The following is a 57,671-nucleotide window of genomic DNA, read 5'->3' on the forward strand; positions in this document are numbered from 1 at the left end:
GGTCCACAGCCCCAACAACAGCAGGCCTGAACGAAACGAGAATTGTGTTACCCATGTCGTCGGTTTGAACTGTTACCCATGTCGCCGGTTGCTCAGCGCGAAGCGCCGGATGAGGGGTATCTCTCGGCTCGCGAGACTGTTTGTGAGGGGAGAACCCCTCACCCGGCTTCGCTGCGCGAAGCCACCCTCTCCCACAAGGGGAGAGGGTGCACCGTTATCGCGGCGACGAAACCAGAAACAACAGGGCGGGAGCAATGCCAAGGATCGATCGAGACGGCGTCGGAATCTACTACGAGGTTCATGGTGAGGGGCCGCCGTTGCTGCTCACTCACGGCTATTCATCGACATCGGCGATGTGGCATGGGCAAATCGATGCGCTCGCGAAAAACCACAAGCTCGTGCTGTGGGACATGCGCGGCCACGGCCAGTCCGATTACCCCGATGATCCCGACGCCTACAGTGAAGCACTCACGGTCGGCGACATGGCGGCGATCCTCGATGCTGTCGGCACTGAGCGCGCCATCATCGGGGGTCTCTCGCTCGGCGGCTACATGTCGCTTGCGTTCTATCGCGCCTACCCACAGCGCGCCCGCGCGCTGCTGATCATCGACACTGGCCCGGGCTTCAAGAAAGACGATGCGCGCGAGGCCTGGAACGCGCGCGCGCTTGCCACCGCCGACAGGCTCGACCGCGAAGGCCTTGACGTCCTCAAATCGGCGACGCGCGAGCGCGCCACCGCCAGCCATCGCAACGCCAACGGGCTGGCGCTCGCCGCACGCGGCATGCTGACCCAGCGCGACGCGCGCGTGATCGAGCTATTGCCCGACATCACGGTGCCGTCGCTGATCGTGGTCGGCGCCGACGACACGCCGTTCCTGGCGGCGTCCGACTACATGGCGGCAAAGATCCCCGGCGCACAAAAGGTCGTGATCCCCGCCGCCGGACACGCCGTCAACATCGATCAGCCCGAGGCTTTTGTTGACGCGGTCGCGCCTTTCCTGAAGAACTTGCCGGGATAGGCCGGTCAATCGAGGACGCAAGACCATGATGCGAGGGATCTTCGCGGTGGGCGCAGTCGTGTCGCTGCTGGCGTCGGCGGCGCAGGCCGAGCCGTTCGGCACCGTGCCGCCGCGCCGACCGTTCCTCGCAACCTTGTCGAACAACACGCCGCTCGCCTTCGGCATGGATGCCGAACAGACCGCCCGTGCCCTCGGCCAGCCGCTGCAATATGTGCGCGGGCGTCCTGGCGACGAAATCTATCTTGCTTTGCGCAACATCGGCGGCAGCCGCTTGATCCCCAACCGCCACCGCCTGTTCCTGCAATTCCGTCACGGCCGGCTGGCAGGATGGAAGGAGGATTACGGCGAGAACTGGATGTGGGAGTGAGGTGGACCTCCCCGTGGTGAGGAGCGGCGAAGCCGTGTCTCGAACTAAAGGCCCCGCGGCGACATCTCGGCCTGGCATCCTTCGAGACGCGCTGACGCGCTCCTCAGATGAGGGGAAATAGCTTTCGGATCGAAGACCAACCAAGAAGGACAACCTGCGTGGGACAAGATATCAAGCTGACGGCTTCGGACAATTTCCAGCTGGGCGCCTATCGCGCCGATCCCGCAGGCACGGCGAAGGGCGCGGTGGTGGTGATCCAGGAGATCTTTGGGGTCAATCACCACATCCGCTCGGTCTGCGATCGGCTCGCCAAGGAGGGTTATGTCGCGATCGCGCCGTCGATCTTCGATCGGACCGCGCCGAATTTCCAATCGGGCTACTCGCCCGACGAGATCGCGGAGGCGCGCAAATTCGTCGCCAATCCGGACTGGGCCGCGATGCTGCGCGACACCCAGGCGGCGATCGATGCGGCGCGGGGTGCTGGCCCGGTCGGCATCATCGGCTTTTGCCTTGGCGGCAGCATCGCCTTCCTCGCGGCGACGCGGCTGTCGGGCCTCAAGGCCGCGATCGGCTATTACGGCGGCGCGGTGGTGCGCTTCGCGGACGAGACGCCGAAGGTGCCGACGCAGCCGCATTTCGGCGAGAAGGATGCCGGCATTTCCTTGACCGACGTCGACGCCATCAAGGCGAAGCGGCCCGATGTCGAAGTCTTCGTCTATCCGGGCGCGCAGCATGGCTTCCATTGCGACGAGCGGGCAAGCTACGACAAGGCCAGCGCCGACATCGCCTGGCCGCGCAGCATGGATTTTTTCGCAAAGCATTTGAAGTAGAGCACAGCATTTCTCTCTCCGTCATCCCGGGGCGCGCGGAGCGCGAGCCCGGTATCCATTGTGCGTCAGGGTTAGTGGAAGAATGGATTTTGCGCTCGCGACGTCGTTGCGCCGCGGACATGACGGAGAGAGCGGAAATCGGGTGGCTGCATCAGGCCGCGCGGCGATAGAGCTGGCCGATCAAGCCAACTCGCTCCGGAGCTTCGCCATGCAGCAAGCCATCACGCACCTCATCCGTCGCAATCCGTTCGGAACCATGGACGTGCCAGAGCCCGATGATTCCGAAGTGAGGAACTATGCCGCGACGGCCACGCTGTCCGGCGATGCCGCGGACGCCAACGCGGCGGCGTGGGCAATAGCCGCTTCGCCCTCCGATCCGCTCGAGGGCTGCTGGCAGAGCCGCTGGAATGGCGGCGCCGATCCGACCATTGCCGGCGATACATCGGACAGATGGAAAGAAGGGCGCGCGGAAATCCGCATCACGGGAGGCCGCATCTACCTGCGCTTCGACTGGGACAACGGCCGCCGGCACGGGCTGATCGATGCGGCGCGGGAGGGCGCGGATCGCCTGGTCGGCAAGTACATCAACCTGACCACGCCGGCGATCACACGGCCATGGGTCGGGCGCGTGGTCGACGATACGCGGATCGACGGGTGTTTTCCGAACGGGCGGCTGGATTTCCGAAGGTGAAATGCGGACGTAGCGCCCCCACTCTCACCTTCGTCAATTCTGGGACGCGCCGACAGGCGCAGACCCGGAAAGATCCATCTTGCCACAGAGTTGGTGGAGGAATGGATTCCGGACTCGCGCTCACGTGCGCCCCGGAATGATGACGGAGATAGTCGGCTGAAACCTAAAACCAGCGCTCGCCGACGAACACGGTGTCACCCGGCGCCAAGGGCGTGCCGAGCGGGACGACGGCGCGCATAGCGCCGCCAGCTTCGGTGTGCGTGACCGTGACCACATCGCGCTTGGCGCGGGGCGAGAAGCCGCCGGCGATGGCGACCGCGCTTTCGACCGTCATATTCGGCACGTAAGGATATTGGCCGGGCGCGAGGACCTCGCCGAGAATGAAGAACGGGCGATAGGCCTCGATCTCCACGGCGACCGAGGGCTCGCGGATATAGCCGTTGCGCAGGCGTGCGGCGATTTCGCCGGCAAGGCCCGCCGTGGTGCGTCCGCGCGCCGGCACCGCGCCGATCAGCGGCATGGTGATGGAGCCGCCGGCATCGATCGCATAGCTGTTGGTGAGACCTTCCTGGCCGTAGACCACGACGCGCAGCTTGTCGCCAGCATCGAGATGGTAGGAAGAGTCATAGCGCACCGGCGCCGCCATGGGCACGGCATAGCCGACCGGCATGGGCGCGGGCGACGAGGCGAAGGAATTGCGCAGCGCGCCGATGGCGCCGCCACCGTCGGCGACGACAACGGGCTGCGGCGCGCCATAGGGCTGGCCGTAGGCCATGGAGTCGAGATCGGGGCGCGGCTGCATCACCGCGACCGGGCCGGCGGTCTGCATGCAGCCGCCAAGGGCAAGCGCCGCGGACGCTGCCAGGGACGCTGCCAAACTCGACCATCGAAACGCGCGTGCAACCGGCACCGGACCCATCCCTCGAAACGAGACAGCTCCAGTCTTGCACCGGTTATGGTTAATAAAGCGTTTCGTACCCTCGCCTGGAGGTTGAGAGCGGGTTCCTGTGGCCATCCTTCGAGACGCCCGCTTTAGGCGGGCGCCTCAGGATAAGGACGGAATGCGTGGCAGCAGTGTCAACGGGCCGTGCTGCTTAGCCTCATCCAGAGGAGACCGCGAAGCGGTCGTCTCGAAGGACGAGGCCTGCGCTCCGGCGTTGCGAGAAGTCATATGCGATGCTCTACCCTCCAGAGGGCGGGTAAGCGCAGCACGCTTCGACCACTTTCAATTACGCGCTCACACCGACTCCAATCGGGCAGGACACGCCGGTGCCCCCTAAGCCGCAATAGCCGGCGGGATTCTTCGCCAGATATTGCTGATGGTAGTCCTCGGCGAAATAGAATGCGCCGGCGGGCGCGATCTCGGTGGTGATGTCGCCGAGACCCTTTGCGGTAAGCGCCTTCTGATAGAGCGCTCTCGATTCCGCGGCGGCCTTCTTCTGCGCGTCGCTGAAGGTGTAGATCGCGCTGCGGTACTGCGTGCCGACATCGTTGCCTTGGCGCATGCCCTGCGTCGGGTTGTGGCTCTCCCAGAATGTCTTCAAGAGCCTGTCGTAGGAGATCTTGTTGGGATCGAACACGACCAGCACCACTTCGGTATGGGCGGTGCGGCCCGAACAGACCTCTTCATAAGTTGGGTTCGGCGTGTGGCCGCCGGCATAGCCGACGGCAGTCACATGGACGCCATCGCCGAGCTCCCAGAACTTGCGCTCGGCGCCCCAGAAGCAGCCGAGGCCGAATACCGCCTGCTCGAGACCGGGGGGATAAGGCGGCTGCAGCTTCGCACCGTTGACGAAATGGGTGGTCGCAGTCGGGATGGCTTGCGCACGGCCCGGCAGCGCCTCAGTTGCGCTCGGCAATGCGGTGGTCTTGCGCATGAACAGCATGATTGGGTCTCCGCAACGAGCCGTCCGGTCCATGAGACAAGCGCTCAGGCGGCGAGCTCGCGATCAGTGGGGAATATAAGCATCTACGCAGCGAGAGGTAGCTCTGTTACGTGGCCCGCGCGCGCTCAATCCCGAGAATAGCCGATCAGCGGTTTCCGGGGGCGGAACAGGATCATCAGCAGGATGCCGAGAACGCCGAGAACGGCGAACACCGGCTGATCCAGCACCAGGCGGATCACCGAGGTCCAGAGCCAAGGCGCCTTGGCCTCGACCCAGGTCCGGAACGCGGTCTGGCTGGCCTGATTGATATCGTTCCAGAACTGGCCGAACCGGGTGAACTTGAGGGTCTGGTCGGCCACCCAGCGGGCGCCGTCATAGACCATGAAGATGAACCCGCCGGCGAGCAGCAACAGCCCAATAAGTCGGAAAAAGCCGCGGATCATGCCTCACCTACGATGGTCGTCCGACCGGACGGCCTTGCGGAACGTCGCCAGCCAATAGCCGGGCGACGGCAGAAATTCAACCTCTTCAGAGCGTTAGGGCCCGCCTCCAGCCCGTTCGCGGCCGCTTTTCCAACTCCCGAAAGCGTTGACGGTGCCGAAGACCCTCTCTATAAGGACGCCAACTGGCGGTGGGCGCAATCCTGCCGCCGCTGTTCTTTGAGCAATTGCAGGCACCTTGAGCTTAAGACTCTTTGGAGCCTCAGAGACGACCGCAAGGCCGTCGCTCATGTTCCGGGAACGGCCCAGCAACCGAACACCCTAAATCCGAGCGTCGATTAAGCGGTCAAGCAGCCGGCGCTACCCGACCAAGACGCGACCGGTACCGCAAAGGACATTGAGACCATGGCCAATACCACTTCCGCCAAGAAAGCGACGCGCAAGATCGCCCGCCGCACCGCCGTCAACAAGTCGCGCCGCACTCAGATGCGCGGTGCCGTGCGCACCGTCGAGGAAGCCATCAAGACCGGCGATCGCGCCGCTGCCGTGAAGGCGCTGGCGAATGCCGAGCCGGCGTTGATGCGTGCCGCGCAGCGCAACATCATTCACAAGAACAACGCCAGCCGCAAAGTCTCGCGCCTCACCGCGCAGATCGCCAAGCTCGCGAAGTAATCGGCGTGATCTGATCGGCCCGACCCGATCAGCACGTCAAACAAAGCCCGGCATCGCGCCGGGCTTTTTTGTTGATTCACGCAAGCAGTGACGCCATTGCTCGATCTTCGCATTGGAAGATCTGGATCGTCTGCACTATTCTTCGTACCGTAATTCTACCTGCAGATGTTCTGCAACAGCGGAAACTTTCACCGCGTTGCAAAAACCCCTGCGCTGCCGGCTTGAATTGAATCCGCGAGTGACGAAAGTTCTACACACCGTAGATTCACAGGAACGCACGTCGGCGTGGAGTTACCCTGCAAAACGAGACTCAAAAAACGATGTCTCGCTAATCACTTATCGACATAGTGATCGCAAGCGTTTGGAAAAATCGCCGGCACGTCAGGGGCGTGACGAATTTGTAAAAAAATATTGGCGGTGGCGGAGAATTTGTCACATGAGGCGCGGCGTTCTCGATTCTGTGCACGAATCCAAAAACTTGCTTCGCAGCCTGTGAACAACTCGGGCGCGCCATTAACGCAGATCAAGTTTTTTGATGCCTCAAGTGTGAATCAATTCGATTGCGAGTCTTTCCGCTTAGTGTATTCCTTAAGTCGTCAGCGGCGCCCACGATCTTCAGACCAGCGCGGTTTAGGAAACGGGGCGAGCGTGCAAATCGGCGGCGATGTGCACGTAGGCGACGCTTCAACAAGCGATGTCGGTTCAAAACCCATAGCAATATGGGAATGGTAGTTTTTTGTCTGAATGTCTCCAAGTGGGATCTTCCCGCCTCGCGCCAAGCGCTCACGAGAGACATCGCAAGGCTACCCCGGCTCGCAAGGCGGCGAAGTCGAGCGGACGAGTATAGACGGGCAGGGCATCCGCGACTGGGGCTTTCAGGTGCGGCTGTCTTTCACACGCAGGACCTTGTCGTGAGCAATCACGGCGGGACGGGGAGGTATCATGTCCTACGGATTCAACGCGGTATTGACACAGTGTCCTTCTTTCGGCGATGCCGTCTCCGATCCGTCATACGGCCAGCCTCCCACGTGTGAGAGCGCGCAGAGTACGCGCTGACCTCGCGACCCCTTCATCTCTGACATCGCTGATCGGACGCGGCGTTCTCGCCGGACGGTCGAGCCATGCCTGACGATGGACTCGCTTGAGGTCGTGCCATTCCAGGGATCCCGGCAGGAACCCTGCATGGCGCTCACAACGCAACCTTATCTCTCAAGAGAAGTTTTTCAGACGATGACAATGGAACAGGATCGCTGGTCACGCGTGAAGGGTCGGCTGCGCTCAAGCGTTGGCGAAGACGTTTACACGAGCTGGTTTGCGCGCATGGATCTGGAAGGCGTGCAGGACGAGAGCGTGCGGCTCTCGGTCCCGACCCGCTTCCTGAAGAGCTGGATTCAGGCCCATTACGCCGAGCGCGTGCTGTCGTGCTGGCAGGCCGAGATGCCGGAAGTGCATCGCATCGATCTCACGGTCCGCTCGGCGGTGCGCCCGCTCGCCCAGCCGAAGGAAGCGCCCGCCCCGGTCGAGGCGCGCCGCACGCCGGCGCCGGAGCTGCGCTCGACCGCGACCGCGCCAGTCTCGGCCAATCACGATGCGCTCGGCGGCTCGCCGCTCGATCCGCGCCTGACCTTTGCGAGCTTCGTCGTCGGCCGCTCCAACACGCTGGCGCATGCAGCCGCTCGCCAGGTCGCCGAAGGACGCCGCGGCGACCCCGTGATGTTCAACCCGCTCTACATCCATGCCGGCGTTGGCCTCGGCAAGACGCATCTCCTGCAGGCGGTGACCTGGGCCGGCAATTCCGGCAACGAGCGCAAAGTGCTGTATCTCACTGCGGAGAAATTCATGTACGGCTTCGTCGCCGCGCTGAAGACGCAGACGGCGCTGGCCTTCAAGGAAGCGCTGCGCGGCATCGACGTGCTCGTCATCGACGATCTCCAGTTCCTGCAAGGCAAGTCGACCCAGGCCGAGTTCTGCCACACGCTGAACGCGCTGATCGACGCCGGCCGCCAGGTCGTGATCGCGGCCGACCGTCCGCCGTCCGACCTCGAGAGCCTGGACGATCGCGTCCGCTCGCGGCTCGCCGGCGGCCTCGTGGTCGAGATGGGCTCGCTCGGCGAGGAGCTGCGGCACGGCATTCTCAAGTCACGTGTCGCGGCGGCCCGCGCCCACCATGCAACTTTCGAGGTGCCCGAGGAGGTGCTGCACTATCTGGCGCGCACCATCACCCATAACGGCCGCGACCTCGAAGGCGCGATCAACCGTCTGCTGGCGCACTCGAAACTCAACAACCGCCCGGTGACGCTGGAAATGGCCGAGCACGAGGTGCGCGACCTGGTCCGGCCGCAGGAGCCCAAGCGGATCAAGATCGAGGACATCCAGCGCGTGGTGGCGCGGCAGTATAACGTGAGCCGCTCCGATCTCTTGTCCTCGCGTCGCACCGCCAACGTGGTCCGCCCGCGCCAGGTGGCGATGTATCTCGCCAAGACGCTCACCCTGCGCTCGCTGCCCGAGATCGGCCGCCGCTTCGGCGGACGCGATCACACCACGGTGCTGCATGCGGTGCGCAAGATCGAGGCGCTGGTTTCCAAGGACACCGCGCTGTCCGAGGAAGTGGAATCGCTGAAGCGCCAGCTTCAGGAATAAACGCCTAGAGCTCCCGCCATGCTCCCCCCGGCCAGGCCTGGGCGGCGGCTTTCGTTCTGGGCGGTAAATCGTGGGGGAACTGCCTCCGATCCCTTGAATCCGGAGGCCATCCGCGCCACCTTGCGCGACCCTGGCAGCTTTGGTCATATCGGCAGGATGATCCGGCTTTTTGGGGTCTTCGGTGCCGTGGCGCGCGTCCCGCCGCCCGGCCTTCTCATCTTGGGGATCGGGCGAGTAGTGCAATGAAGGTTACGGTTGAACGCGCGCAACTCCTGAAGTCGCTGGGCCATGTCCATCGCGTGGTCGAGCGCCGCAACACGATCCCGATCCTCGGCAACGTGCTGGTTCGCGCCGAGAGCGCGAAATTGTCGCTGAAGGCGACCGACCTCGACCTCGAGGTGACCGAGACGCTGCCGGCGGAGACCGCAACCGCGGGCTCCACCACCGTGCCGGCGCACATGTTCTACGACATCGTGCGCAAGCTGCCGGACGGTTCGCAGATCGTGCTGGAGGCCGACGGCGACCGTGCGGTGCTGGCGATCCGCGCCGGCCGCTCGCGCTTCACGCTGCAGACCCTGCCGGAGAACGACTTTCCGGATCTCGCCGCCGGCGACATGTCGCACTCGTTCTCGCTCGCCGCCAAGGACGTCAAGCGGCTGATCGACCGCACCCAGTTCGCGATCTCGACGGAAGAGACGCGCTACTATCTCAACGGCATCTATCTGCATGCGGCCGGCACGCCTAAGGCCGCGACCCTGCGCGGCGTCGCCACCGACGGCCACCGCCTCGCCCAGCTCGATTTGGTCCAGCCCAAGGGGGCCGAGGGCATGCCCGGCGTGATCGTGCCGCGCAAGACCGTCGGCGAGGTGCAGCGCCTGATCGAGGACACCGAGGCCGAGATGACGATCGAGCTGTCACAGGCCAAGATCCGCTTCACGATCGGCAACGTGGTGCTGACCTCGAAGCTGATCGACGGCACCTTCCCCGACTACGGCCGCGTCATCCCGCAAGGCAACGACAAGGAGCTCATCGTCGACAAGAAGGATTTTGAGAACGCGGTCGACCGTGTTTCGACGATTTCGAGCGAGCGCGGGCGAGCGGTAAAACTGTCGCTGTCGGCGGGCAAGCTGGTGCTGTCGGTGACCAATCCGGATTCCGGCAGCGCGACCGAGGAGCTGGAGGTCGAATACGCCTCCGATGCCCTCGATATCGGCTTCAACTCCCGCTACCTGCTCGACATCGCCGCCCAGATCGAAGGCGACGTCGCAACGCTCCGGCTCGCCGACCCCGGCTCGCCCACCCTGGTGCAAGACCGCGACGACAAGAGCGCGCTGTACGTGCTGATGCCGATGCGGGTGTGAGGGAGGTGGCTCTCGGCCCCGAGCAATCCTTCGTGAGCCAGGCGCGATGCGCATTATTGCGCCCTCTCCCCTTGTGGGAGAGGGCAGCTCCGCTGGCGGATATATATTCGATCGGGTGAGGGGTTAGTGCCGCAAGAGCCGTCCCATCGGCCGGTCCCCAAACATCTCCGCGCGTTTGCGAAGAATATGCGGCGCGAGCCGACCGATGCGGAAGGCGCGATGTGGCGGCTGCTCAGGGAGCGACGCCTGTCGGACTTCAAGTTTCGCCGGCAAGTCCCGTTCAAGAATTACATTCTCGACTCGTCTGCTTCGAGAAGCGTCTTGTGATCGAGATCGACGGAAGCCAGCACGTTGAATCGCAACGCGATGCAGCTCGTGAAGCCGCGCTCTCCGCAGAAGGTTTCTCTATAGCGCGCTATTGGAATAATGACGTGCTTCAGCAGTCCGCCTCTGTATTGGAGGACATCCTTGCAAAGCTTGCCGGGCGGTAACATACCCCTCACCCGTCGCCTCACTACGTGAGGCGCCACCCTCTCCCACAAGGGGAGAGGGGAAGAATCCCGTTCACGACGAAGAACTGATGACCCCCTCCCGCATTCATCGCCTGACCCTGACGCATTTTCGCAATTACCGGGCGGCGGGGCTCGAGACGGCGGCTGATATGGTGGCGCTGGTCGGGCCGAACGGGGCGGGCAAGACCAATTGCATCGAGGCGATCTCGTTCCTGTCGCCGGGGCGCGGCCTGCGGCGGGCGAGGCTGGAAGAGGTCGCCGACAACCAGGGCGACGGCTCCTGGGCGGTGTCGGCGCAGGTCGAGGGCGCGCTCGGGCTCGCCACGCTCGGCACCGGCATCGATGCGCCGCGGCCTGACAGCCCCGTGAGCCGGCGCTGCCGTATCGACCGCGAGCCGGTCAATTCCGCCGCTTCGTTCGGCGACCACATCCGCATGGTGTGGCTGACGCCGGCGATGGATGGCCTGTTCATGGGCGCGGCCTCCGAGCGACGTCGCTTCTTCGACCGCCTGGTGCTCGCCATCGACAGCGACCATTCCAGCCGTATCGCGGCGCTGGAGCGTTCCTTGCGTTCGCGCAACCGCCTGCTGGAGACGCGCAATTACGACGACCATTGGTGTGACGCGATCGAGCGCGAGACCGCCGAGCTTGCGGTCGCGGTCGCCGCAACGCGCGGCCAGACCGCGGCACGGCTGACCGGCATGCTCAATACGCGCGCGCAGGCCTCCGCCTTCCCGTCGGCGCACATCGCGCTCGACGGCTGGATGGAGAACGCGCTGCTTAACGAGACCGCGACGTCGGTCGAGGACCGCTACCGCCAGATCCTGCGCGATAACCGTCCGCGCGATGCCATCGCCGGCCGCACCACCGACGGCCCGCATCTCACCGACCTCCAGGTGGTCTATGCGCCAAAGAGCATGCCGGCGCGCGATGCCTCGACCGGTGAGCAGAAGGCGCTGCTGATCGGCCTCGTGCTGGCGCATGCGAGTCTGGTCGCCGAGATGACTGGCATCGCGCCGCTGCTGCTGCTCGACGAAGTCGTCGCGCATCTCGATCCGAACCGCCGCGCGGCGCTGTTCGAGGAGCTGAAGAAGCTCGGCGCGCAGGTCTGGCTGACCGGCGCGGACCCCGCTGCCTTCGCCGAGATCGGCGCCAGCGGCGAAGTCTTTGACGTCGAAAGCGGACGAGTTTCTGCCCGAAGGTAGACCGCCACATTGAACCCCGGCCGTTTCCATCAGCAATTAGCTGCTTGAGGCCGCTAGCGCCGGACCTGCCAGGCCAATACGCCTATAGACTGAGCGTGCCGGGTCATTCAGCCACCACGAACAGTCTCACCCTGCCCCGGCGCTGATGCCGCGCGCGCAGCAGTGTCGCCGGTGCGCCGGAATTGAGAGAGTAAAGCGTCACCGAGCCATTTCGAAGCAACTCCAAGACGCCCCGGAACCACTCCTCCAAGCCCGCGAAAACCAGGGCTTCAAGACCCAAAACGCGCCTTCGAATCGCGCTTTTTGCACCGCCGTGAATCGGCTTTCGAAAGCCTTGAAAATCGGTCCAAAAACCCTATCTTCCCAAAGGGTTGCAAGGAGATACTTTGCGCTAGGCGCAAACTCTCTTTCATGGCACAAATAGCCTGCAAATCAGCGCCTTTTGCGCCGCTGATTCGGGCGACATCTCGAAGGCCTCTCATGACAGAACCTGCTCGGCAGCCCGCTGCCGAAAACGAGCTCTCCAACGCGAGCGATTACGGCGCGGAATCGATCCGCGTGCTCAAGGGTCTCGACGCCGTCCGCAAGCGCCCGGGCATGTATATCGGCGACACCGACGACGGCTCGGGCCTGCACCACATGGTCTACGAGGTCGTCGACAACGCGATCGACGAGGCACTCGCGGGCCACGCGACGCGCGTCGACGTCATCCTCAATGCCGATAATTCCGTCACGGTGCGCGACGACGGCCGCGGCATTCCGGTCGACATCCACAAGGGCGAAGGCATCTCGGCGGCCGAGGTCATCATGACCCAGCTCCATGCCGGCGGAAAGTTCGACCAGAATTCCTACAAAGTCTCCGGCGGCCTGCACGGCGTCGGCGTCTCCGTCGTCAACGCGCTGTCCAGCAAGCTCGGCTTGCGGATCTGGCGCGACAACAAGGAGCACTATATCGAGTTCGCCCATGGCGATGCCGTCGCACCGCTCAAGGTCGTCGGCGATGCCCCGGGCAAGCGCGGCACCGAGGTGACGTTCCTCGCCTCGACCGAGACGTTCAAGAACATCGAATATGATTTCGCCACGCTCGAGCACCGGCTGCGCGAGCTCGCCTTCCTCAATTCCGGCGTCAACATCGCCCTCTCCGACATGCGCCACGCGGTCGAGAAGCGCGAGGAGATGCACTATTCCGGCGGCGTCGAGGAGTTCGTCAAATATCTCGACCGCAACAAGAAGGCGATCGTGCCGGCGCCGATCATGGTGCGCGCGGAAGCCAACGGCATCGGCGTCGAGGCCGCGCTGTGGTGGAACGACAGCTACCACGAGAATGTGCTGTGCTTCACCAACAACATCCCGCAGCGTGACGGCGGCACCCATCTGGCCGGTTTCCGCGGCGCGCTGACGCGCCAGGTCAACGGCTATGCCGAGGCCAACGCCAAGAAGGAAAAGATCGCGCTGACCGGCGACGATTGCCGCGAAGGCCTCACCGCCGTGCTGTCGGTGAAGGTGCCCGACCCGAAATTCTCGTCGCAGACCAAGGACAAGCTGGTGTCCTCGGAGGTGCGTCCCGTGGTCGAGAACATCCTCAACGAGGCGCTCCAGGCCTGGTTCGAGGAGCACCCGAGCGAAGCCAAGGTGATCGTCGGCAAGGTGATCCAGGCGGCCGCGGCCCGCGAGGCTGCGCGAAAGGCGCGCGAGCTGACACGCAAGAGCCCGCTGTCGGTCTCCTCGCTGCCCGGCAAGCTCGCCGACTGCCAGGAAAAGGACCCGGCCAAATCCGAACTCTTCATCGTCGAGGGTGACTCGGCAGGCGGCAGCGCCAAGCAGGGCCGCAACCGCGAGTTCCAGGCGGTGCTGCCGCTGCGCGGCAAGATCCTCAACGTCGAACGCGTGCGTCCCGACAAGATGCTGTCGTCGGAGCAGATCGGCACGCTGATCACCGCGCTGGGCACCGGCATCAGCGACGAGTTCTCGATCGAGAAGCTGCGCTATCACAAGATCATCGTGATGACGGACGCCGACGTCGACGGCGCCCACATCCGCACGCTGCTGCTCACCTTCTTCTATCGGCAGATGCGCGACATCATTGACGGCGGCTATCTCTACATCGCCCAGCCGCCGCTCTATAAGGTCTCCAGAGGCAAGTCCGAGCAATATCTGAAGGACGAACGCGCGCTGGAGGATTATCTGATCGACACCGGTCTCGATGATTGCGTCTTCGTTCCCGGAACCGGCGGCGACCGTACGGGCCGCGACCTGCGCTCGCTGGTCGACGACGCCCGCGTGGTCCGCAGTATTTTGCGCAACCTGCACAGCCGCTACAACCGCAAGGTCATCGAGCAGGCCGCCATCACTGGCGTGCTGAACAAGGCGATCTACGGCGATCCCGAGAAGGCCGCGGCTGCGGCGCAGTACATCGCAGGCCGGCTGGACAACCAAGCCGAGGAGGTCGAGCGCGGCTGGGTCGGGCAATATGTCGAGGGCCAGGGCTTTCAGTTCGAGCGCACGGTGCGCGGCGTCAAGGAGGCCGCTGTGATCGACGACGCCTTCCTGGGGTCCGCCGAGGCCCGCAAGCTCGACGAGTACACGGTAAAGCTTCAAGACGTTTATGCCCGCCCAGGCAAGCTGCGGCGCAGAGATGTCGAGCACATGGTCTACGGTCCGGTCGATCTGTTCGAGGCCGTCACCGACGCCGGCCGCAAGGGCATCACGCTCCAGCGCTACAAAGGCCTTGGCGAGATGAACCCGGAACAGCTCTGGGAAACGACGCTGAACACCGACGGGCGCTCGCTGCTCCAGGTGAAGGTCAAGGAAGTCGACGAGGCCGACGATATCTTCACCAAGCTGATGGGCGACGTGGTCGAGCCGCGCCGCGACTTTATCCAGGAACATTCGCTCAGCGCGACGATCGATATCTGAGGCGTGCTGCGCTTTGGCGCTCTGCGGGCTCACCTCTCCCCGGCGGGAAAGGTGAACCTGCCCAACCGCCATCGCGACGAAGTGGCATGAACCCCGTTGGCCGGTTCGGCCGGGAAGCCTTCACGCCATGACCAGCGCCGCAACGACCAGCTCCAGCGTGCCATCCCGCCGGTTCGGCATCATCGGCAGCATTGTCGGCGTGCTCGCGCTGGTGGCGGCGGTGTTGCCGCATTGGGTCGTGCCGCTCGTGTTTCCGCCGCCGCCGGCGGAGCAGGTCATCGTCGACACCGGGCATCGCATCAAGGACCGCGTGATCGCGCGGGTGAAGGGTGTCGAGTATCAGGCTCCGAAGGTCGAAAACTCGGCCGGAAGGACCTGGCGCGAAACCGCGTCAGCCGCCGCGATCTCGCTCGGTCTGCTTGCCATCCTGCTCTCCGTTGTCGCGCTCATCTTCCGCGAAGAGCGCCTGCTGGCCGGCGTAGCGGCCATTCTCGGCACCGGCGCCATTGCGATCGAGATCTCCTTCGTCATGATCGGCGCGCTGATCCTGATGGCAATTCTCTATGTGGTCGGCAATATCATCGGCCTGCTTTGAGCCTGTCGAGGCTGACGGACGGACGTCAGCGGCAGCAAGCGCAATTGCTCCCGCACTCAATTCTCTGTAGTTTCCGGCTCGAAAACCACCCCCACCAACAAGACAGCGAGACCCCATTTGGCGCCCATCCAATACATCGTCGAGGGCGGTCACCGGCTCTCGGGCTCGATCGAGCCGTCCGGGAACAAGAACTCGGCGCTGCCAATCATCGCGGCCGCGCTGCTCACCGAACAACCGGTGACGCTTCAGAACGTGCCGCGGATCCGCGACACCGAGACACTGGTCGAGCTGGTCCGCTCGGTCGGCGCCGCGGCGGAGTGGACCGAGCGCAATACGCTGCACATCCACGCCAAGAGCATCCGTGCCGCCGATCTCGACCCGGAGCTGTGCGTGCGCATCCGCGCCTCGATCCTGCTCGCAGGTCCGCTGCTCGCCCGCTGCGGCGAAGTGATGCTGCCGCCGCCCGGCGGTGATGTCATCGGCCGGCGCCGGCTCGACACCCATGTGCTGGCGCTGGAACAGCTCGGTGCCAAGGTGACCGCAACCGACCGGCTCGAATTCCGCGCGCCAAAGCTCGCCGGTGCGGACGTATTTTTGGACGAGCCGAGCGTCACCGCGACCGAGAACGCGTTGGTCGCGGCGGTCGCCGCCGGCGGCGTCACCTATTTGCGTAATGCCGCGTCCGAGCCGCATGTGCAGGACCTCGCCAACTTCCTGGTCGCGCTCGGCGCAAAGATCGAGGGCATTGGCACCAATACCATGGTCGTGCACGGTCAGGCCACGCTGGGCGGTGCGACCTACAGGATCCAGCCCGACCATATCGAGGTCGGCTCGCTCATCGGGCTTGCGGCGGTGACGCGCTCGCCCTTACGCATCACCCGCGCCGGCGTCGAGCATCTGCGCTCGATCCGGATGGGGTTTGAGCGGCTCGGCATCCTCTGCCGCGTCGAGGGCGACGACCTCATCGTGCCCTCGAACCAGACGCTGAAGATCCAGGACGATTTCGGCGGCCACGTGCCCAAGCTGGAGGACCAGCCCTGGCCGGCCTTCCCGGCCGATCTAATGTCGATCGCGATCGTCACCGCCACGCAATGCGAGGGCGTGATCCTGATGTTCGAGAAGATGTTCGAATCGCGGATGTTCTTCGTCGACAAGCTGATCGCGATGGGCGCGCGCATCGTGCTGTGCGATCCGCACCGCGCCATCATCGCCGGTCCTAGCCGCCTGCGCGGCGCATCGATGATCTCGCCCGACATCCGCGCCGGCATGGCCATGCTGCTCGCGGCCGTCTGCGCTGAGGGCACCTCCACCATCAACAACGCCGACCAGATCGAGCGCGGCTACGAGCGCATCGAGGAACGCCTGAACGCGCTGGGCGCGAAGATCAAGCGCGTGCCGGAACGGAAGGGGTGAGTTTTTTCTTCCCTTCTCCCCTTGTGGGAGAAGGTGGCGCGAAGCGCCGGATGAGGGGTTCTATCCGCGAACTAAGCTCTGATTTGAATTCGCGGAGAGAACCCCTCACCGTCTCGCCGCTATCGCGGCGAGCCACCCTCTCCCACAAGGGGAGAGGGGAAAAACGCAGGCCATGTTTTCGACGTGTGGCTGTGCTAAGGACCGGCCATGCTCGACACCGTCCATCATTCGCAGCCGCAAGCCGGCGTGCCGTCAAATCATCTCGCCGTGGAATTCGCCGAGACGCTGCGGTTGGCTGTTCCGCTGATGCTGACCCAGCTCGGGCAGATCGCGATGATCACGACCGATCTCGCGATGATCGGCCGGCTTGGCGAGGACGCCGTGGCCGCGGCGGCGCTCGCGCATACGGTTTATTTCGTCAGCTTCACCTTCGGGCTCGGATTGATGTCGGCGGTGTCGCCGCTCGCCGCGCAGGCGTTTGGCGCCGGCGACGTCAGGCTGATACGCCGCTCCTTGCGCGTCGGGCTGTGGGCCGCGCTGCTGATCTCGCTGCCGATGATGGCCTCGCCGCTTTATGGCGAGCACATCCTGCTCGCGCTCGGGCAAGCGCCGGACTCGGCAGCGCTGGCGCAGCGCTACCTCAACGGATTGGCCTGGGGCATTGCGCCGGCGCTCGGCTTCATCGCGCTGCGCAGCATGATGAGCGCGGTGAACCGGCCGCAGGCGCCGCTGTGGATCACGCTCGCCGCGATCCCCGCCAATGCCGCGCTGGTCTATGTCCTGATCCACGGTCTGTTCGGCCTACCAAAGCTCGGCCTGTTCGGCGCGGGGCTTGCGACCACGCTAGTCAATCTCGGCACCTTCCTCGCCGCGCTCACCATTGCCGCATGGCGAAAACCGTTCGCGGACTATCACCCGCTCGCCCGACTGTGGCGGATCGACTGGCCCTTGATGCGCCAGCTCATCGCGATCGGCGCACCGATCTCGTTCGCGCTGCTGATGGAATACGGACTGTTCTCCTCGGCGGCGCTGTTGATGGGGCTGATCTCGACCACCGCGCTCGCCGCGCATCAGATCGCGCTCCAGGTCACCGCCGTGCTGTTCATGGTGCCGCTCGGCATCGGCATGGCCGCCACCGTACGGGTCGGCCACGCCTTCGGCCGCAACGACCCGCTCGCGGTGAACCGCGCGGGGCTGGTCGCGGCCGTGCTCGGAATCGTCCTGATCTCCGCGCTGACGGTCGCCATCATCCTCGGCCGCTACCAGCTCGGACGGCTGTTCTTCGGCAGCAGCGAGGCAAGCGCGGCAACCGTCGAACTGACGGCGACACTGCTGGTGGTCGGCGCGACCTTCTTCATCGCCGACGGCCTCCAGACCATCATGGGCGGCGCGCTGCGCGGCATCAACGACACCAAGATGACGCTGCTGTTCGCGGTGATCGGCTATTGGTGCGTCGCCTTCCCGATCGCCTGGCTGCTGGCTTTCAACGCCGCCCTTGGCGCAGTCGGCGTCTGGATCGGTTTCTCGGTCGGGACCTTCGTCTATGCCGGTCTCCTGATCTTGCGCTTCCGCACGCTGACGCGCACATTGGCGGGATGATCGGGACCGTCCGCGAAGTCACCCCCAATGTCGATGCCGGCACGCTGCTAGCAGGCGCGCAGTTCGTCGACGCGTTTCGCGTCGAGATCGGCGCTGCGACCGTGAATGCCCGTGAGGCCTGCATGCGGATGGTGCTGCACGGGCCGCGCTGGATCGATGTGCTGATTCGCCTGCGCAACATCCTGGTGACGCCGTTCGGGCTGAAAACATCCGGCGAAGGCGCACCGGCACCGCACGGGATGATCGGCCTGTTTCCGGTGCTGAGCGAAACACCGGAGCGGCTGGTCGCTGGCTTCAACGATCATCATCTCGACTTCCGTATCGTGGTCGATGTTGCCTGCGATGCCGACGGCCGGTGGGTAACATCCACAACGCTGGTGCGGACGCATAATCTCCTGGGCCGGACCTATCTCGGCCTTATCATGCCCTTTCACAAGCTCGTGGTCCGCAGCATGATGGGACGGGTCGTGGCGCCGACGCGCTAGCTTCACTCCGCCAACCGCGCCGGCTTGTCGGCCGCCGCTTCCGACCATTCGCCGACGACGCGATCGAGGTCGCAGAGGTTCTGGTGCATCTGCTCCAGCGAGAACCCGAGCGCGAAGAAGCGCTCGGCGGTGTCGCTGGGCTGGCCGCGGATCAGACCGTCGTGACGAACGGCGGCGACGGCCTCGGCGTAGTGCTGGAGCGCGACGTGAACGGGATGGATCGGCGGCGCACCGGCGCCCTCCCGCAAGGCTGCGGCGGCCGAGCGCAGGAAACGCGCGATCACCGTCGAGACCTCCGTCAGCGGGGCTGCGAGCCGCGTCTGCACTTCGGCCGGCAGCGGCACCACGGTGGCGCGGCCGATCATCACGACGTCATGCCGTAACCGCAGGATGGTTCGCAGCAAGGGACCGGTGTCCGGCCCGCTCGACAGGCGCGCGGCGCGCTCGCGCTCGGCTTCGGCGCCAATCGCGTTGAGGCTGACCATGGCAGCGCCGATGCCGTCCTGGATCCGGTGCAGCGCATCGTTGTCGCGCCCGCGCGTGAGGCCCGCGAGCAGCTCGGTAAAGGCATCGGCGATCAGCTCGAGCAGTTTTGCTGCGCTGGCGCGGATCTGCCGCACCGCGCGCGACGGCAGCACCAGGAACGAAACGAGCAGCCCCGTGATGGCGCCGACCGCGACCTCGCTGACGCGATCGATCGCCGAGGTCATGGGATCGGAGTGATGCATGGTCGGAACCAGAAGCACGATCACGGCCGTGACCGTCGCGGCGCTGAGGCTCGGATTGATCGCGGCGATGAAGGCGAGCGGGGCGACCGAGAGCACCAGAAGCCCCAACAGGCCCGCTTCGCTGGAGTACGGGATCAGGATCGCGATGGCGCCGCCATAGATGGCGCCGCCGATGGTACCGAGCATGTAGTCGCGCGTCGCCTTCAGCGAGCGGCCGACGCTCATCTGGGTCACGATCAGCGAGGTCAGCACTGCCCAGAGCGGCAAGAGCAGATGCAGCGCGGTGGCGATGGCATAGGCCGCGACGGCCGCCACGGTGACCCGGATCGCCAGCCCCAGTTGCGTCCGTCGCGCCCGGATCTGGTCGAACAGCTCTCTTGCGCGTGTCATCGTCAACGTCCTGGTCAGATCCTCTTGAGCCAGGCAAAAGCATGGCTGATGCCCGCCCCGGCATGGCCGCTTGAAAGGCGAAATCAGCCCGCCTAACTTGCCGGCCAAAACGAGGAAACACGATGGCCCACGAAACCGCAACGCTCGCCGCCTATGTCTTCAATCTGAAATACCAGGATATTCCGGCGGAGGTGCTGGATCGCGCCAAAGTGCTGACGCTGGATTTCCTAGGCAGCGCCATCCGCGCCCGCAACGAGGCGGAATCGACCCCGTCGATGCTGAAGACGCTAGAAGCCCTCGCGCTCGACACCAAGGGGGAGGCCACCGTATTCGGCGACAGCAAGACCTGGACGCCAGCGGTGGCGGCCCTGCTCAACGGCGCGTTGGGACATTCGCTCGATTTCGACGACACCCACGCCGATTCCTCGCTGCATCCGAGCGCTCCGGTGGTGCCGGCCGCCTTCGCGGTCGGCGAGATGGTCGGCGCGTCGGGCCGCGACGTGCTGACGGCGATCGTCGCGGGCTATGAGGTCTGCTGCCGGCTCGGCAATGCGCTCGATCCGACCTCGCATTATGCGCGCGGCTTCCATCCGACTGCGACCGCCGGCACCTATGGTGCGGCCGCGGCCGCCGCAAAACTGTTCGGCCTCTCCGAGCAACAGATCATCGCCGCCTTCGGCGTCTCCGGCAGCCAGGCCGCCGGATCGCTGCAATTCCTGGTGAACGGCGCCTGGAACAAGCGCTACCAGGTCGGCACCGCCGCAATGAACGGCGTCATCGCCGCGACACTGGCGCGCAACGATTTCGTCGGCGCGACGGAATCGGTCGAGGGCAAGCACGGCCTGCTCGCCGGCTACACTGACGACGCGCATCCGGGCAAGGCGGTCGCCGAGCTCGGCAAGAGCTACGAGACCATGAAGATCGGCGTCAAACCCTATCCGAGCTGCCGCTACACCCATGCCGCAATCGACGCGCTGATCGCGATGCGGCGCGAGCACAATCTGACGCCGGACCAGGTCAAGCGCGTCGAGATCGGCCTGCATCGCAACGGCATCACGCTGACCGGCGATGCCGCCACCAAGCGGCATCCGACCTCGATCGTCGGCGGTCAGTTCTCGATGTTCTTCACCGGCGCGCTCGCGCTGGACCAGGGCTCATTTGGTTGGGACGACTACAGCCGCCTCGGCGATGCCGCCATCGACGCGCTCGCCGACAAGTTCGACGTCGTGCAGGACGACCGGCTCGAAATCGGCCGCACCCATCCGTTCGGCGCCCGCGTCAGCATCACGACGGACGATGGCGTGCATGAGCGGCTCTATGCCGATCCGTCGGGCGAACCGAATTCGTTTCCGGACACGCAGGCAATGCAGCAGAAATTTTTGACGCTGGCGCGGCCCGTGCTGAACGCGCGGGCGGAGAAGTTTGCAGATGCGATCATGACGCTGGAGCGGTTCGACCGGGTGGCGAAGGCCACGGAGCTGGGAAGGTCGTAAGCTCTCGCAACACGAACGCTGCACCCTCTCCCCTCGCGGGAGAGGGTGGCTCGCCGCGGTAGCCGCGAGACGGGTGAGGGGTCTGCCTCCGCAAACTCTTCAGCAGTTGAACTCGCGGATGCAGACCCCTCATCCGGCGCTTCGCGCCACCTTCTCCCACAAGGGGAGAAGGAAGAAAAGGCGGCACTTCGCTCTGCTTTCATCAATTCATCCCGGCTACCTTCCCCTTCTCGCGCGTTGCTTCTACGACGTCGCGCACGAGATCGAACACGCCGTCCGCTTCAGGCGGCCAGTTCGGCGAACGTCCCAGCCGCACGATCACCAGCCGCTCCGAGGGGATCACGATGGTGTACTGCCCGATCGTGCCCTTGGCGAAAAAGGCATCGCGCGGCCAGCCGCGCGCGATGCGAAACTTCGCGCCGAAACTGCCGCCCAGGTTGGTCCAGAAGCCGGCGCCGATGCCGACCCAGGCCTTCGGCGTGGGCGAGGACGAATAGCTCACCCAGCCCTCGGGCAGGATGCGCTGGCCGCCGGCGATGCCGTCATTGAGATAGAACTGGCCGAAGCGCGCCCAGTCCCGCGCCGATGCCAGCATCTCGCTCGAGCCCTCGATTGTACCGGCACCGTCGAGCTGGAGCGTGACATGGCGCATGCCGAGCGGGACGAACAATTCGCGGCGCGCGAAGCGCAGTGCATCTGCGGGAGTTCCACCGGCCGCGTTGCGGATCAGATGCGAGAGCAGCATGGTGTTGCCGTCGTGATAATTCCACGCCGCGCCCGGCGTGGTTGCCAGCGGCATCCTCGCGGCATAGGCCGCCATGTCGCCTTCGACGAACTTCATGCGGTTGACCGGCTCGAAGGCGGAGCCGAGCGAGGCCTGCAACGAACTGCCGAGCGCGAGCCCTGCGGTGTGGCGCAGCAATTGATCCACGCTGATGGCATGGCGCGGATCATCCGGATCGTTCCAGGCGACGACCGGCGCAGGTCCGTCGAGCTTCAGCTTGCCCTGGCGCACCAGCACGCCCGTGAGCGCCGATATCACCGATTTGGTCATGGAGAAGCCGAGCAGCGGCGTCTCCGGTCCGATACCGTCGGCGTAACGCTCGGCGATGACGCGGCCCGCCTTCACCACGACGACCGCGCGGGTGCGGCGATGGGGCGGCTGCGCCGGCTCGGCAAAGGCGCGGTCGAGCGCGGCAGCAACCTCGGGACTTTGCGGCGGCACGATCGCGGGGCCGGCGATCTCTGGAAGCAGCCCGGGCTGCCTGTCGTCCAGCGGCGGCATGACTTCGGCGAGCGGCTCGCTATGCGCGAGCGTGCAGCCGAGCCCCTCGCGATAGACGGCATGGCTGCGGCCGAGGCCAAACAGTGTCACCGTAACGTCCTTGCGCACGCGATCGATCCGGTAGTCCATCGCCCAGCTGATCAGGCCGGTCCCGGGCATCGCATCGTTGGTTTCGGTGAAGGCGCGCCGCGGATCGAGGCCGGAGACGAAGGTCTCAGAGCACAGGATGCCGGCGACAAAGCCGGTGGCGACCTTCGGCACGTCGCGGGCGCGCGCAGCACCGAGCGCGAGGCCGGCGCAGGCGATGGTGGTGAGGAGGACGATCTTGTGGCGGCAGGTCACGGGCTGTCTCCGGCTTGGGGGCGTGTGCCGGAGACGAAGCAGGAGGCGTGGGAGGACTGCTCGCCGGATTTGGAAAACGGCCTCGCCGGAATTGTGCATGGGCTGGCCGATTTTGAAATAAGTGAGCTATTTCAGAATTATAGGGAATGCTGCGGCAACGGCGCTCAGTCCCCTCGCCCTGCTTGCGGGGAGAGGCGAAGAGCCCATCACGCCGGGCTGGCCTTGAGCCGCCGATATTCCGTCGGGGTCACGCCGGTCACCGCCTTGAAGGCGCGGTTGAAGGGACCGAGTGACTGGAAGCCGGCATCCATGGCGATGGTGATGACGGGGACCTCGGCCTGGGCGGGATCGGCGAGCGCGGCCTTGGCTTCCTCGATCCGGTGATTATTCAGGAACACATTGAAGTTGCGATAGCCGAGCCGCTGGTTGATCAGCCGGCGCAGCCGGTATTCGGGAATTTTCAGCCGGTTCGCCAGCGCGCCGATAGTGATGTTCTCCTGGCGATAGATCCGCTCGTCCGCCATCAGCCGCATCAGGGCGTCGGTGAGCTTCTGGTCGGCGGCGTCCTCTGCCGCCGGGGGTTGGCTCAAAACAATCGGCGGCGCTGTTTCAGCAGCAATCGGAAACAGGTCGGCGCCATCGACGCGCATCATCGCATAGGCGATGGCCGCAACGATGCAGGCGAGCACGCCCGCATTGATCGTGTTGGCGATATCGCCAACCTCCGTGCCGGCCACGCCAATCTGGAGCAGCGCGTTCACCCCGCCATAGAGCGCGGCCCCGCAGACGATGAAGACGCGAACGCGGCGACGGCGCTCGACCAGATCGGTCGACCACGACTTGATTGCCTGTGTCACCGCGAGCGCAATGAAGCCGAGCACGATCAGATTGACGATGGTGACGGCGAGCCGAACGCTTCCGCCCGGTGCGACCCAGAGGCAGTTAGCGAAGCTGAACGCGGTCACCAGTCCCCAGATCAATCCGTGCCACCAGCGCAGGCGAAACTCGTCGTCGAACAGCGCGCGCGTGAACAGCCAGAACACCACGATGTTGCCCGTCGACAATGCAATCAGCGGCGCATGCGAGGCCGGCGCCAGCGACGACACGCCGACCGAATAGCTCGCCGCATGCGCGGCCGATCCAAGTGCGAAGGCCGCGCCAAGCCGGGCCGCGAGGACGTTGCGGAAATCCGCGACGAGCGAGGCCCCAAGCACAAGCAGCAGCGCCACGGACGCGGCGCGAAAGGCGAGTTCTGTTGCGGCAAATGTCATCGGCGATGCGACGGTCGCGGTTGAAATCAGGCGAACATCCTTCGTCAGGCATATTTTTTCAAGGACCATCCGCACCACAACTGTCATCTCCCGGCTTGCCGTCTTCGCTCAAGCTTCGCCGGCCGAGCATTGCTGTGGGCCCGGCGCAGCGTTGCGGAGACGGGACCGGGCGATCCTGTACTCCGAGACGGTTGCGATTCAACCGAAAGGCTGCAGCGCACTGGATGCCCCGCCTTCGCGGGGCATGACAGCAGGCTCTGACGCGACGGCGATGCGAAATCGTGCTACGATCGCGCCGAAGAAAGTCAAAAGGAGCCCACCCATGAGCTGGCAACCCTCCAATGATCCCGTGCTCGGCGATCCCATGTCCTGCGATGCGCTCGATCTCGTCATCGTGCCGCGCACGCGCGATCTCGGCGACGGATTCGTGGTGCGGCGCGCATTGCCGCATGGCAAGCGGCAGATGGTCGGGCCCTTCATCTTCTTCGATCATTTTGGGCCGGTGCAGTTCGTCTCCGGCAAGGGCATGGACGTGCGGCCGCATCCGCACATCGGGCTTGCCACCGTCACCTATCTGTTCGACGGCGCGATCATGCATCGCGACAGCGAAGGCAATGTCCAGGAGATCGCGCCCGGCGCGATGAACCTCATGACCGCAGGGCGCGGCATCGCCCATTCCGAGCGCACGCCCGACGCGCAGCGCGCCTCGGGTCAGAAGATGCTCGGCTTGCAAAGCTGGATCGCACTGCCGGCCGGATCTGAAGAGATCGCGCCGTCATTCCAGCACTATGCCGCCGGCGACCTGCCGATGGTCTCCGAGCGCGACTTCACCGCGCGGGTGATCGCGGGCTCCTCATTCGGCATCGCCTCGCCTGTTACGATGGTGTCGCCCTGGTTCTACACCGAGGTCACGGCGGCAGCGGGCGCGAGCGTGCCGCTCGATCCCGATCACGAGGAACGCGCGATCTACGTGGTCGACGGCGAGGTCGAGATCGCGAACGAGCGCTACGAGGGGCCGCGGCTCTTAATCTTCCGCCCCGGCGACCGCATTACGGTGAAGGCCCTGAAGGCCACGCGGATGATGTTTCTCGGCGGCGATGCACTGGAGGGCCCGCGCCATATCTGGTGGAATTTCGTCTCCTCCAGCAAGGAGCGGATCGAGCAGGCCAAGCAGGACTGGAAAACCGGCCGCTTCGCCGCAGTTCCGCAGGAACATGAGTTCATTCCGCTGCCGGAATAGGCTATCCCGGTTTCCGGCCGCGCTGTCAGCCGCGGCCGGATTCCTTGTGCGAAGGCTTTGCCGATGACCACCATGCTCTCAAGCGACCTGCCGCTCCCCAAGATCGGACGCGGCAAGGTGCGCGACATCTACGCCGTCGACGACGACCGTCTGCTGCTCGTCACCACCGACCGCATCAGCGCCTTCGACGTCGTGATGGGCGAGACCATCCCGATGAAGGGCGCGGTGCTGACTCAAATCAGCGCGTTCTGGTTCAACGAATTGGAGGGCGTGGTGCCGCATCACATGATCAGCGCCGACACCGACGCGATCATCTCGGCCGTGCCGGCCTTGATGCCCCACCGCGCCGAGATTCTCGGTCGCGCCATGCTGTGCAAGCGCACCACCGTGTTCCCGATCGAATGCGTGATCCGCGGTTATCTCTCGGGCTCGGCCTGGAAGGAATATGCCACCAGCGGCACGCTGGCCGGCGAGAAGCTGAAGACGGGGCTCGTCGAGAGCGAGAAGCTGGAGCCTGCTATCTTCAGCCCGGCAACCAAGGCCGAGAGCGGCCATGACGAGAACATCACCATCGCCAAGATGCGCGCCGTGGTCGGCGACGAGGTTGCCTACACGCTGGAGAGCATGACGCGCGCGATCTACACGCTCGGCGAGGAGCTGGCCCGCGAGCAGGGCATCATCATCGCCGACACCAAGTTCGAGTTCGGGCGCGACAAGGACGGCCGCATCATCCTGATCGACGAAGTCATGACGCCGGATTCCTCGCGCTTCTGGGCGGTCGATACGTACAAGCCCGGCCAGCCGCAGGCGAGCTTCGACAAGCAACCCTTGCGCGACTATCTCGACGTCGAGCGCCGCGCCGGCCGCTGGAACGGCGACGCCCCACCGCCCCCGCTGCCGGCGAGCGTGGTGGAGGCGACCAGCAAGCGATATCTGGAAGCGTATCGGCGCGTGACGGGGAAAGAGCTGAAGATTTAGGCGGGACTGTTACCGCAGCTCCGTCATTGCGAGCGCAGCGAAGCAATCCAGAGTCTTTCCGCGGAGGGATTCTGGATTGCTTCGCTCCGCTCGCAATGACGCGGAGAGGCCGGTCGGCCCCTCCAGCATTCCTGCCTGGCTCACATTCGCGACGACAACGGCGGGCCTACACCCCCGCCATCATCACGTATTTGATCTCGACATATTCGTCCATGCCGTGATGTGAGCCTTCGCGCCCGAGGCCGCTCTCCTTGACGCCGCCGAAGGGCGCGACCTCGGTGGTGATCAGGCCGGTGTTGACGCCGACCATGCCGGATTCCAGCGCTTCGGCGACGCGCCAGACGCGGCCGAGATCGCGGGAGTAGAAGTAAGAGGCGAGGCCGAACGGCGAGGCGTTGCACATCGCGATGACATCCGCTTCGTCCTTGAAGCGGATGACGGGCGCGAGCGGACCGAAGGTTTCCTCCTGCGACACCAGCGAGTCCGGCTTGACGTCGGCAAGCACCGTCGGCTCGAAGAACGAGCGTCCAAGCTCGCTGCGCTTGCCGCCGGTGACGACCTTTGCTCCGCGCTTGACGGCGTCGGCGATATGGCGCTCGACCTTGTCGACCGCCTTCATGTTGATCAGCGGACCCTGCGTGACACCGCTCTCGGTCCCGTCGCCGATCTTCATCGCCGCGACCTTCTTCGACAGCTTCTGCACGAACTCGTCGTAGATCCCGTCCTGGGCATAGAGCCGGTTGGCGCAGACGCAGGTCTGGCCCATATTGCGGTATTTCGAGACGATGGCGCCTTCGACTGCGGCATCGATGTCGGCATCGTCGAACACCACGAACGGAGCGTTGCCGCCAAGCTCGAGGCCGAGCCGCTTCACGCCGACGGAGGCCTGCTGGTAGAGGATCTTGCCGACGGCGGTCGAGCCGGTGAAGCCGACGAAACGCACCGCCGGATGCTCGCACAGCACCTTGCCGATCGGCGGCGCGTCGCCCGTGATGATGTTGAACACGCCTTTGGGCACACCAGCCTTCTCGGCAAGCGCCGCGAGCGCCAGCGCCGAGAGTGGCGTTTCGTTCGCGGGCTTCAGCACCACGGTGCAGCCGGCCGCGAGCGCCGGCGAGACCTTTCGCGTGATCATCGAGTTCGGGAAATTCCACGGCGTGATCGCGCCGCAGACGCCGATCGGCTGCTTGATCGCGAGCAGCCGCGCATCGCTCCGCTGCGTCGGAATGGTCTCGCCATAGACGCGCCTCGCCTCCTCCGCGAAGAACTCGACATAGGCGCCGCCGATATCGACCTCGCCGAGCGCCTCGGCGAGCGGCTTGCCCTGCTCGGAGGTGAGGATCAGCGCGAGGTCCTCGCGGTTGGCGACGATCAGCTCGAACCATTTGCGCAAGATGTTGGAGCGCTGCTTGGCGGTGAGCTTGGCCCAGGCCGGAAACGCGCGCTCGGCGGCTTCTACCGCCTTGGTGGTATCGTCCGCGCCAAGTTGCGGGACTTTTGCAAGCTCGACGCCGGTGGCGGGATTGTTGACGGCGAAAACCGGCGAGCCGACCCAGACGCCATCAATGTAACAGGCTTCCTTCAGCAGCGACGGGTCCTTCAACCGGTCGCGCAGATTGGACGAGGCTTGCGGGGCGCGGGCGGCGGCGGTCGGGGTCATGGCGTTACTCCTCAGGGCGCGATCGGATCGGCCCGGAATATAGGGGCAGACGGCGCGCAATGCACCGCCCGGCAACGCACATCTGCTGGGAGTTAAACTGAGAGCCGCAGGTCCCTTATCTCTCTCCAGCGGGGAGAGGTAAGGCATCGCGATCGCCGTAGCTAGGCCGCGCCGCTCAGGTAAGTCTCGCGCCGGCCGATCATGCGCTCGGCTGCGGCCTTGGCGTCCGCCTTCGAGGATGTCGCACAGGTGCGGTATTCAAGATCGGGGGCATGAGAGGTGTCGCGGCGACCGAACCAGGATTTTGAACCGACCGGCAGCAGTGCGAGCGCCTGCGCCAGGTTGTCGACCGCGCCGAAGGAATACAGCGCGCCGGTGCCGGCGATGCGGACTTCGTAGATCCCTGGCGAAATAGGCGCCTCCAGATTCTCGCCCCGCCCGGGACGGGGATAGCGCTTCCATTCACTCCAGGTCGAAATCATCTGAGGTCCCCCTCGCCGCCCGGCCACGGTCGGCAACATTTGCATCAAGTCTTAATCGGTCCATCGATCGGGCCGGGTTCTGAACGCGACAGCTCACGAAATGTTTCAAGCGTTCGAAAACTCACGAAACATATTGCCTCAAGCCATCCAAGGTGAGCGCGAAGCGCGGTCGTCCACCGCAGATTGCGTCACCGTTCAGCCGCTGTCGTGCTGTGCTGGTCGCGGGCCGTCAAGTCACGACATCGCGACCGCCGCGGCAGTTGAGATGCTTGCTGCACGCGACCTCCGGGAGGACAATCGATCACTTCCAACAATAATCAAACCGGAGGAAACCCGCATGCAAAGCCAAGCCCAGATCGACGAAGTTCTGCGTCAGAAGAGCGACGCCAAGGAGATTCCCGGCGTCGTCGCCATCGCCGCCAGCGGCAACGACGTGCTGTATCAGGGTGCGTTCGGCAAGCGCGACCTATCGAAGCCCGACGCGATGACTGCGGACCGCGTGTTCTGGATCGCATCGATGACGAAGGCGGTGACCACTGCCGGCGCGATGCAGCTCGTCGAACAGGGCAAGCTGTCGCTGGATGCGCCGATCGGTGAAGTCCTGCCCGATCTTGCCGAGCCGCAAGTGCTCGAAGGTTTCGACGCCAAGGGCGAGCCGAAGTTGCGGCCAGCTAAGGGGCAGATCACGCTGCGCCAGCTCATGACCCACACCGCCGGCTTCTGCTACAACATGTGGAACGGCGATCTCGCGGTCTATCTGGACAAGACCGGCATTCCCGCCATTACCACCTGCCAGAACGCGGCGCTGAAGACGCCTATCATGACCGATCCCGGCACGCGCTGGGAATACGGCACCAATATCGATTTCGTCGGCAAGGCGGTGGAGGCCGTCAGCGGCAAGCGGCTCGATGCCTATTTGCGCGAAAATATGTTCGCGCCGCTCGGCATGAGCGACACCGCCTTCAAGATCACCGACAGCATGCGCAAGCGCCTGGTCGGCATGCATGCGCGCGGCGAGGACGGCCAGCTCGCATCGATCCCGTTCGAGCTCGAACAGGAGCCGGAATTCCACATGGGGGGTGGCGGCCTCTATTCGACCGCCGGCGACTATATCAAATTCACCCAGATGATTCTCAACAAGGGCCGCGGCAACGGCAACCAGGTGCTGAAGGCGGAGACGGTCGCGACGATGGGGCAGAACCACATCGGCGATCTTGCCATGGGCAAGATGACCACGGCGGCGCCGATGTACACCAATGACGTCGATCTCTACCCGGAGCAGATCAAGAAGTGGGGTCTCAGCTTCATGATCAACACCGCCAAGACGGCGGAAGGGCGTAGCGCAGGCAGCCTGGCTTGGGCGGGCCTCGCCAACACCTATTACTGGATCGACCCTTCGCGCGACGTCACCGGCGTCATCCTGATGCAGCTGTTGCCGTTCGCCGACGCGAAATGTTTGGAGGCGTTCGCGGGCTTCGAGCGAGGGGTTTACGCCGGGCTCGATGCTGCTGGGAGCGGGCAGAAGGCGGCGTGAGGAGCTGATGCTCTCGCCATTCGCGGCGGATCGGCCGTGTCGAAGTGAGACGGCGGCAGAGACGTGAACTCCCATCCTGCCCTGGAGGGGGAGGATCGGTTCGCATGTAGTAAAGCTGCATGCGAGCCGAGGTGGGGTGAGGCCGCGGCGAAGATCTCATATAGAAGGCCATGCAACAGCCGCGAATGCACGCGGGCCAGAACGCACCACCGAACGTGCTGAAAGACCGTCACCCCACCCCGCTCGCGCTGCGCGCGATCGACCCTCCCCCTCCAGGGGAGGTAAAAGCTAATCCATCACCCCACGCTGCTCCGCGAGCTCCTTAAGCCATACCTGCGGGCGGGCGCCGATGTGCTGGATCACTTCGGCGGCCGCGAGCGCACCGAGCTGGCCGCACTGCTTGTAGGGCAGATTGCGCGCCAGGCCATAGAGGAAACCCGCGGCGAAGAGGTCGCCGGCGCCGGTGGTGTCGACCACCTTCTCCACCGGGAATGCCGGCGCGGCAACGGAATCTTCCGCTGACACCACCATGCAGCCCTTCTCGCTGCGGGTGACGACGCCGAGATTGACGTCGTTGCGCAGCTGCTTCAGCGCGGTATCGAAGTCGGAGGTCGTGTAGAGCGAATGCAGCTCGGCCTCGTTGGCGAACACGATGTCGACGGTGCCGTTGCGCATCAAGGACAGGAACTCGTCGCGATAGCGATCGACGCAGAAGGAATCGGACAGCGTCAGCGCCACCTTGCGCTTGGCGTCATGGGCGATCTTGGCCGCCTTGACGAAGGCGTCCTTGGCGTTCTTGGGGTCCCAGAGATAGCCTTCGAGGTAGACGATGCTGGCGCCAGCGACCTCGGCTGGATCGATATCGGCGGGCGACAGATCCTGCGCCGCGCCGAGATAGGTGTTCATGGTGCGCTCGCCGTCGCCGGTGACCAGGATGTAGGAGCAGCCGGTGGCGGGGCCGTCCGTTGCGGCTGGCGTGTTGAAAGCGACCCCGGCGGCGCGGATGTCGTGGATATAGAGCTTGCCGATCTGGTCGTCCTTGACCTTGCCGACATAAGCGGCGCGTGCCCCTAAGCTGCCGATGCCGACGATGGTGTTGGCGGCCGAGCCGCCCGAGACTTCGGTCGCCGGGCCCATGTCCTTGTAGATGGCGGCCGCCCGTGCCTCGTCGATCAGGGACATGCTGCCCTTGGTCATGCCATGCTTGGCCAAAAAGGCCTCGTCGGTCCTGACCAGCACGTCGAACAGCGCGTTGCCGATGCCGAGAACGTCATATTTCACGTCAGCCATTCACCTTGATCCTGTTGCCCGATTGCGATTACCGGGGAAATCCGCTTCCTGTCGGCCTGAAATCCGGTTCGCGGCCTATCACGACCAGCCCTTCGCGGGCAAGCAACGGTATTATTGCGCCCGATGATCCGCTCCTTCCTGACCGTCTCGACGGGAACGCTGGCCTCGCGGCTGCTGGGCTTTGCCCGCGATTCCCTGATTGCGGCGCTGCTCGGCACCGGCGCCGTGGCGGACGCGTTCCTGGCCGCGTTTCAACTCGTCAACGTGGTGCGCCGGCTGCTCAGCGAGGGGGCGCTGAATGCGGCGCTGGTCCCGGCCTGGTTGCGCGTCCGCGACCGCGATGACGAGACGGCTGCGGCGGCATTCGCGGGACGGGTGCTCGGCACGGTCTGCGCGGCCCTGGTCGCGATCTCGATCGGCATTGCAGTGTTGATGCCGCTGATCATCACGGTGATCGCGCCGGGATTTCTCGGTAGCGGGACGCTCGATCTCGCCGTGCAGAACGCGCGGCTGATGCTGCCTTATCTCGCTTTCGCCGGCCCCGTCACCGTGCTGATGGGGCTGCTCAACGCGCAAGGGCGGTTTGCGCTGACGGCGTTCTCGCCGCTGCTGTTCAACATCGCGCTGATCGCCGCGATCGCGGCGCTGTTGCTGTGGCACGCCGATGCGGCCCTCGCTGGGTGGATGCTCGCCGCCACCGTCGGTATTGCCGGTCTGCTGCAATTGCTGATGCTGCTATCGCAGCGAAGCGCGCGCCTTGCAACGCCACTGCGCGTGAGTTTTGACAAGGAGATGCGGGCCTTTTTTGCCAAAGCTATTCCCGGCATGATCGCAAGCTCGGGCCCGCAATGGCTGATCGTCGCGGGCGCGATCATCGCCTCCGCAACACCGTCGGCCGTATCCTGGCTCTATTTCGCCAACCGCTTGGTCGAGCTGCCGCTTGGCATCGTCGGCGTCGCCATGGGTACGGTGCTGGTGCCGGAGCTGACCCGCGCGGTCGGTAGCGGCGACCACGTCGCGGTGGCGCACGCGGAATCGCGTGCGCTGGAGCTGGCGACTGGCCTCGCCGTGCCGGCCACGTTCGGTCTGATCGTGCTGGCCGACCCGATCGTACGGCTATTGTTCGAGCACGGCGCCTTCAGCGACGATGACAGCGCGGCCACCGCGCAAGCACTGGTCTGGCTGGCGCTGGGCCTGCCGGCGCATGTGCTGATCAAGGCGCTGTCACCGGCCTTCTATGCCCGCAGCGACACGATGACGCCGCTGCGCGCAATCGCCAACGGTTTCGTGGTGACCGTCGTACTCGCGCTCCTGCTCGGTCATGTCTTCGGCGCGAGCGGGATCGCGGCGAGTATCGCGGCCGGTGCCTGGAGCAGCGCGCTCTCGCTGCTCCGGAAAGGCACGAGCGAGTTCGGCTTCTCGGTTGACGCGAGCGCCCGCACGCGATTGCCGCGGATCGTGCTGGCCGCCTCGGCGATGGGCGCCCTGCTCTGGCTGACCAGGGGTCTCGTACCTGCCGAGACCCATGGCTTCATCAAATTCGTCGCGCTGGGTGTGCAGATCGCGACCGGGATCGTGGTCTACGGCCTGCTCCTGCAAATTCTCGGCGCAGCCTCCTGGCGCGAGGCGGTTAACGCGTCGAAACGACCGGCCTAAATCGCGAGCCGCCCGAATTGCCCTTGACGGGGCTGCGCCGCTGTTGGAAACGACGGCCGAATAGCTTCAGGAAGGCTTGCCAGGAAAACTAACCATGCCATTCGTTGAACGGGTATTTTCGGGCGTCCAGCCGACGGGCAATCTGCATCTCGGCAATTACCTCGGCGCGATCGTCAACTTCGTGAAGATGCAGGAGACCCACAACTGCATCTATTGCGTCGTCGACATGCACGCGATCACGCAAGGGGTCGACGTCTGGGGCGGGCCGGCCGAGCTCACGCGCAACACCCGCGAGGTGACCGCGGCGTTCATCGCTGCCGGCATCGATCCCAGGAAGCACATCGTGTTCAACCAGAGCCAGGTCTCGGGACACGCCGAGCTCGCCTGGATCTTCAATTGCGTCGCGCGCATGGGCTGGCTCGGCCGCATGACCCAGTTCAAGGAGAAGGCCGGCAAGGACCGCGAGAACGCCTCGGTCGGGCTGTTCGATTATCCCGTGCTGATGGCGGCCGACATCCTGCTCTACCGCGCCACCCACGTGCCCGTCGGCGAGGACCAGAAGCAGCATCTCGAGCTGTCGCGCGACATCGCGCAGAAGTTCAACAACGATTTCGGCGACTCGATCCGCAGCCAGGGCGGCAATGACGGCCTGTTCTTCCCGCTGCCGGAACCCCTGATCACGGGTCCGGCAACGCGCGTGATGAGCCTGCGCGACGGCACCAAGAAGATGTCGAAGTCCGATGCGTCGGACAATTCGCGCATCAATTTGACCGACGATGCCGACACCATCGCGCAGAAGATCCGCAAGGCGAAGACCGATCCGGAGCCGCTGCCGACCGAGGAGAAGGGCCTGGAGGCACGCCCCGAAGCCGACAATCTCGTCGGCATCTTCGCCGCGCTCTCCGGCCGCTCCAAAGCCGACGTGCTGCGCGATTTCGGCGGCGGCCAGTTCTCCAGCTTCAAGAACGCGCTGGCCGAGCTGTGCGTGACCAAGCTCGCGCCGATCGCGGGCGAGATGAAGCGCCTCGTGGCCGACCCCGGCCATATCGACGCGATCCTGAACGAAGGCTCGGACCGGGCCCGCGCCATCGCCGACGAAACGATGAAGCTTTCGAAAGACATCGTCGGCTTCATCCGCCAGCGCTGATCAACGCGTCTGGCCGGCGTCATAGCGCCGGCCACTCCCCTCTCCCAAACATTGCGGGAGTGTGGCAGCATGCCAGCCGTGCGCACGCCGGGACATGCATGACCAGCAAGCGACTTTGCTTCGAGCCGGGTCACAAGCCCAAATGCCTCGTCGTCGTCGATGACACCGCCGAATGGGATCGCGCGGTTTATTACGCCAGCCGCTGGGCGATCCGCGGCGGCGGCGGCGTGGTGATGCTTCGCATCATCGAGCCCAACCAGCAGAGCCAGGAATGGCTGGGCGTCGCCGACATCATGCGCGCCGAGGCGCATGAAGCGGCGGAAGCCGCGCTCGACCGCGCCGCCGGGAGAGCCAACGGGATCGCGGCGATCACGCCGGAACGGGTGATCCGGGAAGGCGCCGCGATGGAACAGCTGCTCGCAGTGATCGACGAGGACCCCGACATCGCCATGCTGGTGCTGGCCGCAAGTCCTGGTGCGGAGGGACCGGGGCCATTGGTCTCGCTGCTTACGCATGCGCTTGGAACGTTTCCCGTTCCTGTGACGATCATCTCGGGTGCGCTGAGTGACCAAAGCGTGGACTCGCTGTCGTAGCGGTGCCTCTTACCCTCCCCTGGAGGGGGAGGGTCGGCACGCGATCGAGCGAAGCGAGACGGGTGACGGGGTGGGGTGATCTCTCCGCTCGGGCACCGCATCCTTGGAGAGACACCCCGCTATGCATTGCGCTTCGCTTCATGCGTAGCGACCTTCCCCCTCCAGGGGAGGGTAAATGGCCCAAGTCTCTGATTTTCATTAACTAATGTCTCTTCTCCCCTTGATCGTGCGTTCCCCATCGCCATCTGCTAGGGAAGAGAGCACGCGCCGGCCTTGAACCGGCGACGTCTGGAGAGAACCATGTTCATTCAAACCGAAGCCACCCCCAATCCCGCCACGCTGAAGTTCATTCCCGGCCGCGTCGTCGTCGACGGCAGCCCAATGGAATTTTCGAGCCGCGAAGCCGCAAGCCGCTCGCCCCTCGCCGAAAAGCTGTTCGACGTGCCCGGCGTCACCGGAGTGTTCTACGGATCGGACTTCATCACCGTGACCAAGGCGAGCGGTGAGTGGCAGCAGCTCAAGCCCGCAATCCTCGGCGCCATCATGGAGCACTATATGTCCGGCGCGCCGCTGCTCGCCGACGGCACAGCGCAAAGCGATGCCGAGCTCGACGACGAGGACGAGTTCTTCGATGAGGCCGATGCCGAGACGGTCGACATGATCAAGGACCTGATCGAGACCCGCGTGCGGCCGGCGGTCGCCAATGACGGCGGCGACATCACCTTCCGCGGCTTCAAGGACGGTATCGTCTATCTCAACATGAAGGGCGCCTGCTCGGGCTGCCCGTCGTCCACCGCAACGCTCCAGCACGGGATCCAGAACCTCTTGAAGCATTTCGTGCCCGACGTCATCGAAGTCCGGCCGATGTGAGTTGCACGGTCTGCGCATCGATTTCGCGCCGTCATGCCCGGGCTTGTCCCGGGCATCCACGTTTTTTGGGGCCGCAAAGTCGTGGATGGCCAGGTCAAGCCCGGCCATGACGGCCAGAACTTTAGGCATCATCCAATTGCCAATGCTATGATCGCGTTATGCTGATCCTCGCCATCGATACTGCGCTCGACGCCTGCGCGGCCGCGGTGCTCGACACCGAAACGGCCGAGCTGCGCGCGCAGGAATCGGTGCCGATGAAGCGCGGGCATGCCGAAGCCCTGATGCCGCTGATCGCGCGGGTGATGAAATCGGCAGAGCTCAGCTTCACCGTGCTCGACCGCATCGCGGTCACGGTCGGTCCCGGCAGCTTCACCGGCCTACGCGTCGGTATTTCGGCGGCGCGCGGCTTTGCGCTCGCGGCCAAGCGGCCGGCCATCGGCCTGACCACCTTGTCGGCCTATGCCGCCGCCGTCGTCGGCCAGAACAGATCGGCGCCCGTGATCTCCGCGATCGACGCGCGGCACGACCATGTCTATTTCCAGATCGTCGCCGGCGACGGCAGCCAGCTGGTGCGACCGAGGGTCGCCGGCATCGATGAGGCGATCGCGGCCTCGCAATTCGGCGCGCCGCATCTAGTCGGCAATGCAGCAAACATTCTCGCCGAGCGCTGGCCGAAGGATGCACCGCAACCCGTCGCGGTCGACGCACAGGCTGCGCCTGATATCGGCTGGGTCGCCTGGCTCGGCGCCGCGGCCAATCCCGACACGACCCCAGCGCGGCCGTTCTATCTGCGCGCGCCCGATGCCAAGCCGGCCGCGCAGCCACAGCTCGCAGCAAAAGCCGCAATCTCATGATGAGATGGTTGTCGCAATGGTGGCGCGGCGGCACCGCCGCCGTTGAGCCCGCGTCCGCGCGCGATGCCGCACGGCTGGCGCAGCTTCACCGCGCCTGCTTCGCACGCGGCTGGGGCGAAGGCGAGTTTGAGACCATGATCAGCGAGCGCAACACGCTGGTGCATCGCTTGCGTCTCGGCCGCAAGACGATCGGCTTTGCGGTGTCGCGGATCGGCGCGGACGAAGCGGAAATCCTCTCGATCGCGGTCGATCAGGCTCATCGCGGCCGGGGTCTCTCCCGCACGCTGCTGATGACCCATCTCGGCCATCTCGCGGGACGCGGCGTGCGCACAATATTTCTCGAAGTCGAGGAAAATAACCAACCGGCGCGCCGACTCTACGATCGGGCCGGATTCACGGTGGTCGGACGGCGCGAACGCTACTATAAGCAGCCGACCGGGGAACAGCTGAACGCCCTTCTGATGCGACGTGACTTGGCGTAACATTGATGGCAGAAAGCGCCCCGTCAGGCAGACAATCATGACCGCACTGAAAACTTCTTCCGCATCCAAGGCGTCCGGCATCGAGGCACGGTGCGCCGCCACCGGCATGCGCATGACCGAGCAGCGCCGCGTCATCGCCCGCGTGCTCGCGGAATCGGTCGATCATCCTGACGTCGAGGAACTGTACCGGCGCTGCGTCGCCGTCGACGACAAGATCTCGATCTCGACGGTCTACCGAACGGTGAAGCTGTTCGAGGATGCGGGCATCATCGAACGCCACGATTTCCGCGAGGGCCGCGCGCGCTATGAGACGATGCGCGACAGCCATCACGACCACCTCATCAACCTGCGCGACGGCAAGGTGATCGAGTTCACCTCGGAGGAGATCGAGAAGCTCCAGGCCGAGATCGCCCGCAAGCTCGGCTACAAGCTGGTCGATCACCGGCTCGAGCTCTATTGCGTCCCGCTCGACGACGACAAGCCGACGTCTTAGTTTAGTGCCTATCGATCTCATCATCTTCGACTGCGACGGCGTGCTCGTGGACAGCGAGGTGATCTCCTGTCGTGCGCATGCGGATGTGCTGACCAGGCACGGCTATCCGATCACGTCGGATCAGGTGTTCGAGCGCTTCCTCGGCCGCTCGACGCGGCAGGCCAATCTCGAGATTGAGACCGAGCTCGGTCGCAAGCTGCCCGAGGCCTATCACGGCGATCTGCAGGACGAGCTATTCCGCTCCTTCGAGGCCGACCTCGAAGCGATCCGCGGCATCCATGATGCGCTCGATATCGTTACCCAGCACGTCTGCGTCGCCTCGAGCGGCTCGCACCAGCGCATGCGCGTGAGCCTGGGGAGCACGGGCCTCTACGAACGCCTCGCGCCGAACATCTTCTCGGCCTCGCAGGTGAAGAACGGCAAGCCGGCGCCGGACCTGTTCCTGTTCGCGGCAAAGCAGATGGGCGTGCCGCCGGGGCGCTGTGTCGTGATCGAGGACAGCCTGGCCGGGATTGCCGGCGCCCGGGCGGCCGGGATGGCGGTGTTCGGCTTTTACGGTGGCAGCCATTGCCGCGACGGCTACGCCGAAACGCTGCGCCAAGCCGGCGCCGACCTGCTCTTTGCCGACATGCATCGGCTGCCGGAGCTGATCCGGCGGGCCGAGGCGAAGGCCCTGGCGGGCTGATTTTCGGTCTCTGACCGCCATCCGGGTCGGCGCGAGGCGCGTGAACCCGGAATCGCGCCAAAACCTCTGGATTCCGGACTTTGCGACTGCGTCGCGCCGGAATGACGGCCCAAGGGGGCGCCATTCGCTGGATTTTCGCCGCTCCAGCCTATATCTGAGGGCCGTCCTCCACCTCAATTCCGGGTTCCATGACGCCGCCGCGCAAGCTGCACATCAAATCATATGGCTGCCAGATGAATGTCTACGATGCGCAGCGCATGGTGGACACGTTGGCTCCGGAAGGATTCGTGGAGACGGCCAGCGTTGATGACGCCGACCTCGTTATCCTCAACACCTGCCATATCCGCGAGAAGGCCTCGGAAAAAGTCTATTCCGAACTCGGCCGGCTGCGCGTGGCCAAGGACGAGGCGGGGCGGGGCGGCCGCGCGATGCAGATTGCGGTCGCGGGCTGCGTGGCACAGGCCGAGGGCGAAGAAATCGTGCGCCGCGCGCCCGTCGTCGACGTCGTGGTCGGACCACAGAGCTATCATCATCTGCCCGAGCTGTTGAAGCGCGCGAGCGACGAGGGTCGCGCGATCGAGACCGAATTTCCCGCTCAGGACAAGTTCGGCTTCCTGGCGCAGCCGAAGCCCGACGCGATTCGCGCGCGCGGCATCTCCGCCTTCGTCACTGTGCAGGAAGGCTGCGACAAGTTCTGCACGTTCTGCGTCGTGCCGTATACGCGCGGCGCCGAAGTTTCCCGTCCGGTGGCAAAGATCGTGGAGGACGTGAAGCGGCTCGCCGACAACGGCGTGCGCGAGCTGACGCTGATCGGGCAGAACGTCAACGCCTATCACGGCGAGGGGCCGGACGGAAAAACCTGGCCGCTCGGCCGGTTGCTCGAGCATCTGGCGCAAATCCCGGGCATCGCGCGGCTGCGCTATTCGACCAGCCATCCCCGCGACGTCGATGACAGTTTGATTGCGGCCCATCGCGATCTCGGCCCGCTGATGCCGTTCGTGCACCTGCCGGTGCAGTCGGGCTCGGACCGGATTCTGGCCGCCATGAACCGCAAACATACCGCCGATGATTACCGGCGGGTCATCGATCGTTTCCGCACCGCACGCCAAGACATTGCTTTTTCATCAGATTTTATCGTCGGCTTCCCCGGCGAGAGCGAGCAAGATTTTCTCGCCACTCTCGCGCTCGTCACGCAAATCGGCTACGCTGCGGCTTATTCGTTCAAATACTCCGCCCGGCCGGGAACGCCGGCCGCGGATATGCAGGAGACGGTGTCCCCCGCCGAGATGGACCAGCGATTGGAGCGGCTCCAGGAACTGATCGACAGCCAGCAATCGGCCTTCAACAAGGCTGCGATTGGCTCAACGGTGGACGTGCTGTTCGAGCGTCCAGCCCGCAAGGAAGGCCAGATCGTCGGCCGCACCGCTTACCTCCAGCCCGCGCATGTGATGGCCTCGGCCGACATCATCGGACAGATCCTGTCGGTCCGGATCGACAGCCTCGAACGCTACAGCTTTCTCGGCGAGCTCGTGACGCCGCGCAACGCGCGCGAGCCCGCTTTATCGCAAGCCACTGGAGCCTGAACCCTTGCCAAAAAGCGCATCGGATTCGCCTTCGTTCGCTCCCAGCCGCAAATTTGACCGCGACATGCAAGTTCCGCCCGAGACCCAGGTCGTCATCGACTTCGACGACAACCGTGCCGCTTCCGCGCTGGTCGGCCCCTACGGCCAGCATCTCGCGCAGATCGAGCGGCGCCTCGGCGTGGTCGTGGACTCCAAGGGCAACCACATCACCATCGGCGGCACGCGCGACGGCTGCGATGCCGCACGCCGCGTGCTGGAGACGCTCTACGCGCAAGCCGTGAAGGGACAGGATCTCGACCAGGGCGAGGTCGACGGCGCGATCCGGGCCGTGATCGCCCAGGGCTCGCTCTTCGAGTTCGACGCCAAATCGGCCAAATCGACCTTCGACAGCATCAATTTGCGCAAGCGCCCGGTGCGCGCGCGCACGGCCGCGCAGGATTCCTACATTCGCGCGCTGAAGCGCCACGAGCTGGTGTTCGGCATCGGTCCCGCCGGCACCGGCAAGACCTGGCTCGCGGTCGCGCATGCCGCGCAGCTGTTCGAGCGCAAGGAGGTCGACAAGATCATCCTGTCGCGTCCGGCGGTGGAAGCCGGCGAGCGGCTCGGCTTTTTGCCCGGCGATCTTCGCGAGAAGGTCGATCCCTATCTGCGGCCGATCTACGACGCGCTCTACGATCTCATGGATGCGCGCATCGTCGAGCGGGCGCTCCAGACCGGCGAGATCGAGATCGCACCGCTCGCCTTCATGCGCGGCCGCACGCTCACCAACGCCGCCATCATCCTGGACGAGGCGCAGAACACCACGTCGATGCAGATGAAGATGTTCCTGACCCGCCTTGGCGAGAACAGCCGCATGATCGTGACGGGTGATCCCTCTCAGATCGACCTGCCGAACGGCCAGACCTCGGGACTGGCGGAAGCAACCCGGCTCCTGAACGGGGTCGAGGGGATTGCGCAAGTGCATTTCAAAGCCGAGGACGTGATCCGCCACGAGCTCGTGGCGCGGATCGTCGCCGCCTACGAAGGGTCGCCGCAGCGGCCGGCCACCGGTCAATCCTGACGAGACAACAGCCGGACCAAGCGGGCGCGGACGGCGCCTTTTCGTCCCAGACAGCACAATGTCCCATCCCAACCTTCCCATCACCGAGGTCCTCGTCGTCGCCGATTGCTGGCAGAGCGAGCCCGATTCCGAGACCGTGATCCAGCGCGCGCTTGCGGCAGCCGCCGAGAGCGTCGACGAAGACGTCGCCGACGCGGAAGTGGCTGTGATGCTGACCGATGACGCCGGCATCCGCACCCTCAACGGCAACTGGCGCGGCATCGATAAGCCAACTAATGTGCTGTCATTCCCCGCGCTCCAGCCCGAGGGCGAATGGAAGCCGGGCGATGCGCCGCGCATGCTTGGCGACATCGCGATCGCCTACGAGACCATGCGGCGCGAGGCGGACGAGGAACACAAGCCATTCGATCATCATTTGAGCCATCTCGCCGTGCACGGTTTCCTGCATCTGATCGGCTACGACCACGAGGACGACGACGACGCGGAGGAGATGGAAGCGCTGGAGACGCAGATCCTGGCGCATCTCGGCATCCCCGACCCCTATGCTGACCGCCCGGGGACGAACTGAGATGCCGGATTCCGATCCAATCCAGGACAACCCGCGCAACACGCGCAATTTGCCCGCCGTCGTGACCCAAGGTGAGGTGATGCGGCCGACCGCGGAAGGCTGGCTGCTGCGCGCCATCCGGACGCTGTTCGGCTGGAAGGCGGGATCGGTGCGCGACGATCTCCAGGTCGTGCTCAACGCGGCCACCCCTGACGACACCGGCTTCTCCGCGGTCGAGCGCACCATGCTGCGCAACATCCTCGGCCTGCACGAGCGCCGCATCGCCGACGTCATGGTCCATCGCGCCGACATCATCGCGGTGAAGCGCGACATCCCGCTCGGCGAATTGATGGACCGCTTCGAGAGCGCCGGCCATTCGCGTCTCGTCGTCTACAACGAGACGCTGGACGATCCCGTCGGCATCGTCCACATCCGCGACCTGCTCGCCTTCATGACCGCCCGTGCGCGCGTGTCGGAGGCCACCAAGACCAAGCGCAAGAAACCGCTGCCGGCCGGGCTCGATTTGCGCGCCGTCGATCTCGCGCTGCCGCTTCACGATGCGCGCATCATCCGCAAGCTGCTGTACGTGCCGCCCTCGATGCGGGCGATCGACCTGCTCGCGCAGATGCAGGCCACGCGCATCCACCTCGCGCTGGTGGTCGACGAATATGGCGGCAGCGACGGGCTGGTCTCGCTCGAGGACATCGTCGAGCAGATCGTCGGCGAGATCGACGACGAGCACGACAGCGACGAGCCGCCCTCGATCGTGCGCCTGCCGGACAACGCCTTCATCGCCGATGCCCGCGCCAGCCTCGACGATGTCCGCTCGGTGATCGGCGAGGATTTCGTCACCGGCGAGGCCGGCGAGGAAGTGGAGACGCTGGGCGGCTATCTGGTCAGCTTCGTCGGGCGCCTGCCGGTGCGCGGCGAAGTGATCTCGGGCCCCGGCACGTACGAGGTCGAGGTGCTCGATGCCGATCCGCGCCGCGTCAAGCGGCTGCGCATCTCGACGCGGAAGGAACGTCCCGCGCCCCGCACCCAGCGCGAGAGCCGACGCCGCGAGGCTGCGCCGGAGAGCGGCCAACCACCGGCCAGTGACACGCCCACCCCGCCGCCAAGCGACGGGACCGGTCCGCAGTGAGCCCATTAGAACGACTTCGGCAGATTGCGCTTGCCGTCATCCTCACCTGGGGATGGAAGCGCGCCGTCATCGCCATGGCGGCCGGGGCACTGTCGGTGCTGGCGCTGGCACCGTTCAACCTGTTTCCGGTGCTGTTCCTCACCTTCCCGGTGCTGGTCTGGTTGATCGACGGCGCCGGCGCCGGACGATATGGCGGCGTTCCGGCCGCCGCGCTGACCGGCTACTGGTTCGGGCTCGGCTATTTCGTCCCCGGTCTCTACTGGATCGGCTACGCATTCTTCGTCGACGCCGACGTGTTCGCCTGGCTCACACCATTCGCCGTGCTGGGCCTGCCGGCCTATCTCTCGATCTTCACGGCAATGGGCTTTGCGCTGGCGCGCCTGCTCTGGACCAAGAACGCCACGCGCGTGCTGGCGCTCGCAGCAAGCCTCACCATCAGCGAATGGCTGCGCGGCCACGCGCTGACCGGGTTTCCCTGGAACGCGTTCGGCTACGCGCTGTCCGAGCCGCTGCCGCTGGCGCAGACGGCATCGCTGATCGGCCTGTGGGGCATGACGTTCCTGACCGTCGCGATCTTCGCGAGCCCTGCGACGCTGATCGATCGCGCGCCCGATCGCCGCCTGCAATGGCGCGCACCGGCCGCCGCAATCGCGCTTCTGATCGTCATGAGCATCTTCGGCGCGATCCGCCTGTCGCTGCATCCGACCACGATGGTTGCTGGCGCCAAGCTGCGCCTGATGCAGCCGAACCTGCAGCAGGACGCGAAATTCAACTACGCCGCCAAGGCGGAGGTGATGAAGAAATATCTGGCGCTGTCAGACCGCGCCTCTGGTCCGCAATCGACCGGCGTTCGCGATGCCACCATCCTGATCTGGCCGGAATCCGCCTTTCCCTTCTTCCTGACCCGCGAAGCCGACGCGATGGCGCAAATCGCCGATCTGCTGCCGAAGGGCACTGTGCTGATCACGGGGTCGGTCCGCGCGCCGGACCTGCCGCGGGGCACACCGATCACGCGCGCCTATAATTCGATCTACGTGATCGACCACGATGGCAGCGTGCTCGCAATGTACGATAAGCTGCATTTGGTGCCGTTCGGCGAATTTCTTCCCTATCAGGAGCTGATGGAGAAGCTCGGTTTCGAGCAGCTGACGCGCGTGCGCGGTGGCTTCATTGCCGGCACCGTGCGACATGCGCTGCCGGTCGCCAGCGCGCCGCCCGCGCTGCCGCTGATCTGTTATGAAGTCATTTTCCCCGGTGAGGTGGCTGCACGCAGCGAACCTCCGGGCTGGATCGTGAACCTCACCAATGACGGCTGGTTCGGCATCTCGACCGGCCCCTATCAGCATCTCGAGCAGGCGCGGATGCGCGCGATCGAACTCGGCCTGCCGCTGGTCCGCTCCGCCAACACCGGCATCTCCGCAGTGATCGATCCGATGGGACGCACCATCGCCAGCCTCGGTCTCGGAATCGAAGGCATTTTGGATGCAAACCTGCCCGCCGCGATCCCATCGACTGTCTATGCGCGCGTCGGCGACGTGCCCGCGGCCATGCTCGTCGCGCTCGCGGTGATTGTGGCGGTCCGCCGGCGTGTCGCCAAACGGCACCCCTGATCGCCTCGCCGCGGACGTGGCTGTATCCTTGACAACCGTAGTCCCACGGTTGACAGACTGCAGGCGGGCTCCTCAATCTGCGCCGGCTGCGAAAGACAGCGGTACATTGCTAAATTTCTCCGCAATGTTTCCCAATAAGAGGGTTCGATTTGACGGTGCTGGCACCCGAGGCAGGCCTGATGATTGCGCCGAGGGTGATGTTTGGAGGGCTGAGGAAATGTCGAAAGCGCCCAACCCTGTTGACAAATATGTCGGCAGTCGCGTGCGTATGCGCCGCATCATGTTGGGCATGAGCCAGGAAAAGCTCGGTGAAGCTTTGGGCCTGACCTTTCAGCAGATCCAGAAATACGAGAAGGGCACCAACCGGGTCGGCGCGAGCCGCATTCAGCAGATCGCCGAGATTCTCCAGGTACCTGTGTCGTTCCTGTTCGAGGGCGGGCCGAGCGGTGTGCCGGGCCCGGATGGCTTCAGCGAAGGCGCCTCGCCCTCTTACGTCTCTGACTTCCTCGCGACATCAGAGGGACTCGCCTTGACCAAGGCGTTCACCCGAATCACCGATTCCAAGATGCGCCGCTCCATCGTCGATCTCGTCGAGCAGATCGCCGCGCGCGAAGGCCCCGACAAGCGCTGACGTGCTCATCGCAATTGGCGATTTGAGACTGCGCCAAATCTGGCCTATGTCGTCATTTCCGACCGCGCCCTCGATGCGCGTTCTCTCCGATGATGCAGTTCAAGGGCATAGATGCGTTCATGGCCAGCTCCAATTGGTTCGATTCCCAAACCATTCTCGATGGCATCCGCCGCTGGGTTGAGATCGAGACGCCGACGGAAGCGCCCGAGCAGGTCAACAAGCTGATCTCCGTGGTCGCCGAGCAATACCGCGGGTTGCCCGCCACGCTCGAGCGCGTCGCTGGGGTCAATGGCTGCGGCGATCATCTCGTGGCGCGCTCGACCTGGGGCCAGGACCGGCCGGGCATCCTGGTGCTGAGCCACCTCGATACCGTTCATCCCCTGGGCTTCATCGAGCGCCTGCCCTTCAAGGTCGAAGGCGACAGCGCGTTCGGTCCCGGCATCTACGACATGAAGGGCGGCGCCTACATCGCCTACCATGCCTTTCGCGCGCTCTGCGCCGCCGGCGACCGTTCGCCGCTCGGCATCACCCACATGTTCACCTCCGACGAGGAGATCGGCAGCCCGACCTCACGTGCGCTGATCGAGCAGGAAGGTCGCCTGGCCAAATACGTGCTGGTGACGGAGCCGGCGCGCGACGGGGGCAGGATCGTCACCGGACGCAAGGGCGTCGGACGCTTCCAGGTCCTCATCAAAGGCGTGCCCGCGCATGCGGGCTCCCGGCCGGAGGACGGCCGCAGCGCCGTCCGCGAGCTCGCCAACGTGATCCTGGCGCTGGAAGGGATGAACGACCTCAAGCGTGGCGTCACCGTCAATGTCGGCGTGGTGCGCGGCGGCACGCGCCCCAACGTGACGCCGGAAGAGGCCTATGCCGAAGTCGATCTGCGCGTGTTGAGCCTCAAGGATGCGGACGAGTTCGTCGGCAAGATCCTCGCGCTCACGTCGAAGACCGACGGCGTCACCGTTGCGGTCGCCGGCGAGCTCAATCGCCCGCCTTACGAGAAGAGCAATGCCGGCGCGGCGCTCTACGAGCATGCGAAGACGCTTGCCGCCGAGATCGGCTTCGAGCTGATCGACACCCACACCGGCGGCGGCTCGGACGGCAACTTTACCGCTGCGCACACCGCGACGCTCGACGGGCTCGGCGTCGACGGCAAGGGCGCACACACGCATTATGAGCAGCTCTACGTCTCCTCGCTCGCGCCGCGCGCGCGGCTGCTCCATCGCCTGTACCAGACGCTGCGATGAGCGAGCGCAAATCAGATCCCGCGCGCGATGACAGCGAGCGCGCCTTCTTCGGACGCCGCAAGGGTCACAAGCTCAGGCAGCACCAGGCCGGGCTGATCGATCAGCTGCTGCCGCATCTTGCGCTCGACATCGCGAGCGAGGCACCGGCGAATGCCGGCGAGATCTTCGACCCCGCGGCGAGCGAGGTGCGGCTCGAGATCGGCTTCGGTGGCGGCGAGCATCTGGCGGCCGAGGCGCAAAGCTTTCCCGCTACCGGCTTCATCGGCTGCGAGCCCTATGTCAACGGCATGGCCAAAATCCTCGCGCAGATCGAGGCGGCCAACATCGGCAACATCCGCCTGTTCGCCGGAGATGCCGCCGAGCTCTTGGCCTGGCTTCCGCAGGCCTCGTTGTCGCGGATCGACCTGATCCATCCCGATCCCTGGCCGAAACGGCGGCACTGGAAGCGGCGCTTCGTCCAGGACAGGACCATTGCCGCAATGGCGCGCGTGCTGAAGCCTGGCGGCGAATTCCGTTTCGTCTGCGACATCGACGATTACTGCGCCTGGACGCTGTCGCATCTTGCCCGCTCTTCGGATTTCGTTTGGCTTGCCGAACGCGCCGACGATTTCCGGCAGCCATGGGTGGGCTACACCATGACCCGCTACGGCCGGAAGGCCGCGCGCGAAGGACGTAAGGCGGCCTATCTGCGGTTCAGGAGAGTGTAGTCGTCATTCCCGGGCGCGCGCAGCGCGAACCCGGATCTCGAGGTTGCGGGTTCGATGCTGCGCACCGCCCGGGGACGATAGGACCTCAAATCGTCTGCCGGTTGCGCCAGAAATTCACGACGCGCTCGGCGGTCGTCGGCATGAGGCGCGTGAAGTTCATGCGCGCGGCCACGATGTCGGCATCGGCCGGGGTGCGATGCGGCCCATACCACAGCAGGATGAGCGCGCGCACCGTGGGCCAGCCGAGATTGAGCACGCGCCCCAGGATCAGAATCGGATCGTAGCGATCGCCCGCGATCAGGCGGTCGAGAATCGCGAGGCGGACGCCGGTCATCGCCGAGAGCGAGGCGATCGATTCCTCGTATTTGAGTGCCTTGGCGAAACCGAGCAGCGCGCTCTCACCGAGATGGCCCTCGCGATGCAGGGCCGTCACCGTTCGCTGTGCCGCCGAGAAGTCACGGCGCGGCCCTGGCGGCCGCGCCGCCTCCTCGATGGCCTCCATCGCGCGCTTGATCTCGACCTGGCGCGCGGGATTGACCACGCTGGAGAGGCGGCGGCGGATGACGTCGAGCGTGCCGTTGAGAAGCTCCTTCAGGTGCTCGCCGGAGAGATCGTTGCGCTGACCGATCTTGAGCGTCAGCACGCCGTCCTGCGCGGCTCGCTTGATCAGCTCGGAATAGCTGCCGGGCGAGAAGACAGCACCTGAATTGCCGGCTGCGCGACGCACCACGTCGCGATCACCCCGCTCGACCAGCACGTCGGTGACGACGGCCGGCAAGGTGGGGCGCTCCGTTATTGCCAGCAGATGGCCCTGACCCTTCAGCCGCGCGATCTCGACCAGGGCGGCCTCGTCGAGCACGGGCGAGCGGCGCAGCACGGGGCCGGCCACCGTGATCTCGTTTTCGCGTGCGAACTGGTTCACCAGATGCGGCGGCGCGTTGCCGAGGCGCGAGAAGCGCTCGGCGAGATCGGCGCGCGAAGCGAGTTCGGCATGCGGGACGAGATCGATCAGGAGATTGTCGAACAGATCGATCAGCTCGGGACGGAGTTTTTCGGCATCCCGGAAAAATAATGCGGAGATGGCCCGCGCGATCTCGCCGCGACGTCGGGGGTCGCCGCGTTTGACGATATCGTCCAATCCAGGAATCAGCGAGGTGGCAACGGTCATGGAACGCAACTCGGGGATCTGGCACGCCGTGGGCGCGCCATAGCTCAAGCCGCCCCACAATCGGGGAATCTAGGCCTGCTTGATGAAGGAAGCGTTGCGGGGCGAGCCGCCCAAAGGACGCAAAAAGCGTCCTCTGCCCTGCAATGGGCCTTGTCCGGGAGGGGCGAAAGGGCTATATCAGCGGCAATTCATCTTCTCATACGATCCGCGTAGTGAGAGTGGGCCCGAAAGGACCCGCTCTTTTTTATTACCTGAACACGGCTTGGCGGAGGATGCGGCCCGACGCGTTGTCGGGAGAGTTCCGAAGCGGGCTTTGACATTAACCCAGCCTTAACCAATCGAGCGCCTGACCCCTGCTATGACCGAACCGAACTCTGGTTCCACGGATGCCGAATTGCTGGCCGAGCCGCGGCTCGTGGTCGAGCCGGGCGTCGCGGCCCGGGTGTCCGCGGTCGCAGCTCCCGTGCTCCAGGGCATGGGCTATCGCCTGGTGCGTATCCGTATCTCCGGAGAGGCCGGCTGCACGGTGCAGATCATGGCCGAGCGGCCGGACGGCTCGATGCAGATTGAGGATTGCGAGGCGATCTCGCGGGCGCTGTCGCCTGTGCTCGACGTTGCCGACCCCATCGATCGCGCCTACCGGCTGGAAATCTCCTCACCGGGAATCGACCGCCCGCTGGTGCGCCGCTCCGATTTCGAGCGCTATGCTGGACATCTGGTGAAGGTCGAGATGGCGGTCGCCCATGAGGGGCGGAAGCGGTTCCGCGGCACGCTCGGTGCTGTCGAAGGCGATCGCGTGCATCTGCATCGCGACGACGTCAAGGCTGGCGATGAGGCCGACGTTCTCCTGACCATGGAGGACATTGGCGAGGCGCGGCTGGTGCTGACCGACGAGCTGATTGCGGAGTCCATGCGCCGCGGCAAGGCCGAGGCGCGCGAGATGCGTCGCAATCTTGGCCTCGAGCCGCCTCCGGCGCCGCACGCCCAGATTAGCGAGAAGATCACCAAGAACACCAAGCCGAAAAAAAAGCCGGCACCGACCAATACAAAGAAACATCGCCTGGCCGCCGAACGCGCGCGACGGGGCGAGATCGAGCCTGACGAAGGAGACTAGCCATGGCAGTCAGCGCCAATCGACTTGAATTGCTCCAGATCGCGGACGCCGTTGCGCGCGAGAAATCGATCGACCGCGGCATCGTCATCGCCGCGATGGAGGACGCCATCGCCAAGGCGGCGCGGGCCCGTTACGGCAGCGAGACTGACGTTCACGCCGAGATCGACCCGAAGAAGGGCGAGCTGCGGCTGTCGCGCCACATGCTTGTGGTCGAGAAGGTCGAAAACCCTTCAAACCAGATCTCGCTGGTGGATGCACAGCGCGCCAATCCCGGTGCCCAGGTCGGCGACACTATCGCCGACACGCTGCCGCCGCTGGAATATGGCCGCATCGCCGCCCAGTCGGCCAAGCAGGTGATCGTGCAGAAGGTGCGCGAGGCCGAGCGCGACCGGCAATATCAGGAATTCAAAGACCGCATCGGCGACATCGTCAACGGCGTCGTCAAGCGCGTCGAATATGGCAGCGTGATCGTCGATCTCGGCCGTGGTGAAGCCATCATCCGTCGCGACGAGATGCTGCCGCGCGAAGTCTTCCGCAACGGCGACCGTGTCCGCGCCTATATCTTCGACGTCCGCCGCGAGACGAGAGGCCCGCAGATCTTCCTCTCCCGCACTCATCCTCAATTCATGGCGAAGCTGTTCGCGCAGGAGGTGCCGGAGATCTATGATGGCATCGTCGAGATCAAGGCGGTCGCCCGCGATCCCGGCTCGCGCGCGAAAATCGGCGTGATTTCCCGAGATTCCTCGGTCGATCCGGTCGGCGCCTGCGTCGGCATGCGCGGCTCGCGCGTGCAGGCGGTGGTGAACGAATTGCAGGGCGAGAAGATCGACATCATTCCCTGGTCGCCCGACATCGCGACCTTCGTGGTCAACGCGCTGGCACCGGCCGAAGTCTCGAAGGTCGTCATCGACGAAGACCGCGAGCGCATCGAGGTCGTCGTGCCCGACACCAACAACCAGCTCTCGCTGGCGATCGGCCGCCGCGGCCAGAACGTGCGTCTGGCTTCGCAGCTCACCGGCTGGGACATCGACATCCTGACGGAGCAGGAGGAATCGGAGCGTCGCCAGGCTGACTTTGAAAACTCCACCCGCGTCTTCATGGAATCGCTCAACGTCGACGAGGTTGTCGGCCAGTTGCTGGCGTCCGAAGGCTTCACCTCGGTCGAGGAACTCGCGATGGTGGACGTCAAGGAACTCGCCAGCATCGAGGGCTTCGACGAGGAGACCGCGCAGGAGCTGCAGAACCGCGCCCGCGAATATCTTGAGCAGCAGGAAGCCGAGCTCGAGGCCAAACGCAAGGAACTTGGCGTCGAGGACGCCCTCAAGGACGTGCCCGGCGTGACCTCGAAAATGCTGGTGAAGTTCGGCGAGAACGACATCAAGACCGTCGACGATCTCGCCGGCTGCGCCACCGACGATCTGGTCGGCTGGACCGAGCGCAAGGAAGGCAGCGAGCCAACCAAGCACGCTGGTGCGCTCGACGGCATCGACATCTCCCGCGACGATGCCGAAGCGATGATCATGCAGGCCCGCGTCAAGGCCGGCTGGATCACCGAGGCCGATCTTGCCAAGCCCGCTGAGGAGGCTGAGGCGAGCGAAGATCAGCCGGCTTAAGGGCGAAGGAGAATGTCACCCGGATGCTCGCCAGCACTGACAGCGAACTCGACCATGGGCCGCGGACCGAAAGGTCCGCGACCATGCGCATGTGCGCGGTCAGCCGCAAGGTCCGGCCGATCGACGAGCTGATCCGCTTCGTCGTCTCGCCGCAAGGCGACATAGTTCCCGACCTCAAGCGCAAGCTGCCCGGACGCGGCATGTGGATCACCGCCTCGCGGCAGGTGGTTGCGGAAGCCGTGCGGCGTCACCAATTTAACAAGGCCTTCAAGCGCGAGCTGCGCGCCCCTCAGACGCTTCCCGCCGACATCGAAGCGCTCCTGGTTCGGAGCGTGACGGAAGCCCTTGGGATCGCCGCCAAGGCGGGCCAGGTCGTGGCCGGCTTCGGCAAGGTCGAGAGCGCCCTTCGGGAAGGTACGGTCGAGGTCCTGATCCACGCCAGCGACGGGGCCGCGGACGGAATCCGCAAATTGGACATGCTGGCGCGTCAAAATGCCGGAAATCGCGGCGCCAAGCCGCAGATTCCCGTCGTCACCGCGCTGAAATCGATAGAATTGGATTTGGCACTGACCCGGTCAAATGTGATACATGCTGCGCTGCTCGCGGGCCCGGCGAGCAGGTCATTCCTGTCACGTAGCCAGATGCTGGTCCGATACCGGATGGCGGACGATGGCAAGACGGCCGAAAAACACGGCCAGGATTTCTGAGAGACAACGACGAACCGATATGACGGTGCGGCAACGCACAACGACAACAGATCAGGATTAGGACTGCTGAATGGTTGATACCAAGACCCCTGGCGACAAGAAGCTGAGCGTTCCGAGCAAGACGCTATCGCTCAAGCCGCGCGTCGAAACGGGCACCGTGCGCCAGAGCTTCAGCCACGGCCGGAGCAAGCAGGTCGTGGTCGAGAAGCGCGGCAAGCGCCGCATTGGCGACGGCCCCGAGCCGCACACGCCTGAGGTGACGGCGAAACCGGCACCGGCCGCGCCCGCGCCGTCGCGCCCTGCCCCGCCGCCCGCCCCACCGCGCAACGCCGGTTCCGGGGTGGTGCTGCGTACCCTGACCGAAGATGAGCGTTCGGCCCGCGCCAGCGCGCTGGCCGATGCCAAGCTGCGCGAGGTCGAGGAACGCCGTCAGGCCGAGGAAGAGGCGCAGCGCCGCGCTGCCCGCGAGGCTGCCGAACGCGCCGAGCGCGAAGCCGCCGAAGCCCGTCGCAAGGCCGAGGATGAGCGTCATCGCCACGAGGACGAAGCCAAGCGGAAGGCCGAGACCGAGGCCAAGAAGCGTTTTGGCGAAGGCGAGCAGCCTTCTGCCGCACGTCCCGCAACGGCAGCTCCGGCGACTAGCGCTCCCCGCTCCGCGCCAGGTACGGCGCGACCTGCGGCGACCACCACTGCGCGCCCGACGACGACCACTCAGCGGCCGGCCGGCCCGGCGGGGCGCGCTCCCGCGGTTGCGGCCGGACCCGACGAGGACGACGGTCCGCGCCAGATCCGTCGCGGTCCCGGCGGTGTCGCGCGTCCTGCGGCCGCCCCCAAGACCACCCACAAGCCCGGCCCGCAGAAGGAGCGCGGCCGCCTTACCGTCGTCACCGCGCTCAATGCCGATGAGGTGCGCGAGCGTTCGATCGCCTCGTTCCGCCGCCGCACCCAGCGCCTCAAGGGCCACGCCTCGAACGAGCCCAAGGAAAAGCTCATCCGCGAGGTGACGATTCCGGAAGCGATCACCATCCAGGAGCTCGCCAACCGTATGTCCGAGCGCGCGGTCGACGTCATCCGCATGCTGATGAAGCAGGGCGCGATGCACAAGATCACCGACGTGATCGACGCCGACACCGCGCAGCTGATCGCGGAAGAGCTCGGCCACACCGTCAAGCGCGTTGCCGCCTCGGACGTGGAAGAGGGCCTGTTCGACCAGGTCGATGATTCCACCGACACCGAACCGCGTTCGCCTGTCGTGACAGTGATGGGTCACGTCGACCACGGCAAGACCTCGCTGCTCGATGCGCTGCGCCATGCCAACGTGGTTTCCGGCGAAGCCGGCGGCATCACCCAGCATATCGGCGCCTATCAGGTGCTGTCGCCGGAGAGCGGCAAGAAGATCACCTTCATCGACACGCCCGGCCACGCTGCGTTCACTGCGATGCGCGCCCGCGGCGCCAAGGTCACCGACATCGTCGTGCTGGTGGTCGCGGCCGATGACGGCGTGATGCCGCAAACGGTCGAAGCCATCAACCACGCCAAGGCGGCAGGCGTGCCGATCATCGTTGCCATCAACAAGATCGACAAGCCCGATGCCAAGCCCGAGCGCGTCCGCACCGAGCTGCTCCAGCACGAGGTTCAGGTCGAATCCTTCGGCGGCGAAGTCGTCGACGTCGAGGTGTCCGCCAAGAACAAGACCAATCTCGACAAGCTGCTCGAGATGATCGCGCTGCAGGCCGAAATCCTCGACCTCAAGACCAATTCGGAGCGTCCGGCCGAAGGCACCGTGATCGAGGCCAAGCTCGATCGCGGCCGTGGTCCGGTCGCGACCGTGCTGGTCCAGCGCGGCACGCTCCGTGTCGGTGATATCATCGTCGCAGGCGCCGAGATGGGCCGCGTCCGCGCGCTGATCTCCGATCAGGGCGAGACGGTGCAGGAGGCCGGTCCTTCGGTGCCGGTCGAGGTGCTCGGCTTCAACGGTCCGCCGGAAGCCGGCGATCGTCTCGCGGTGGTCGAGAACGAAGCCCGCGCCCGCCAGATCACCAGCTACCGCGCGCATCAGAAGCGCGAGAACGCGGCTGCCTCGATCTCCGGCATGCGCGGCTCGCTCGAGCAGATGATGTCCCAATTGAAGACCGCGGGCCGCAAGGAATTCCCGCTGATCATCAAGGCCGACGTGCAGGGCTCGCTGGAAGCGATCCTCGGCTCACTGGAGAAGCTCGGCACCGACGAAGTCGCAGCCCGCATCCTGCATGCCGGCGTCGGCGGCATTTCGGAATCCGACGTGACGCTCGCGGAAGGCTTCAACGCCGCGATCATCGGCTTCTCGGTTCGAGCCAACAAGGAAGCGGCCGCGGCGGCCAAGCGCAACGGCATCGAGATCCGCTACTACAACATCATCTACGACCTCGTGGACGACGTGAAGAAGGCGATGAGCGGCCTGCTCGCGCCGACCTTGCGCGAAACCATGCTGGGCAATGCCGCGATCCTGGAGATCTTCAACATCTCCAAGGTCGGCAAGGTCGCCGGCTGCCGGGTCACCGACGGCACCGTGGAACGCGGCGCCAATGTGCGCCTGATCCGCGACAACGTGGTCGTGCACGAAGGCAAGCTCTCGACGCTGAAGCGCTTCAAGGACGAAGTGAAGGAAGTCCAGTCGGGCCAGGAATGCGGCATGGCCTTCGAGAACTATCACGACATGCGAGCCGGTGACGTAATCGAGTGTTATCGCGTGGAGACGATCCAGCGCTCCCTGTAAGTCCAAATCTTACCGAAGCGTTCGGATCTTTTTGAACTGAGATTGCGGGAGTGCGATGGCCGGATTTTTCCGGCCCTCCACCCCTCTTCGTTTCAACAAGACAAACGACAATGCCCGTGTCCCAAACACGGGCATGACGAGGTGATTTTCGAGAATGCCACGCCATCATCAGAAGAAGAGTTCCGCGCCCGGCGGAGGCTCGCAACGCCAGTTGCGCGTCGGCGAGCAGGTTCGCCATGCGATGGCCGAGATTCTGGCGCAAGGCAACGTGCATGATGCGGATCTCGAAGGTCACATCATCACCGTGCCGGAGGTGCGGATGTCGCCCGACCTGAAGCTCGCAACGATCTACGTGATGCCGCTCGGTGGCCGCGACACCGAGATCGTCATCAGCGCACTCGAGCGCAACAAGAAGTTCCTGCGTGGCGAAGTCGCGCGGCGCGTTAACCTGAAATTTGCACCTGACATTCGCTTCCGCGTCGATGAGCGATTCGATGAAGCGGAACGGATCGAGAAGCTTTTGCGAACACCTGCGGTGCAGAAGGACCTGGAACAGGATCCGGATTCGGATCGGGAAGAAGAACGATGACGATGGACCCGGCTCACGACACGATCAGCGGCGAACAGGCCGATCAACGCGACGTGCAGACAAATAATTTTGCGGATCTGGGCAGCAATTCTCAGCCGCACCAGGAGCCGCGCCGCGTCAACAATGATCCCCGCGCCAAGCAGCAGCAGAAGGGCAACCAGCCGCGCCGCGACCGGCGCGACGTCCACGGCTGGGTCGTGCTCGACAAGCCGATCGGCATGACCTCGACGCAAGCGGTCGCGGTGCTGAAGCGCCTGTTCAACGCCAAGCGCGCGGGACACGCCGGCACGCTCGATCCGCTCGCCTCGGGCGGCCTGCCAATCGCACTCGGCGAAGCCACCAAGACCGTCCCCTTCGTGATGGACGGCCGCAAACGCTATCAGTTCACCGTGTGCTGGGGCGAGGAGCGCGATACCGACGACATCGAAGGGCGGGTGACCGCGACCTCCGACCAGCGCCCGACCCGGGAAGCCATCATGGCCCTGTTGCCCCGGTTTACCGGGGTGATCGAGCAGATCCCGCCGCGCTATTCCGCGATCAAGGTCCAGGGCGAGCGCGCCTATGACCTCGCGCGCGACGGCGAGGTCGTAGAGCTGGCGCCCCGCCCCGTCGAGATTCATCATTTAACCCTTGTCGATCAACTGGATACCGACCGGGCCGTGTTCGAGGCGGAGTGCGGCAAGGGCACGTATGTGCGGGCGCTGGCCCGCGATATGGGTCGGATTCTCGGCACTTTTGGCCATATCTGCGCGCTGCGGCGGACCCTGGTCGGCCCATTTGGCGAAAACGACATGATTCCGCTGGATCAGTTGGAGGCTTTGTGCCATAGAGCCGCGTCCGGCGAGGGCAGCCTCGCCGACGCGCTTTTGCCCGTTGAGACCGCGCTGGACGACATCCCGGCACTGGCCGTCACTCGGGCTGATGCGGCAAGGCTCCACCGGGGCCAGGCCGTTTTGTTGCGCGGACGGGATGCGCCCACTTGTAGCGGCACAGTCTATGTCACGGTGGCAGGCCGTCTTTTGGCGCTTGCCGAAGTTGGCAATGGCGAAATCATCCCCAAGCGTGTGTTCAACCTGACCGGCCTGACTGCCAGCCCCGGTCGCAACGAGAGAAATTGACGATGTCGATTGCCGCAGAACGCAAAGCGGAAGTCATCAAGACGAATGCCACCAAAGCCGGTGACACCGGCTCGCCTGAGGTTCAGGTCGCGATCCTGTCGGAACGCATCAACAACCTCACCAACCATTTCAAGACCCACGTGAAGGATAACCATTCGCGTCGCGGCCTCTTGAAGCTGGTCTCGACCCGCCGCTCGCTCCTCGACTACCTCAAGAAGAAGGACGAGGCGCGGTACAAGGCGCTGCTCGAGAAGCACAACATTCGTCGCTAAAGAGTTCCTGCGCGCGCCACTGGCGCGCGTTTTCGCGCGTGGTTTCGAACGAAAGCGCTTCTTTAAAGGTTTTTGATTGAGGCTGCGTGCGCGTCGGATGCGAGCCGTTGACGGTTGGCATCCGGGCATGATGGCGAAGACCACGGTTCGGTGTTCGCGTTCGTGCCGACTGACAGTCCAGCAGCAATCCGGCGGCTGGGCACAACGGGCAAGGCGCCCGTATGACCCGAAAGGATGGACGCCATCCGAAATCCAAAAACCATGGCAGGATCGCAGGCCGCTGGTCATCGCGCCGATCAGCGTCCCGCAATCTTGCGCATGGTTTTTGTTTTTCGAAGCGTCCCTTCTTTCGAGAACCCATGAAAGAAGACCTCCTATGTTCAATAAGCATTCAGTCGAGATCGACTGGGGCGGACGCCCTCTCAAGCTTGAAACCGGCAAGATCGCCCGCCAGGCCGACGGCGCCGTCGTCGCCACCTATGGCGAGACCGTGGTGCTTGCCACCGTCGTCGCGGCGAAGACGCCGCGCGAAGGCGTCGACTTCCTGCCGCTCACCGTCGATTACCAGGAGAAGACCTACGCTGCGGGCCGCATTCCCGGCGGCTATTTCAAGCGCGAGGGCCGTCCGACCGAGAAGGAGACGCTGGTCTCCCGCCTGATCGACCGTCCGATCCGCCCGCTGTTCGTCGACGGTTGGCGCAACGAGACCCAGGTGATCGTCACCGTGCTCTCGCACGACATGGAAAACGATCCCGATATCGTGGCGATGGTCGCGGCCTCCGCCGCGCTGACGCTGTCCGGCGCGCCCTTCAAGGGCCCGATCGGCGCAGCCCGCGTCGGCTTTGCCAATGACGAATTCGTCCTCAATCCGACGCTGGACGAGATGGTCGACACCCAGCTCGACCTCGTCGTCGCCGGCACCGCCGACGCCGTGCTGATGGTGGAATCGGAAGCCAAGGAGCTCAACGAAGACATCATGCTCGGCGCGGTGATGTTCGGTCACCGCCACTTCCAGCCGGTGATCAACGCGATCATCGAGCTCGCCGAGAAGGCCGCGAAGGAGCCGCGCGAAGTCACCGTGATCGACAATTCGGCGATCGAAAAGGAAATGCTCGGCTTGATCGAGCAGGAGCTGCGCGCCGCCTACGCGATCCCCGTGAAGCAGGAGCGCTATGCTGCCGTCGGCCTCGCCAAGGAAAAGGTGATGGCCCACTACTTCCCGGAAGGGCAGGAGCCGAAATACGACAAGCTCCGCATCGCCGGCGTGTTCAAGGAGCTCGAGGCCAAGATCGTCCGCTGGAACATCCTCGACACCGGCAAGCGCATCGACGGCCGCGACTCCAAGACCGTGCGCAACATCGTCGCCGAAGTCGGCGTGCTGCCCCGCGCCCACGGCTCGGCGCTGTTCACCCGCGGCGAGACCCAGGCGATGGTTGTGACCACGCTCGGCACCGGTGAGGACGAGCAGTACATCGACGCGCTGTCGGGGACGTACAAGGAAACGTTCCTGCTGCACTACAACTTCCCGCCCTACTCAGTCGGCGAGACCGGCCGCCTCGGCGGCACCAAGCGCCGCGAGATCGGCCACGGCAAGCTCGCCTGGCGCGCGATCCACCCGGTGCTGCCGCCGCATCACGAGTTCCCCTACACCATCCGCGTGGTGTCGGAGATCACCGAATCCAACGGCTCCTCGTCGATGGCATCG

General features: G+C 65.0%; 51 protein-coding genes and 1 pseudogene (1 of these 52 running past the window's edge). 42 read left to right on the forward strand and 10 right to left on the reverse strand.

Annotated elements, in window-relative coordinates; all coding sequences use genetic code 11:
- Positions 1–254 precede the first annotated feature (254 nt).
- From IVA96_RS24495 to IVA96_RS24510, 4 genes are all read left to right on the forward strand, one after another.
- Entirely contained in the window at positions 255–1,019 is a 765-nt protein-coding gene (locus tag IVA96_RS24495; RefSeq protein ID WP_247419732.1) for an alpha/beta fold hydrolase, read from the forward strand.
- 25 nt (positions 1,020–1,044) lie between these two features.
- The gene (locus tag IVA96_RS24500) at positions 1,045–1,386 is read left to right on the forward strand and encodes a hypothetical protein (RefSeq protein WP_247282025.1); all 342 of its coding nucleotides are present in this window, start codon (positions 1,045–1,047) and stop codon (positions 1,384–1,386) included.
- A 158-nt stretch (positions 1,387–1,544) separates the two neighbouring features.
- Positions 1,545–2,216 carry a dienelactone hydrolase family protein gene (locus IVA96_RS24505; protein ID WP_247419735.1) on the forward strand — a complete coding sequence of 224 codons (672 nt, stop codon included), beginning with the start codon at positions 1,545–1,547 and terminating at the stop codon, positions 2,214–2,216.
- A gap of 208 nt (positions 2,217–2,424) precedes the next feature.
- A complete protein-coding gene (locus tag IVA96_RS24510; RefSeq protein WP_247282027.1) occupies positions 2,425–2,907 on the forward strand; it encodes a hypothetical protein in 483 nt (160 codons plus the stop codon).
- Positions 2,908–3,070: 163 nt separating this feature from the next.
- Here the strand turns inward: IVA96_RS24510 and IVA96_RS24515 are convergent, their stop codons facing one another.
- The 3 genes from IVA96_RS24515 to IVA96_RS24525 form a co-directional block, all read right to left on the reverse strand.
- Complete coding sequence (locus tag IVA96_RS24515) at positions 3,071–3,817, reverse strand: polysaccharide biosynthesis/export family protein (RefSeq protein ID WP_247282028.1); 747 nt, start codon at positions 3,815–3,817, stop codon at positions 3,071–3,073.
- A gap of 319 nt (positions 3,818–4,136) precedes the next feature.
- Positions 4,137–4,793 carry a peptide-methionine (S)-S-oxide reductase MsrA gene (gene msrA / locus IVA96_RS24520; RefSeq protein ID WP_247282029.1) on the reverse strand — a complete coding sequence of 219 codons (657 nt, stop codon included), beginning with the start codon at positions 4,791–4,793 and terminating at the stop codon, positions 4,137–4,139.
- Positions 4,794–4,918: 125 nt separating this feature from the next.
- Positions 4,919–5,236: a hypothetical protein gene (locus IVA96_RS24525; protein WP_008540289.1), complete on the reverse strand. Its 318-nt coding sequence runs from the start codon at positions 5,234–5,236 to the stop codon at positions 4,919–4,921.
- 402 nt (positions 5,237–5,638) lie between these two features.
- On the opposite strand from IVA96_RS24525, the gene rpsT reads away from it, so the two are divergent.
- The 10 genes and pseudogenes from rpsT (at position 5,639) to IVA96_RS24575 (ending at position 18,631) form a co-directional block, all read left to right on the forward strand.
- Positions 5,639–5,905 carry a 30S ribosomal protein S20 gene (gene rpsT / locus IVA96_RS24530; RefSeq protein ID WP_027549990.1) on the forward strand — a complete coding sequence of 89 codons (267 nt, stop codon included), beginning with the start codon at positions 5,639–5,641 and terminating at the stop codon, positions 5,903–5,905.
- Positions 5,906–7,135: 1,230 nt separating this feature from the next.
- Positions 7,136–8,545: a chromosomal replication initiator protein DnaA gene (gene dnaA, locus IVA96_RS24535; RefSeq protein ID WP_247282031.1), complete on the forward strand. Its 1,410-nt coding sequence runs from the start codon at positions 7,136–7,138 to the stop codon at positions 8,543–8,545.
- Between the two features lie 242 nt (positions 8,546–8,787).
- Positions 8,788–9,906 (forward strand): DNA polymerase III subunit beta, encoded by a 1,119-nt coding sequence (gene dnaN / locus IVA96_RS24540; protein ID WP_247282032.1) that lies wholly within the window; start codon positions 8,788–8,790, stop codon positions 9,904–9,906.
- Positions 9,907–10,032: 126 nt separating this feature from the next.
- Positions 10,033–10,397 (forward strand): annotated as a pseudogene (locus IVA96_RS24545) (DUF559 domain-containing protein).
- Positions 10,398–10,486: 89 nt separating this feature from the next.
- Positions 10,487–11,623 carry a DNA replication/repair protein RecF gene (gene recF / locus IVA96_RS24550; RefSeq protein ID WP_247282033.1) on the forward strand — a complete coding sequence of 379 codons (1,137 nt, stop codon included), beginning with the start codon at positions 10,487–10,489 and terminating at the stop codon, positions 11,621–11,623.
- Positions 11,624–12,103: 480 nt separating this feature from the next.
- Complete coding sequence (gene gyrB, locus IVA96_RS24555) at positions 12,104–14,539, forward strand: DNA topoisomerase (ATP-hydrolyzing) subunit B (protein WP_247282034.1); 2,436 nt, start codon at positions 12,104–12,106, stop codon at positions 14,537–14,539.
- A gap of 127 nt (positions 14,540–14,666) precedes the next feature.
- Positions 14,667–15,134 (forward strand): hypothetical protein, encoded by a 468-nt coding sequence (locus IVA96_RS24560; RefSeq protein ID WP_247419740.1) that lies wholly within the window; start codon positions 14,667–14,669, stop codon positions 15,132–15,134.
- Positions 15,135–15,251: 117 nt separating this feature from the next.
- The gene (gene murA, locus IVA96_RS24565; protein WP_247282035.1) at positions 15,252–16,547 is read left to right on the forward strand and encodes a UDP-N-acetylglucosamine 1-carboxyvinyltransferase; all 1,296 of its coding nucleotides are present in this window, start codon (positions 15,252–15,254) and stop codon (positions 16,545–16,547) included.
- 207 nt (positions 16,548–16,754) lie between these two features.
- Positions 16,755–18,146 carry an MATE family efflux transporter gene (locus IVA96_RS24570; RefSeq protein ID WP_247419742.1) on the forward strand — a complete coding sequence of 464 codons (1,392 nt, stop codon included), beginning with the start codon at positions 16,755–16,757 and terminating at the stop codon, positions 18,144–18,146.
- Positions 18,143–18,631 (forward strand): DUF2867 domain-containing protein, encoded by a 489-nt coding sequence (locus tag IVA96_RS24575; protein WP_247419744.1) that lies wholly within the window; start codon positions 18,143–18,145, stop codon positions 18,629–18,631. The genes IVA96_RS24570 and IVA96_RS24575 overlap by 4 nt, the downstream gene beginning before the upstream one ends.
- 2 nt (positions 18,632–18,633) lie before the next feature.
- On the opposite strand, the gene IVA96_RS24580 is transcribed toward IVA96_RS24575, so the two are convergent.
- Entirely contained in the window at positions 18,634–19,749 is a 1,116-nt protein-coding gene (locus tag IVA96_RS24580) for an FUSC family protein (RefSeq protein WP_247419745.1), read from the reverse strand.
- Positions 19,750–19,871: 122 nt separating this feature from the next.
- Here IVA96_RS24580 and IVA96_RS24585 point away from each other — a divergent pair, with 122 nt between their 5' ends.
- Positions 19,872–21,242, forward strand: a complete 1,371-nt coding sequence (locus IVA96_RS24585) for an MmgE/PrpD family protein (RefSeq protein ID WP_247419747.1) — start codon at positions 19,872–19,874, stop codon at positions 21,240–21,242.
- A 202-nt stretch (positions 21,243–21,444) separates the two neighbouring features.
- Here the strand turns inward: IVA96_RS24585 and IVA96_RS24590 are convergent, their stop codons facing one another.
- The gene (locus tag IVA96_RS24590) at positions 21,445–22,869 is read right to left on the reverse strand and encodes a serine hydrolase (protein WP_247419749.1); all 1,425 of its coding nucleotides are present in this window, start codon (positions 22,867–22,869) and stop codon (positions 21,445–21,447) included.
- 206 nt (positions 22,870–23,075) lie between these two features.
- Positions 23,076–24,140, reverse strand: coding sequence for a helix-turn-helix domain-containing protein (locus tag IVA96_RS24595; protein WP_247419751.1), 1,065 nt, complete (start codon positions 24,138–24,140; stop codon positions 23,076–23,078).
- Between the two features lie 322 nt (positions 24,141–24,462).
- On the opposite strand from IVA96_RS24595, the gene IVA96_RS24600 reads away from it, so the two are divergent.
- Together IVA96_RS24600 and IVA96_RS24605 are read left to right on the forward strand one after the other, a co-directional pair.
- Complete coding sequence (locus IVA96_RS24600) at positions 24,463–25,380, forward strand: pirin family protein (protein ID WP_247419754.1); 918 nt, start codon at positions 24,463–24,465, stop codon at positions 25,378–25,380.
- A gap of 63 nt (positions 25,381–25,443) precedes the next feature.
- Positions 25,444–26,358 (forward strand): phosphoribosylaminoimidazolesuccinocarboxamide synthase, encoded by a 915-nt coding sequence (locus IVA96_RS24605; protein WP_247419755.1) that lies wholly within the window; start codon positions 25,444–25,446, stop codon positions 26,356–26,358.
- 166 nt (positions 26,359–26,524) lie between these two features.
- Here IVA96_RS24605 and IVA96_RS24610 read toward each other — a convergent pair whose 3' ends face one another.
- Positions 26,525–28,018, reverse strand: a complete 1,494-nt coding sequence (locus IVA96_RS24610) for an NAD-dependent succinate-semialdehyde dehydrogenase (protein WP_247419757.1) — start codon at positions 28,016–28,018, stop codon at positions 26,525–26,527.
- 161 nt (positions 28,019–28,179) lie between these two features.
- On the reverse strand, positions 28,180–28,500 hold the full coding sequence (locus IVA96_RS24615) for a hypothetical protein (protein WP_247419759.1): 321 nt from the start codon (positions 28,498–28,500) through the stop codon (positions 28,180–28,182).
- A 337-nt stretch (positions 28,501–28,837) separates the two neighbouring features.
- On the opposite strand from IVA96_RS24615, the gene IVA96_RS24620 reads away from it, so the two are divergent.
- Entirely contained in the window at positions 28,838–30,034 is a 1,197-nt protein-coding gene (locus IVA96_RS24620) for a serine hydrolase domain-containing protein (protein ID WP_247419760.1), read from the forward strand.
- Between the two features lie 288 nt (positions 30,035–30,322).
- On the opposite strand, the gene IVA96_RS24625 is transcribed toward IVA96_RS24620, so the two are convergent.
- Positions 30,323–31,324, reverse strand: a complete 1,002-nt coding sequence (locus IVA96_RS24625; protein ID WP_247419762.1) for an adenosine kinase — start codon at positions 31,322–31,324, stop codon at positions 30,323–30,325.
- Between the two features lie 123 nt (positions 31,325–31,447).
- On the opposite strand from IVA96_RS24625, the gene murJ reads away from it, so the two are divergent.
- The 16 genes from murJ (at position 31,448) to trmB (ending at position 46,630) form a co-directional block, all read left to right on the forward strand.
- The gene (murJ, locus tag IVA96_RS24630; RefSeq protein ID WP_247419764.1) at positions 31,448–32,980 is read left to right on the forward strand and encodes a murein biosynthesis integral membrane protein MurJ; all 1,533 of its coding nucleotides are present in this window, start codon (positions 31,448–31,450) and stop codon (positions 32,978–32,980) included.
- A 94-nt stretch (positions 32,981–33,074) separates the two neighbouring features.
- The gene (trpS, locus tag IVA96_RS24635; protein ID WP_247419766.1) at positions 33,075–34,127 is read left to right on the forward strand and encodes a tryptophan--tRNA ligase; all 1,053 of its coding nucleotides are present in this window, start codon (positions 33,075–33,077) and stop codon (positions 34,125–34,127) included.
- Between the two features lie 98 nt (positions 34,128–34,225).
- Positions 34,226–34,720: a universal stress protein gene (locus tag IVA96_RS24640; protein WP_247419767.1), complete on the forward strand. Its 495-nt coding sequence runs from the start codon at positions 34,226–34,228 to the stop codon at positions 34,718–34,720.
- A gap of 300 nt (positions 34,721–35,020) precedes the next feature.
- Positions 35,021–35,590: a NifU family protein gene (locus tag IVA96_RS24645; RefSeq protein ID WP_247276467.1), complete on the forward strand. Its 570-nt coding sequence runs from the start codon at positions 35,021–35,023 to the stop codon at positions 35,588–35,590.
- A gap of 158 nt (positions 35,591–35,748) precedes the next feature.
- Positions 35,749–36,444, forward strand: coding sequence for a tRNA (adenosine(37)-N6)-threonylcarbamoyltransferase complex dimerization subunit type 1 TsaB (tsaB, locus tag IVA96_RS24650; RefSeq protein WP_247419769.1), 696 nt, complete (start codon positions 35,749–35,751; stop codon positions 36,442–36,444).
- The gene (rimI, locus tag IVA96_RS24655; RefSeq protein WP_247419772.1) at positions 36,441–36,926 is read left to right on the forward strand and encodes a ribosomal protein S18-alanine N-acetyltransferase; all 486 of its coding nucleotides are present in this window, start codon (positions 36,441–36,443) and stop codon (positions 36,924–36,926) included. Before tsaB ends, rimI begins: the two co-directional genes overlap by 4 nt.
- Positions 36,927–36,963: 37 nt before the next feature.
- The gene (locus IVA96_RS24660; protein ID WP_247276470.1) at positions 36,964–37,419 is read left to right on the forward strand and encodes a Fur family transcriptional regulator; all 456 of its coding nucleotides are present in this window, start codon (positions 36,964–36,966) and stop codon (positions 37,417–37,419) included.
- Between the two features lie 4 nt (positions 37,420–37,423).
- Positions 37,424–38,104: an HAD family hydrolase gene (locus IVA96_RS24665; RefSeq protein WP_247276471.1), complete on the forward strand. Its 681-nt coding sequence runs from the start codon at positions 37,424–37,426 to the stop codon at positions 38,102–38,104.
- Between the two features lie 188 nt (positions 38,105–38,292).
- Positions 38,293–39,687 (forward strand): tRNA (N6-isopentenyl adenosine(37)-C2)-methylthiotransferase MiaB, encoded by a 1,395-nt coding sequence (gene miaB, locus IVA96_RS24670; RefSeq protein WP_247419776.1) that lies wholly within the window; start codon positions 38,293–38,295, stop codon positions 39,685–39,687.
- A gap of 64 nt (positions 39,688–39,751) precedes the next feature.
- Positions 39,752–40,747, forward strand: coding sequence for a PhoH family protein (locus tag IVA96_RS24675; protein ID WP_247276473.1), 996 nt, complete (start codon positions 39,752–39,754; stop codon positions 40,745–40,747).
- Between the two features lie 58 nt (positions 40,748–40,805).
- Positions 40,806–41,315 carry an rRNA maturation RNase YbeY gene (gene ybeY, locus IVA96_RS24680; RefSeq protein ID WP_247276474.1) on the forward strand — a complete coding sequence of 170 codons (510 nt, stop codon included), beginning with the start codon at positions 40,806–40,808 and terminating at the stop codon, positions 41,313–41,315.
- 1 nt (position 41,316) lies between these two features.
- Positions 41,317–42,435: a hemolysin family protein gene (locus tag IVA96_RS24685; protein ID WP_247276475.1), complete on the forward strand. Its 1,119-nt coding sequence runs from the start codon at positions 41,317–41,319 to the stop codon at positions 42,433–42,435.
- Positions 42,432–44,045 (forward strand): apolipoprotein N-acyltransferase, encoded by a 1,614-nt coding sequence (gene lnt, locus IVA96_RS24690; protein ID WP_247419780.1) that lies wholly within the window; start codon positions 42,432–42,434, stop codon positions 44,043–44,045. Before IVA96_RS24685 ends, lnt begins: the two co-directional genes overlap by 4 nt.
- 217 nt (positions 44,046–44,262) lie before the next feature.
- On the forward strand, positions 44,263–44,676 hold the full coding sequence (locus IVA96_RS24695) for a helix-turn-helix transcriptional regulator (RefSeq protein WP_018319423.1): 414 nt from the start codon (positions 44,263–44,265) through the stop codon (positions 44,674–44,676).
- A gap of 89 nt (positions 44,677–44,765) precedes the next feature.
- Positions 44,766–45,923, forward strand: coding sequence for a M20 family metallopeptidase (locus IVA96_RS24700; protein ID WP_247276477.1), 1,158 nt, complete (start codon positions 44,766–44,768; stop codon positions 45,921–45,923).
- Positions 45,920–46,630 carry a tRNA (guanosine(46)-N7)-methyltransferase TrmB gene (trmB, locus tag IVA96_RS24705; protein WP_247276478.1) on the forward strand — a complete coding sequence of 237 codons (711 nt, stop codon included), beginning with the start codon at positions 45,920–45,922 and terminating at the stop codon, positions 46,628–46,630. The genes IVA96_RS24700 and trmB overlap by 4 nt, the downstream gene beginning before the upstream one ends.
- Positions 46,631–46,715: 85 nt before the next feature.
- Here trmB and IVA96_RS24710 read toward each other — a convergent pair whose 3' ends face one another.
- Positions 46,716–47,798, reverse strand: a complete 1,083-nt coding sequence (locus IVA96_RS24710; protein ID WP_247419784.1) for a DUF2336 domain-containing protein — start codon at positions 47,796–47,798, stop codon at positions 46,716–46,718.
- Positions 47,799–48,156: 358 nt separating this feature from the next.
- Between IVA96_RS24710 and rimP the strand changes: the two genes are divergently transcribed.
- The 8 genes from rimP to pnp all read left to right on the forward strand — a co-directional run.
- A complete protein-coding gene (gene rimP, locus IVA96_RS24715; protein WP_247419785.1) occupies positions 48,157–48,912 on the forward strand; it encodes a ribosome maturation factor RimP in 756 nt (251 codons plus the stop codon).
- A 2-nt stretch (positions 48,913–48,914) separates the two neighbouring features.
- The gene (nusA, locus tag IVA96_RS24720; protein ID WP_247419787.1) at positions 48,915–50,525 is read left to right on the forward strand and encodes a transcription termination factor NusA; all 1,611 of its coding nucleotides are present in this window, start codon (positions 48,915–48,917) and stop codon (positions 50,523–50,525) included.
- A 23-nt stretch (positions 50,526–50,548) separates the two neighbouring features.
- Positions 50,549–51,232 (forward strand): RNA-binding protein, encoded by a 684-nt coding sequence (locus IVA96_RS24725; protein ID WP_247419790.1) that lies wholly within the window; start codon positions 50,549–50,551, stop codon positions 51,230–51,232.
- 70 nt (positions 51,233–51,302) lie between these two features.
- Positions 51,303–53,987, forward strand: a complete 2,685-nt coding sequence (gene infB, locus IVA96_RS24730; protein WP_247419792.1) for a translation initiation factor IF-2 — start codon at positions 51,303–51,305, stop codon at positions 53,985–53,987.
- 154 nt (positions 53,988–54,141) lie between these two features.
- Entirely contained in the window at positions 54,142–54,576 is a 435-nt protein-coding gene (rbfA, locus tag IVA96_RS24735) for a 30S ribosome-binding factor RbfA (RefSeq protein ID WP_247334532.1), read from the forward strand.
- A complete protein-coding gene (gene truB / locus IVA96_RS24740) occupies positions 54,573–55,694 on the forward strand; it encodes a tRNA pseudouridine(55) synthase TruB (RefSeq protein WP_247276485.1) in 1,122 nt (373 codons plus the stop codon). Before rbfA ends, truB begins: the two co-directional genes overlap by 4 nt.
- 2 nt (positions 55,695–55,696) lie before the next feature.
- On the forward strand, positions 55,697–55,966 hold the full coding sequence (gene rpsO, locus IVA96_RS24745) for a 30S ribosomal protein S15 (protein WP_008540131.1): 270 nt from the start codon (positions 55,697–55,699) through the stop codon (positions 55,964–55,966).
- Positions 55,967–56,342: 376 nt separating this feature from the next.
- Positions 56,343–57,671, forward strand: partial view of a polyribonucleotide nucleotidyltransferase gene (pnp, locus tag IVA96_RS24750; protein ID WP_247419794.1) — the 5' portion only. 834 nt of this gene lie beyond the right edge of the window; the window shows 1,329 of its 2,163 coding nt (coding positions 1–1,329); its start codon is at positions 56,343–56,345; its stop codon lies beyond the right edge, outside the window.

The organism is Bradyrhizobium sp. 159 (assembly GCF_023073795.1).
Classification (GTDB): domain Bacteria; phylum Pseudomonadota; class Alphaproteobacteria; order Rhizobiales; family Xanthobacteraceae; genus Bradyrhizobium.

Coding starts and splice junctions, on each gene's coding strand:
- tsaB (WP_247419769.1), top strand. CDS start 35,749: ATGCTGATCCTCGCCATCGATACTGCGCTCGACGCCTGCGCGGCCGCG.
- trmB (WP_247276478.1), top strand. CDS start 45,920: ATGAGCGAGCGCAAATCAGATCCCGCGCGCGATGACAGCGAGCGCGCC.
- IVA96_RS24620 (WP_247419760.1), top strand. CDS start 28,838: ATGCAAAGCCAAGCCCAGATCGACGAAGTTCTGCGTCAGAAGAGCGAC.
- recF (WP_247282033.1), top strand. CDS start 10,487: ATGACCCCCTCCCGCATTCATCGCCTGACCCTGACGCATTTTCGCAAT.
- msrA (WP_247282029.1), bottom strand. CDS start 4,793: ATGCTGTTCATGCGCAAGACCACCGCATTGCCGAGCGCAACTGAGGCG.
- rpsO (WP_008540131.1), top strand. CDS start 55,697: ATGTCGATTGCCGCAGAACGCAAAGCGGAAGTCATCAAGACGAATGCC.
- rimP (WP_247419785.1), top strand. CDS start 48,157: ATGACCGAACCGAACTCTGGTTCCACGGATGCCGAATTGCTGGCCGAG.
- rimI (WP_247419772.1), top strand. CDS start 36,441: ATGATGAGATGGTTGTCGCAATGGTGGCGCGGCGGCACCGCCGCCGTT.
- IVA96_RS24500 (WP_247282025.1), top strand. CDS start 1,045: ATGATGCGAGGGATCTTCGCGGTGGGCGCAGTCGTGTCGCTGCTGGCG.
- rpsT (WP_027549990.1), top strand. CDS start 5,639: ATGGCCAATACCACTTCCGCCAAGAAAGCGACGCGCAAGATCGCCCGC.
- IVA96_RS24605 (WP_247419755.1), top strand. CDS start 25,444: ATGACCACCATGCTCTCAAGCGACCTGCCGCTCCCCAAGATCGGACGC.
- IVA96_RS24685 (WP_247276475.1), top strand. CDS start 41,317: ATGCCGGATTCCGATCCAATCCAGGACAACCCGCGCAACACGCGCAAT.
- IVA96_RS24600 (WP_247419754.1), top strand. CDS start 24,463: ATGAGCTGGCAACCCTCCAATGATCCCGTGCTCGGCGATCCCATGTCC.
- murJ (WP_247419764.1), top strand. CDS start 31,448: ATGATCCGCTCCTTCCTGACCGTCTCGACGGGAACGCTGGCCTCGCGG.
- IVA96_RS24585 (WP_247419747.1), top strand. CDS start 19,872: ATGGCCCACGAAACCGCAACGCTCGCCGCCTATGTCTTCAATCTGAAA.
- IVA96_RS24695 (WP_018319423.1), top strand. CDS start 44,263: ATGTCGAAAGCGCCCAACCCTGTTGACAAATATGTCGGCAGTCGCGTG.
- IVA96_RS24710 (WP_247419784.1), bottom strand. CDS start 47,798: ATGACCGTTGCCACCTCGCTGATTCCTGGATTGGACGATATCGTCAAA.
- trpS (WP_247419766.1), top strand. CDS start 33,075: ATGCCATTCGTTGAACGGGTATTTTCGGGCGTCCAGCCGACGGGCAAT.
- IVA96_RS24625 (WP_247419762.1), bottom strand. CDS start 31,324: ATGGCTGACGTGAAATATGACGTTCTCGGCATCGGCAACGCGCTGTTC.
- rbfA (WP_247334532.1), top strand. CDS start 54,142: ATGCCACGCCATCATCAGAAGAAGAGTTCCGCGCCCGGCGGAGGCTCG.
- IVA96_RS24595 (WP_247419751.1), bottom strand. CDS start 24,140: ATGACATTTGCCGCAACAGAACTCGCCTTTCGCGCCGCGTCCGTGGCG.
- IVA96_RS24700 (WP_247276477.1), top strand. CDS start 44,766: ATGATGCAGTTCAAGGGCATAGATGCGTTCATGGCCAGCTCCAATTGG.
- dnaN (WP_247282032.1), top strand. CDS start 8,788: ATGAAGGTTACGGTTGAACGCGCGCAACTCCTGAAGTCGCTGGGCCAT.
- IVA96_RS24675 (WP_247276473.1), top strand. CDS start 39,752: ATGCAAGTTCCGCCCGAGACCCAGGTCGTCATCGACTTCGACGACAAC.
- IVA96_RS24640 (WP_247419767.1), top strand. CDS start 34,226: ATGACCAGCAAGCGACTTTGCTTCGAGCCGGGTCACAAGCCCAAATGC.
- IVA96_RS24645 (WP_247276467.1), top strand. CDS start 35,021: ATGTTCATTCAAACCGAAGCCACCCCCAATCCCGCCACGCTGAAGTTC.
- truB (WP_247276485.1), top strand. CDS start 54,573: ATGACGATGGACCCGGCTCACGACACGATCAGCGGCGAACAGGCCGAT.
- nusA (WP_247419787.1), top strand. CDS start 48,915: ATGGCAGTCAGCGCCAATCGACTTGAATTGCTCCAGATCGCGGACGCC.
- infB (WP_247419792.1), top strand. CDS start 51,303: ATGGTTGATACCAAGACCCCTGGCGACAAGAAGCTGAGCGTTCCGAGC.
- dnaA (WP_247282031.1), top strand. CDS start 7,136: ATGACAATGGAACAGGATCGCTGGTCACGCGTGAAGGGTCGGCTGCGC.
- miaB (WP_247419776.1), top strand. CDS start 38,293: ATGACGCCGCCGCGCAAGCTGCACATCAAATCATATGGCTGCCAGATG.
- ybeY (WP_247276474.1), top strand. CDS start 40,806: ATGTCCCATCCCAACCTTCCCATCACCGAGGTCCTCGTCGTCGCCGAT.
- IVA96_RS24510 (WP_247282027.1), top strand. CDS start 2,425: ATGCAGCAAGCCATCACGCACCTCATCCGTCGCAATCCGTTCGGAACC.
- IVA96_RS24580 (WP_247419745.1), bottom strand. CDS start 19,749: ATGACACGCGCAAGAGAGCTGTTCGACCAGATCCGGGCGCGACGGACG.
- IVA96_RS24525 (WP_008540289.1), bottom strand. CDS start 5,236: ATGATCCGCGGCTTTTTCCGACTTATTGGGCTGTTGCTGCTCGCCGGC.
- IVA96_RS24660 (WP_247276470.1), top strand. CDS start 36,964: ATGACCGCACTGAAAACTTCTTCCGCATCCAAGGCGTCCGGCATCGAG.
- gyrB (WP_247282034.1), top strand. CDS start 12,104: ATGACAGAACCTGCTCGGCAGCCCGCTGCCGAAAACGAGCTCTCCAAC.
- IVA96_RS24495 (WP_247419732.1), top strand. CDS start 255: ATGCCAAGGATCGATCGAGACGGCGTCGGAATCTACTACGAGGTTCAT.
- IVA96_RS24610 (WP_247419757.1), bottom strand. CDS start 28,018: ATGACCCCGACCGCCGCCGCCCGCGCCCCGCAAGCCTCGTCCAATCTG.
- IVA96_RS24560 (WP_247419740.1), top strand. CDS start 14,667: ATGACCAGCGCCGCAACGACCAGCTCCAGCGTGCCATCCCGCCGGTTC.
- IVA96_RS24615 (WP_247419759.1), bottom strand. CDS start 28,500: ATGATTTCGACCTGGAGTGAATGGAAGCGCTATCCCCGTCCCGGGCGG.
- IVA96_RS24725 (WP_247419790.1), top strand. CDS start 50,549: ATGCTCGCCAGCACTGACAGCGAACTCGACCATGGGCCGCGGACCGAA.
- IVA96_RS24570 (WP_247419742.1), top strand. CDS start 16,755: ATGCTCGACACCGTCCATCATTCGCAGCCGCAAGCCGGCGTGCCGTCA.
- IVA96_RS24575 (WP_247419744.1), top strand. CDS start 18,143: ATGATCGGGACCGTCCGCGAAGTCACCCCCAATGTCGATGCCGGCACG.